This window comes from uncultured Treponema sp. (assembly GCF_934725225.1).
Taxonomy (GTDB): domain Bacteria; phylum Spirochaetota; class Spirochaetia; order Treponematales; family Treponemataceae; genus Treponema_D.
Genome location: NZ_CAKVAM010000003.1, coordinates 342,725 through 399,113, shown reverse-complemented (window position 1 = coordinate 399,113; position 56,389 = coordinate 342,725). Strand labels below are relative to the sequence as shown.

The 56,389-nt window shown below is 42.8% G+C and carries 55 protein-coding genes (1 of these 55 only partly in view); 46 read left to right on the top strand and 9 right to left on the bottom strand.

The window, feature by feature from the left end; translation table 11 throughout:
- Positions 1-375, top strand: a 375-nt coding sequence (locus Q0H92_RS06810) for a hypothetical protein (protein WP_296013214.1), incomplete at its 5' end; no start/stop codon positions are given.
- Between the two features lie 12 nt (positions 376-387).
- Here Q0H92_RS06810 and Q0H92_RS06805 read toward each other — a convergent pair.
- Together Q0H92_RS06805 and Q0H92_RS06800 are read right to left on the bottom strand one after the other, a co-directional pair.
- Positions 388-2,790, bottom strand: a complete 2,403-nt coding sequence (locus Q0H92_RS06805; RefSeq protein WP_296013212.1) for an ATP-binding protein — start codon at positions 2,788-2,790, stop codon at positions 388-390.
- The gene (locus Q0H92_RS06800; RefSeq protein WP_296013210.1) at positions 2,787-3,575 is read right to left on the bottom strand and encodes a response regulator; all 789 of its coding nucleotides are present in this window, start codon (positions 3,573-3,575) and stop codon (positions 2,787-2,789) included. The genes Q0H92_RS06805 and Q0H92_RS06800 overlap by 4 nt, the downstream gene beginning before the upstream one ends.
- A 496-nt stretch (positions 3,576-4,071) precedes the next feature.
- Here Q0H92_RS06800 and Q0H92_RS06795 point away from each other — a divergent pair, with 496 nt between their 5' ends.
- The 3 genes from Q0H92_RS06795 (at position 4,072) to Q0H92_RS06785 (ending at position 6,463) form a co-directional block, all read left to right on the top strand.
- Positions 4,072-4,236: an AraC family transcriptional regulator gene (locus Q0H92_RS06795; RefSeq protein ID WP_296013208.1), complete on the top strand. Its 165-nt coding sequence runs from the start codon at positions 4,072-4,074 to the stop codon at positions 4,234-4,236.
- A gap of 10 nt (positions 4,237-4,246) precedes the next feature.
- Positions 4,247-4,897 carry an AraC family transcriptional regulator gene (locus tag Q0H92_RS06790; RefSeq protein ID WP_296013206.1) on the top strand — a complete coding sequence of 217 codons (651 nt, stop codon included), beginning with the start codon at positions 4,247-4,249 and terminating at the stop codon, positions 4,895-4,897.
- Positions 4,898-5,110: 213 nt separating this feature from the next.
- On the top strand, positions 5,111-6,463 hold the full coding sequence (locus tag Q0H92_RS06785) for an MATE family efflux transporter (RefSeq protein WP_296013202.1): 1,353 nt from the start codon (positions 5,111-5,113) through the stop codon (positions 6,461-6,463).
- Between the two features lie 229 nt (positions 6,464-6,692).
- Here Q0H92_RS06785 and Q0H92_RS06780 read toward each other — a convergent pair whose 3' ends face one another.
- Complete coding sequence (locus Q0H92_RS06780; RefSeq protein ID WP_296013200.1) at positions 6,693-8,027, bottom strand: MATE family efflux transporter; 1,335 nt, start codon at positions 8,025-8,027, stop codon at positions 6,693-6,695.
- Positions 8,028-8,298: 271 nt separating this feature from the next.
- Here Q0H92_RS06780 and Q0H92_RS06775 point away from each other — a divergent pair, with 271 nt between their 5' ends.
- Both Q0H92_RS06775 and Q0H92_RS06770 read left to right on the top strand, forming a co-directional pair.
- Positions 8,299-10,161 (top strand): cache domain-containing protein, encoded by a 1,863-nt coding sequence (locus Q0H92_RS06775; RefSeq protein WP_296013198.1) that lies wholly within the window; start codon positions 8,299-8,301, stop codon positions 10,159-10,161.
- Positions 10,162-10,251: 90 nt separating this feature from the next.
- Complete coding sequence (locus Q0H92_RS06770) at positions 10,252-10,707, top strand: MarR family transcriptional regulator (RefSeq protein WP_296013196.1); 456 nt, start codon at positions 10,252-10,254, stop codon at positions 10,705-10,707.
- Between the two features lie 44 nt (positions 10,708-10,751).
- On the opposite strand, the gene pnuC is transcribed toward Q0H92_RS06770, so the two are convergent.
- Positions 10,752-11,465, bottom strand: a complete 714-nt coding sequence (gene pnuC, locus Q0H92_RS06765; RefSeq protein ID WP_296013194.1) for a nicotinamide riboside transporter PnuC — start codon at positions 11,463-11,465, stop codon at positions 10,752-10,754.
- 425 nt (positions 11,466-11,890) lie between these two features.
- Here pnuC and Q0H92_RS06760 point away from each other — a divergent pair, with 425 nt between their 5' ends.
- Complete coding sequence (locus Q0H92_RS06760) at positions 11,891-12,793, top strand: effector binding domain-containing protein (protein ID WP_296013191.1); 903 nt, start codon at positions 11,891-11,893, stop codon at positions 12,791-12,793.
- A 42-nt stretch (positions 12,794-12,835) separates the two neighbouring features.
- Here the strand turns inward: Q0H92_RS06760 and Q0H92_RS06755 are convergent, their stop codons facing one another.
- Positions 12,836-13,732 (bottom strand): LysR family transcriptional regulator, encoded by an 897-nt coding sequence (locus Q0H92_RS06755; protein WP_296013189.1) that lies wholly within the window; start codon positions 13,730-13,732, stop codon positions 12,836-12,838.
- Between the two features lie 324 nt (positions 13,733-14,056).
- Between Q0H92_RS06755 and Q0H92_RS06750 the strand changes: the two genes are divergently transcribed.
- The 14 genes from Q0H92_RS06750 to Q0H92_RS06685 all read left to right on the top strand — a co-directional run bounded on the left by Q0H92_RS06750 (position 14,057) and on the right by Q0H92_RS06685 (position 28,350).
- A complete protein-coding gene (locus tag Q0H92_RS06750; RefSeq protein WP_296013187.1) occupies positions 14,057-14,842 on the top strand; it encodes a restriction endonuclease in 786 nt (261 codons plus the stop codon).
- A 10-nt stretch (positions 14,843-14,852) separates the two neighbouring features.
- A complete protein-coding gene (locus tag Q0H92_RS06745) occupies positions 14,853-16,043 on the top strand; it encodes a site-specific DNA-methyltransferase (protein ID WP_296013185.1) in 1,191 nt (396 codons plus the stop codon).
- 541 nt (positions 16,044-16,584) lie between these two features.
- The gene (locus Q0H92_RS06740) at positions 16,585-17,478 is read left to right on the top strand and encodes an alpha/beta hydrolase (RefSeq protein WP_296013183.1); all 894 of its coding nucleotides are present in this window, start codon (positions 16,585-16,587) and stop codon (positions 17,476-17,478) included.
- 151 nt (positions 17,479-17,629) lie between these two features.
- A complete protein-coding gene (locus Q0H92_RS06735) occupies positions 17,630-18,586 on the top strand; it encodes an aldo/keto reductase (RefSeq protein WP_296013181.1) in 957 nt (318 codons plus the stop codon).
- Positions 18,587-18,730: 144 nt separating this feature from the next.
- Positions 18,731-19,294 (top strand): flavodoxin, encoded by a 564-nt coding sequence (locus tag Q0H92_RS06730; protein ID WP_296013179.1) that lies wholly within the window; start codon positions 18,731-18,733, stop codon positions 19,292-19,294.
- A 116-nt stretch (positions 19,295-19,410) separates the two neighbouring features.
- Positions 19,411-20,445, top strand: a complete 1,035-nt coding sequence (locus tag Q0H92_RS06725) for a DUF362 domain-containing protein (RefSeq protein ID WP_296013177.1) — start codon at positions 19,411-19,413, stop codon at positions 20,443-20,445.
- Positions 20,446-20,556: 111 nt separating this feature from the next.
- Entirely contained in the window at positions 20,557-21,471 is a 915-nt protein-coding gene (locus Q0H92_RS06720; protein ID WP_296013175.1) for a permease, read from the top strand.
- 30 nt (positions 21,472-21,501) lie between these two features.
- The gene (gene larE, locus Q0H92_RS06715; RefSeq protein ID WP_296013173.1) at positions 21,502-22,311 is read left to right on the top strand and encodes an ATP-dependent sacrificial sulfur transferase LarE; all 810 of its coding nucleotides are present in this window, start codon (positions 21,502-21,504) and stop codon (positions 22,309-22,311) included.
- Positions 22,308-23,009: a nickel pincer cofactor biosynthesis protein LarB gene (gene larB, locus Q0H92_RS06710; protein WP_296013171.1), complete on the top strand. Its 702-nt coding sequence runs from the start codon at positions 22,308-22,310 to the stop codon at positions 23,007-23,009. The genes larE and larB overlap by 4 nt, the downstream gene beginning before the upstream one ends.
- Entirely contained in the window at positions 23,006-24,379 is a 1,374-nt protein-coding gene (larC, locus tag Q0H92_RS06705) for a nickel pincer cofactor biosynthesis protein LarC (protein ID WP_296013169.1), read from the top strand. Before larB ends, larC begins: the two co-directional genes overlap by 4 nt.
- 337 nt (positions 24,380-24,716) lie before the next feature.
- The gene (locus tag Q0H92_RS06700; protein WP_296013167.1) at positions 24,717-25,139 is read left to right on the top strand and encodes a hypothetical protein; all 423 of its coding nucleotides are present in this window, start codon (positions 24,717-24,719) and stop codon (positions 25,137-25,139) included.
- The gene (locus tag Q0H92_RS06695) at positions 25,139-25,468 is read left to right on the top strand and encodes a hypothetical protein (protein ID WP_296013165.1); all 330 of its coding nucleotides are present in this window, start codon (positions 25,139-25,141) and stop codon (positions 25,466-25,468) included. The genes Q0H92_RS06700 and Q0H92_RS06695 overlap by 1 nt, the downstream gene beginning before the upstream one ends.
- A 439-nt stretch (positions 25,469-25,907) precedes the next feature.
- Positions 25,908-27,419, top strand: coding sequence for an N-6 DNA methylase (locus Q0H92_RS06690; protein ID WP_296013163.1), 1,512 nt, complete (start codon positions 25,908-25,910; stop codon positions 27,417-27,419).
- Positions 27,391-28,350 carry a BsuBI/PstI family type II restriction endonuclease gene (locus Q0H92_RS06685; RefSeq protein ID WP_296013162.1) on the top strand — a complete coding sequence of 320 codons (960 nt, stop codon included), beginning with the start codon at positions 27,391-27,393 and terminating at the stop codon, positions 28,348-28,350. Before Q0H92_RS06690 ends, Q0H92_RS06685 begins: the two co-directional genes overlap by 29 nt.
- Before the next feature lie 10 nt (positions 28,351-28,360).
- On the opposite strand, the gene Q0H92_RS06680 is transcribed toward Q0H92_RS06685, so the two are convergent.
- Positions 28,361-29,224, bottom strand: coding sequence for a LysR family transcriptional regulator (locus Q0H92_RS06680; RefSeq protein WP_296013160.1), 864 nt, complete (start codon positions 29,222-29,224; stop codon positions 28,361-28,363).
- Positions 29,225-29,516: 292 nt separating this feature from the next.
- Here Q0H92_RS06680 and Q0H92_RS06675 point away from each other — a divergent pair, with 292 nt between their 5' ends.
- Positions 29,517-30,575 (top strand): alpha/beta fold hydrolase, encoded by a 1,059-nt coding sequence (locus Q0H92_RS06675; protein ID WP_296013158.1) that lies wholly within the window; start codon positions 29,517-29,519, stop codon positions 30,573-30,575.
- Positions 30,576-30,766: 191 nt separating this feature from the next.
- Here Q0H92_RS06675 and Q0H92_RS06670 read toward each other — a convergent pair whose 3' ends face one another.
- Together Q0H92_RS06670 and Q0H92_RS06665 are read right to left on the bottom strand one after the other, a co-directional pair.
- A complete protein-coding gene (locus Q0H92_RS06670; RefSeq protein ID WP_296013157.1) occupies positions 30,767-31,180 on the bottom strand; it encodes a PIN domain-containing protein in 414 nt (137 codons plus the stop codon).
- Positions 31,177-31,392, bottom strand: coding sequence for a hypothetical protein (locus Q0H92_RS06665; RefSeq protein ID WP_296013155.1), 216 nt, complete (start codon positions 31,390-31,392; stop codon positions 31,177-31,179). The genes Q0H92_RS06670 and Q0H92_RS06665 overlap by 4 nt, the downstream gene beginning before the upstream one ends.
- Before the next feature lie 331 nt (positions 31,393-31,723).
- On the opposite strand from Q0H92_RS06665, the gene Q0H92_RS06660 reads away from it, so the two are divergent.
- From Q0H92_RS06660 to Q0H92_RS06560, 21 genes are all read left to right on the top strand, one after another.
- Positions 31,724-32,845, top strand: coding sequence for an alpha/beta hydrolase (locus Q0H92_RS06660; RefSeq protein ID WP_296013153.1), 1,122 nt, complete (start codon positions 31,724-31,726; stop codon positions 32,843-32,845).
- 162 nt (positions 32,846-33,007) lie between these two features.
- Complete coding sequence (locus Q0H92_RS06655) at positions 33,008-34,816, top strand: DUF262 domain-containing protein (protein WP_296013151.1); 1,809 nt, start codon at positions 33,008-33,010, stop codon at positions 34,814-34,816.
- A gap of 13 nt (positions 34,817-34,829) precedes the next feature.
- Positions 34,830-35,915 carry a Fic family protein gene (locus Q0H92_RS06650; RefSeq protein WP_296013150.1) on the top strand — a complete coding sequence of 362 codons (1,086 nt, stop codon included), beginning with the start codon at positions 34,830-34,832 and terminating at the stop codon, positions 35,913-35,915.
- 317 nt (positions 35,916-36,232) lie between these two features.
- Positions 36,233-38,713, top strand: a complete 2,481-nt coding sequence (locus tag Q0H92_RS06645; protein WP_296013148.1) for a carboxylesterase family protein — start codon at positions 36,233-36,235, stop codon at positions 38,711-38,713.
- 391 nt (positions 38,714-39,104) lie between these two features.
- The gene (locus Q0H92_RS06640) at positions 39,105-39,971 is read left to right on the top strand and encodes an NgoPII family restriction endonuclease (RefSeq protein ID WP_296013146.1); all 867 of its coding nucleotides are present in this window, start codon (positions 39,105-39,107) and stop codon (positions 39,969-39,971) included.
- On the top strand, positions 39,968-41,011 hold the full coding sequence (locus tag Q0H92_RS06635; protein WP_296013144.1) for a DNA cytosine methyltransferase: 1,044 nt from the start codon (positions 39,968-39,970) through the stop codon (positions 41,009-41,011). The genes Q0H92_RS06640 and Q0H92_RS06635 overlap by 4 nt, the downstream gene beginning before the upstream one ends.
- A 13-nt stretch (positions 41,012-41,024) precedes the next feature.
- Positions 41,025-41,792, top strand: coding sequence for an abortive infection family protein (locus tag Q0H92_RS06630; RefSeq protein ID WP_296013142.1), 768 nt, complete (start codon positions 41,025-41,027; stop codon positions 41,790-41,792).
- A gap of 506 nt (positions 41,793-42,298) precedes the next feature.
- Positions 42,299-42,994, top strand: a complete 696-nt coding sequence (locus tag Q0H92_RS06625; protein ID WP_296013141.1) for a DUF6261 family protein — start codon at positions 42,299-42,301, stop codon at positions 42,992-42,994.
- Between the two features lie 254 nt (positions 42,995-43,248).
- Positions 43,249-43,989, top strand: a complete 741-nt coding sequence (locus Q0H92_RS06620; RefSeq protein WP_296013139.1) for an SUMF1/EgtB/PvdO family nonheme iron enzyme — start codon at positions 43,249-43,251, stop codon at positions 43,987-43,989.
- Between the two features lie 116 nt (positions 43,990-44,105).
- A complete protein-coding gene (locus Q0H92_RS06615; protein ID WP_296013137.1) occupies positions 44,106-44,717 on the top strand; it encodes a flavodoxin in 612 nt (203 codons plus the stop codon).
- A gap of 32 nt (positions 44,718-44,749) precedes the next feature.
- Positions 44,750-45,385, top strand: coding sequence for a flavodoxin (locus Q0H92_RS06610; protein WP_296013135.1), 636 nt, complete (start codon positions 44,750-44,752; stop codon positions 45,383-45,385).
- 83 nt (positions 45,386-45,468) lie between these two features.
- Complete coding sequence (locus Q0H92_RS06605; RefSeq protein WP_296013134.1) at positions 45,469-45,861, top strand: cytidine deaminase; 393 nt, start codon at positions 45,469-45,471, stop codon at positions 45,859-45,861.
- Between the two features lie 198 nt (positions 45,862-46,059).
- Entirely contained in the window at positions 46,060-46,473 is a 414-nt protein-coding gene (locus Q0H92_RS06600) for a transcriptional repressor (RefSeq protein WP_296013132.1), read from the top strand.
- A complete protein-coding gene (locus Q0H92_RS06595) occupies positions 46,470-46,781 on the top strand; it encodes a hypothetical protein (RefSeq protein WP_296013130.1) in 312 nt (103 codons plus the stop codon). The genes Q0H92_RS06600 and Q0H92_RS06595 overlap by 4 nt, the downstream gene beginning before the upstream one ends.
- 157 nt (positions 46,782-46,938) lie before the next feature.
- Entirely contained in the window at positions 46,939-48,051 is a 1,113-nt protein-coding gene (locus Q0H92_RS06590; protein ID WP_296013127.1) for a GTP-binding protein, read from the top strand.
- Positions 48,052-48,088: 37 nt separating this feature from the next.
- Positions 48,089-49,648: a ZinT/AdcA family metal-binding protein gene (locus Q0H92_RS06585; protein WP_296013125.1), complete on the top strand. Its 1,560-nt coding sequence runs from the start codon at positions 48,089-48,091 to the stop codon at positions 49,646-49,648.
- Positions 49,649-49,846: 198 nt separating this feature from the next.
- Positions 49,847-50,674, top strand: a complete 828-nt coding sequence (locus tag Q0H92_RS06580; RefSeq protein WP_296013123.1) for a M15 family metallopeptidase — start codon at positions 49,847-49,849, stop codon at positions 50,672-50,674.
- Positions 50,675-50,684: 10 nt separating this feature from the next.
- Positions 50,685-51,383, top strand: a complete 699-nt coding sequence (locus tag Q0H92_RS06575; RefSeq protein WP_296013120.1) for an ATP-binding cassette domain-containing protein — start codon at positions 50,685-50,687, stop codon at positions 51,381-51,383.
- Positions 51,384-51,408: 25 nt separating this feature from the next.
- Positions 51,409-52,245, top strand: a complete 837-nt coding sequence (locus tag Q0H92_RS06570) for a metal ABC transporter permease (RefSeq protein WP_296013118.1) — start codon at positions 51,409-51,411, stop codon at positions 52,243-52,245.
- Entirely contained in the window at positions 52,242-52,946 is a 705-nt protein-coding gene (locus Q0H92_RS06565) for a hypothetical protein (RefSeq protein ID WP_296013116.1), read from the top strand. Before Q0H92_RS06570 ends, Q0H92_RS06565 begins: the two co-directional genes overlap by 4 nt.
- 292 nt (positions 52,947-53,238) lie before the next feature.
- A complete protein-coding gene (locus Q0H92_RS06560; RefSeq protein ID WP_296013114.1) occupies positions 53,239-54,102 on the top strand; it encodes an aldo/keto reductase in 864 nt (287 codons plus the stop codon).
- 141 nt (positions 54,103-54,243) lie between these two features.
- Here Q0H92_RS06560 and Q0H92_RS06555 read toward each other — a convergent pair whose 3' ends face one another.
- Positions 54,244-54,489, bottom strand: a complete 246-nt coding sequence (locus tag Q0H92_RS06555; RefSeq protein ID WP_296013112.1) for a hypothetical protein — start codon at positions 54,487-54,489, stop codon at positions 54,244-54,246.
- A 308-nt stretch (positions 54,490-54,797) separates the two neighbouring features.
- Between Q0H92_RS06555 and Q0H92_RS06550 the strand changes: the two genes are divergently transcribed.
- From Q0H92_RS06550 to Q0H92_RS06540, 3 genes are all read left to right on the top strand, one after another.
- Positions 54,798-55,364 carry a fasciclin domain-containing protein gene (locus Q0H92_RS06550; RefSeq protein WP_296013110.1) on the top strand — a complete coding sequence of 189 codons (567 nt, stop codon included), beginning with the start codon at positions 54,798-54,800 and terminating at the stop codon, positions 55,362-55,364.
- Between the two features lie 31 nt (positions 55,365-55,395).
- Complete coding sequence (locus Q0H92_RS06545; protein ID WP_296013109.1) at positions 55,396-55,653, top strand: hypothetical protein; 258 nt, start codon at positions 55,396-55,398, stop codon at positions 55,651-55,653.
- A 225-nt stretch (positions 55,654-55,878) separates the two neighbouring features.
- On the top strand, positions 55,879-56,389 hold the 5' portion of the coding sequence (locus tag Q0H92_RS06540) for a hypothetical protein (RefSeq protein WP_296013106.1). The gene runs 440 nt beyond the window's last position; 511 of the gene's 951 nt are visible here — the first part of the coding sequence; it begins with the start codon at positions 55,879-55,881; the stop codon falls past the right edge of the window.

The following is a 56,389-nucleotide window of genomic DNA, read 5'->3' as shown; positions in this document are numbered from 1 at the left end:
AGCTCCCCTGCGCCGATGATACTGCCAACCGGCGGGAAACTAGGACGCGGCCGGCTTTTTCCATACTCTCTTCATAGGGCCTCCCGCCAAGCGCGGGTGGCTCTTCTTTTTGCCCGCGCCGTCCTGCACGGAAATCCCTGCCGGACACAAGTGAAGTCTTGCTTTCCTCCGGCAAATATGTATAATTTCAATATGACAAAAGAATTTTCAAATTGGACTGATTATGACCACTGGCTTATTGCGGATTATGGAATGATGGTTATAAGTGGCAAAGAACGAATGGCTACAAATTACGATAAATATTTCATAAATAAAATTGAAGAGATTGATGGAAAGATTGTCGTTGAATATGAAGAGGCCAATACTCCAAGATAAATTTTTTGTTATTTAGCTTACAATATTTTTTATAGTTTCAAAATCAATTTCTTCAACGGCTTTTTTTAAGTTTTCAAATTTTGATTTTAAACTTTCTGGAAGCTTTATATTTGAAAGAATATTTATTTCATCTTCAATTGAAGCAAGATCACATTCTTCTGCGAATTCTTTTATTTTCATTGCAATGTGCGCAAGTTCGTCTTTTGAAGCTGCTGGAAGCTCTGCTTCATTTTTATTATGCTTGTTGAACCGTGTATTCAGCTCTATTTCGCACATAATATATTTTTCAATGAGTTCTGGCGTTTTGTCTTTTATGAAATCAATATTTTTTTCTGCTGCTGATTTTTCAAGTTTTTCTGCAAGAGAACTCAGTTCATGGAAACCGCAAATTTTTGCCGAGCTTTTCAACGCATGGACTTCTATTTTGAAAAGTTTTAATGACTGCTCATTTCCTTCTTCTGCTTTTTTTTGGTACTGACGAATCAGTTTTGCTTTTTGTGGAATTTGATGCAAAAAAGTTTTTAGAATAGCTTCATTTACTGGCTCGGAAAGTTCCTTTTTTTCTGATTCAGTTTTATTAGCATTTTCAAAAATGCATTTAGAACGAGGAAGCCTTGTCCGCATTATGTGGTCAAGCTTTTGCGCTTCAATTGGTTTTGAAAGAAAATCATCGAATCCGCAGGCAAGAAATTTTTCACGCGCGCCGTCTATTGCATTTGCTGTAAGCGCAACTATGCAGTTTTGTATTCCCTTTTTCTTTTCTTCGTCGCGAATTATTTTTGTGGCTTCTTCTCCATCCATAACCGGCATCATGTGATCCATAAAAATAATGTCGAATTTCTCTTGCTCAGCTTTTTTTACAGCTTCCTCTCCATTCATGCATGTTTCAACTGTGCATTTATATTTTGCAAGATAACCTTGCGCCACCAGAAGATTAACTTCATTATCATCGACAACGAGAATTTTTGCGTTTGGAGCTATGAAAGAATTTAATTCTATTTTTTCGTTTTCCTTTATTTTTCCAATAGTTTGTGGAATTGAAAAATAAAAATTGCTTCCTTTTCCATATTCACTTTCAACGCCGAATGTTCCGCCCATAAGAGAAACAAGCTGCTTTGAAATTACAAGTCCAAGTCCGCTGCCTTCTTTTTTTCTGTTGCGCTGCATATCAACTTGCTGAAATGAATTGAAAAGTTTTTCCAAGTCTTCTTTTTTTATTCCAATTCCTGTGTCTTCCACGGAAAAATCAAGGATAACTTTTTGATTTTCCAAGAAACTTGCTTTTGATTTTAATGGCTCATGCATCTTTACAGTTATTTTGATTTCGCCTTCTTCTGTAAATTTTGCCGCATTTCCTGCAAGATTCAAAAGCACTTGCTTTATTCTTATATCGTCTCCAAAAAGATTGCGCGGAACATCGTTGCTGACATCTATAGAAAGTGCGAATGATTTTGATGCAAGCCTGACTTTTATAATTGATTCAACATCGCTTATTAATGTATCAAGATTGTAGTCCGCCGGAACAATTTCGAGTTTTCCAGATTCTATTTTAGAAAAGTCAAGGATGTCATTTATAATAGTAAGAAGTGTATGCGCCGCGCGGTTGATTTTTTCGAGATAAGTTGCTGTAAGCGGAGATGATTCTTTCAGTGCAATTTCTGAAAAACCTAGAATCGCATTCATCGGCGTTCTTATTTCATGGCTCATCGTGGCAAGAAATGTTGACTTAGCCTGATTTGCGCTTTCTGCTTCTGCCCTTGCTTCCCTGAGTCTTATGCTTTGCTTTGCCCGCAGTATTAAATTCATTTGCCTTACTATTACGCAAAAATAGCCTAGCACTGCAAAAAGATAGAGGTTTGGTTTATAGAATATACTTGGATCTAGTTTCTGCACAAAAAGAATTTCTATTACAATTACTGCTGTTGCTGCTGTAACAAGAGGAATTATAATAACTGGAATCAGGTTGAATATGATTACTGAAACAAGGCAGCTTGTAAAATAAAGCGCAAAGTCAAGTTGGCTTGTCGTATGAAAATCTATAATAAGCATCACTACATTCCATGCGATTATAAATGCAACATACAAATGTGAAAGCAAAATAACTCTGCGTTGCTTTGTGTGAAGATTGTTTCTGCATGGGCGATTAAAAATATATGCTGCGACAGAAGCGCATACTAGCAAAACATAAAGTGTGTTGTACAGACTTTGCCACTTCATAAAGTCTGGATTTTTAACTATATTGCTGAATAATATTATTGCTGTTTCAAGAATTGCAACGATTGGCGCGACTTTGTCCAATATAGAACAGTTGTTTAAGGCGGCAAGAAAAGAAACTTCTTCTCGTTCTGCTTGATTTTGAATTTTATAATCAGATTTTACTGCTGTCTTGAAATTTATATTTTCAGCTTGCTTCATTTTTTTTCAAAAAAGTCATCTATTCTTTTTAAGATTTCTTTCGGCTGCATAGACTTTAAAATATAACCTTCCGGCTTCAGACTCATTGCGCTCTTTACGCTTTCTGTATCACTCACGCCTGTAAGAAAAAAAACAGGAATGCCTTTTGTTTTTTCTTCAGAGCGAATCATTTGAAGTGTCTGGACTCCATCGCAAACTGGCATCATGTAGTCAAGAAGAATCAAGTCTGGCTTTTGTGTTCCGAGCAAAGAAATTGCAGATGTCCCGGATTTTGCAACTGTTGTTTTGTAGGATTCTTTTAGTATGCTGATTAAAGCTCTGAGCATAACAGGGTCGTCATCAACGATAAGAATATGCTTTCTGCTGTCAGTTTTTTGCTCTGGCTTTTTTAATTCAATTTTGTCGCCTTTTTTTGTATGCATTGATTCAAGCGCAATTGAAATTTTTTCAACAACATTTGACATTGGAGTTGGCGTTATGATGATTCCTATAATGTTTCCTCCCCAAGGCATTATGTAGTCTTTATAGTCAAATTTGTTTCCGATGAAAATAATCGGGAAGTTCTTTGACTTTTCGTCTGTAACTATTTCTTGATAAGCTTGCACATCCTCATGTGAAAGTTCATTTGAATATACTGCGATTAAGTCTGGCTGCATTTCGGCGGCTCTGCTTGGAAGCACTATTTTATTAAAATCTTGCATTATGATTTCATAATTTTTTGAAAGTGAATTGAAAATATCACTAGCTGTTTTTGAAATATTTGCAACAAATAAAATTTTATCCATAGTTTTAAGATTATAACACAATTCTTTTTTTATGAATAGAATAGCCTAGGCTCAAATTTTCCGTAAAAATGATTTTCACAAAAGATTTGAAAATGCAGGAAATTGAAAAACAAATGGTTATATAATAGCAGAAAAATGTTACTGTTCAAAATTTGAATTATTTTTATATTTTTCCGCAATCGACTCCACAATCTTGGAAACCGCATCCAAATCAGACTCGGAAAAATGAAATTATTTCATATAAAAAAATCAGATTTTTTCAGACAATGCAAAAATTTCACGAGCGGAAAATGAGTTGGGCGATGAATGAAGTTATTCCGCAGACGGAAATTGCACATTTTCACCAAATGGAATCATTCCGAAGGCAGAAATCATGCGCGGTCGGCAAACGGAATAATTCCGCAGACAGAAATTGCGTATTTTCACTAAATGGAATAGTTCCGCAGCAGTTCCAGCCTGTTTTTCAATCGAAAATATTCTGCTATAATCTTTTCGTATGATTCCACGGGAGACAATCAACAAGGCGATTGACTACATTCTTCTTCACCTGACCGCTCAGATTTCTGTTGACGATGTGGCGGATTTCTGCGGCTGGTCGAAATTTTATTTCTGCCGGGAGTTCAAGCGGCACACTGGGCAGAGCGTGCATTCGTTCATATGAGCAGATTACGATGAAGCTCAAGACTAGCGGCAGGACAATCAGCGACATCTGCCTTGACTACGGAATCAGCCCTTCGAACTTTGTTCCAGCGTTCAAGAGGCAGCAGAAAATCTCACCGTTCTATTTTCGGAAGGAAAGCGCGCGCCGTTCGGTTGAGCACGATTTTTTTCATTCTGCGGAGGACAAAAAGGCACGGCTTGCAAGCTTTGAGGAAATTTCTGCGAAAGTCGCGGTGGAAAATCTTCCGGACTATTTTGTGATTTACGAGCGCAAAATCGGGAACTACCACGACATGAGGGGCGACTGGTGCGTGTTCCTGGAAAAGTATCGGCAGGTGGCAAAAAAAGGCGCGCTCTGCTTTGAACGGACTTTTGACGATCCGTCATGCTCGGACGAAAACCGCTGCCTCTACGACCTTTGCATCGAGGCGGAAAAGGACTGCCCGCTTGAAAACACGTGCGTAATTCCAGGCGGAAAATTCGCAGTCTACCGCTTCAAGGGAAGCCACAAGGAAATCTACGCGGCGTACCAGAATATGTACAACGTTTGGTTTCCAAAAAGCGGCGCAAAATTCGCAGACCGCATGGGATTCGACAAATACATCTACGTGAACGCCGACGCGACCTACATGGAAATCGACCTGTGTTTTCCAATTGAATAGAATTTCAAAACAAATCTGTCATTCCTGTGCCACGACACAGGAATCTATTGGGAGATACTTCGGTTAAGCCGGAGAATGACATAAAATCCATTCTAAAAAAGCAAGAATTCATAAGTATTAAATTATTCTTTTCTGTAACATAAGAAGCGTAAACGATTCCGGCGCGCCAAAATCAATTCAAACAATCTTCTCATTTTTTACTTAGGGGTATTTATGAATTCTATGAACGTTGACTCAATCCGCGCAGGAAGAACTCGTGCGATTCTGGCTTTTTCGGTTCCGGCGATAATCAGCATGGTGCTTACTTCGCTCATAAACGTGGCGGACGGATTTTTTATGGGAAACTTTATCCACAAGGACGCGATTGCGGCGGTGAACTTGGGGCTTCCAATCATCTATCTTTTTCTTGCGACCGGGCTTATGGTTTCGGTTGGCGGCTCGGTTCTTGCGGGAATGGCGCTGGGAAGGCAAGACGAAAAAAGCTGCCGCTCGATTTTCAGCCAGACGATGGCGACCTGCGCGGCAACTCCCGTACTTTTGAGCGTGGTCATGTTCTTTTTGCTTCGGACGATTCTTGCTGTTCTTGGCGCAGAGGGAGAAGTTGCAGAATATTTTCTTCAATATTACACGGTTCTTCTTTTTGAGCTTCCGGTCATGACCGTGAACGCATCGCTTGGAATGTTCGTGCGTGCCGAAGGCCGGCCTCAGTTCTATCTTGGAGTTACGGCTTTCACCTGCGTTCTGAACATTCTGCTCGACTGGCTTTTTACGGCAAGCTTCGGATTCGGGGTGCGCGGAATTGCTGCGGCCTCACTTGTTTCGGCGGTGATTGGATTAGCTATTCTTCTTTTTTATTTTCTGAAAAAGGCGCACGTGTTCAAATTCGTAAAATTCCGCTTTGACCGCGAAGTTTTCAAAAGCACTATGCTCAACGGACTTTCGGAATTCATCGGAGAGCTTTCAATGTGCATAAGCATGGCGGCCTACAACTTTGTGATTATGAGGAGATTTGGAGTTGACGGAGTTACGGCATTTACGGTCGTGGGCTACACTTCCTACGTTTTCAGCATGGTTGTCTGCGGATTCGGTCAGGGAATGGCGCCGCTTGCAAGCTTTGTCTATGGCGCGAAGGAAAAACTTCTTGCACGGAAACTCTTCTCGCGAACAAACCTTCTTGTGTTCATTGCAGGAGCAGTAACAGTCGCGCTTGTCGGATTCGGCTCAGGCTGGTACAGCAGAATTTTTGTAGAAGACGCGGCGGTTCAGCAGATGATTAAAAGCGGAATCCTGATTTTTATGTGGGACTTCGTTCTGTGCGGATTAAACGCAATCGCCTCGTTCTACTTCACGTCAATCGGAAAGGCAAAGGAATCCGCAGTGATCTCAACTGCGCGCGGACTTGTGATTCTTCTTGCGTCAATCTTCGTTCTTCCGGCAATCTTCGGCATGAACGGAATCTGGCTCACCTCGCCCCTAACGGAAATTCTGACGCTCGCAATAACGCTGTTCTACCTGAAAAAAGACAGAAGGGAAATCAGTCTTGCAGAACCGGCGGAACAAATGTAAAAGTCTTGATAAAAATAACTGCTAGACTGTCATTGCCGTGCCCGACACGGCAATCTAGTGTAATTTTTAAAAGATTATCGGGCTTGATTCTGCGATGTTTCTGAAAGAAACTCGATTGATAATCCTATGTAGATAGATTCCTGTGTCAACGTCTGCCTTGCGGCGCACTGCACAGGAATGACAAACTTGTTAACATTGAAATAACAAACTTGCTGCCACGGGAATTACACTATAATCTAAAGTTTTTCTTTTTTCTAAGAATGCAAAAAGCAGTTACGCAAACTATAACCGAAAGCAAAGAGCCGCACGCCGTTGCAATTCCCATCGGAAACAAATTTTCAGGAAAAAGTTTCGACATGAAATATGCGCCAGGCACGCGGACAAGAACAATCGAAAGCAAGTTATGCAAAAATGAAATTCCAGATTTTCCAAGCGCGCAAAAATATCCGCTAAAGCTAAAATGTATTCCGCCAAGAAAACAGTCCCAGATGTAGCCACGCAAATATTGAGCGCCCAAAAGAACAACAGCAGAATCCGCAGTAAAAAGTGCAACAAAAGATGAAGCTGAAAACTGAATCAAAACAGCCATCGTAAGTCCGAATCCAGTTGCAATAAAAGCCGCAAACCGCAATGTGGAATCCGCACGGTCATATTTTTTTGCTCCGATATTTTGAGCTGCAAGAGCAGAAACTGTTGAAAGCATTGACGACGGAACAAGGAACATGAAGCTCATTATTTTTTCAACAATTCCAACAGCGGCGGCATCCGCAAGTCCACGTCTGTTTGCAATTATGGTAATCAAAATAAAAGAAATCTGAATAAAGCCATCTTGCATTGCGACAGGAAAGCCAATCTTCAAGATGGGCAACACAATTTCGCGCCGCAAAATAAAATCACTTCGGCTTACTGAAATAAGTTTTCGCTTTATGATTACAGCCAAAGCAATCGCCACGCTCACGGCCTGAGAAAGAGTTGTTCCAAGAGCGGCTCCGGCAGGTCCAAGTTTCAGCGCGCCCATAAAAATGTAATCAAGAATTATGTTTGCCGCGCAAGCAATCGCAATAAAATACATCGGGCTTTTTGAATCTCCAAGTCCGCGGAAAATTGAGCTGATTATATTGTACGCTGTAATAAAAGGAATTCCTGCAAAGCAAATTGAAAGGTAAAGAAAAGTTCCGTTAACGGCCTGTTCAGGAGTAGACATTGCAAAAACAATCCGCCGCGCATAAAAAATCAGAATCAAAGCAAGCCCGACAGAAATCAGCATAAAAAGAGTCGCAGTGTTTCCAACCGTGCATGAAGCAGACTTTTTATTTTCCGCGCCGACCGCCCTTGCAATTATAACTGTAGAACCCATCGAAAGTCCCACAATCATAACCGTAATCATGTGCATGACTTGGCTTCCGATTGAAACAGCAGTAGTTTGCTCCACGCCTCCAAACTGCCCGATTATAAAAAGATCCGCCATTCCGTAAAGAGTTTGCAAAAAATATGAAAGAAGATAAGGCAAAGAAAAACAGACAACATTTTTTAAAACGCTGCCCGAAGTAAGATTTTTTTCCATAGTGAAAGATTATAAACATTGCGACGTTAGAAAATCAAGAGAATTTATTTTTGAAAATGCGCGGATTTTTGTCTTTCTGCGAGCTTCCCTGAATCAATGCGATTTTCAAAATAAACCTCCTTTTTAACATTGCATTAACGAAAATCTAACGCAATTATGAAAATAGTTATAAATAATTATACTGTTTTAAACTTTTTAATTCTATTCAGTAAATATATTTACAAAAATATTACCAAGAGATATTATCTACTTTGAAAGGTAGTATTTACAAATGAAATCTATAAAAACCATTGTTCTTGCATTTTGCATTTCACTCATGGCAGTTGCCAGCATCGGAATAATCAGCACTTTAAAAATCGGAATTGGAAAAATCCAAAAGTTCAGCACAGAAAGCGTAAGGTCTGAACGCATGAAAGGCTACGATGATTCCGTGAAATTTCAAATTCAAAACGCCATTTCAATTTTAAAGACTTTTTATGAGGAAGAGAAAAACGGAACTCTCTCGCATGAACAGGCGCAAAAAGAAGCAATAGAAGTTATAAAAAATATCCGCTACGGAGACGACAATTCCGGCTACTTTTGGATTGACGCGACAGACTGCACGCTCATTGCGCATCCAATTCTTCCGCAGAACGAAGGCCAGAATCGCAAAAATCTTAAAGACAAAAACGGCGTAACAATAATCCAAAAAATTCTCAGCGTCGTAAAGGCAAACGAAGAAGGCGGATTCAGCGAATTTTATTTTACAAAGTCAGACGGAATAACTGTTGCGCCAAAAAGAACATATTCAATGCTGTTCAAACCTTGGAACTGGATTGTAAGCAGCGGAAATTATTATGACGACATAAACGTTGAACTTCAGCAAATTGAAAGTGAAGTTAGAACGCACTTTTCAAAACTTCTGCTTTACATTTTTGAAACAATGGCAGTTGTGCTGGTCGCCGCAATTTTTGTAAGCCTCTTCTTCTCCAAAAAATTTTCCAAACCGATTGAAGAAACCGCGCGCATTCTCGAAAAAATGGCGGCAGGAAATCTTACGCTCAGACTTTCAACAGAAAAAGGAAAAAATGAAATCAGTAAAATGCGGTGCAGCATAAACGCTTTCACAGAATCCATAAACAAGATGGTCGCCGTTTCAAAGCAGAATATTGTTTCGCTAAGCAAAGTCGCAGAAAACCTGAATGAAAACAGCTCGGGAATTTCATCAGAGATAAAGCAGATTTCAGACAATTCATTGGAACTTGCAGACCAAGCGAAAATGCAGTTCGACACAGTTTCACTTACAGTCAGCACAATGGGAAAAATGAGTTCAATTACAAATCAGCTTTCCGCGCAGATTCATGATCAAAACGACGCTCTTTCTCAAAGCTCTGCGGCTGTAGAGGAAATGATTTCAAACATAAAATCAATCACAGAAAATATTGATAAATTCGGCAACAGTTTCAACAAGCTTTCTTCGGATTCAGAAGACGGAAAAAACAAAATCGAAAATGTAATCAATCTCATAGAATCAGTTTCTTCTGAATCTAAAAAACTTCTGGACACAAACAAAGTCATTGAGTCCGTTGCCCAGCAAACAAATCTTCTTGCCATGAACGCCGCAATTGAAGCCGCGCACGCTGGAGAAGCAGGAAAAGGTTTCGCAGTTGTCGCCGAAGAAATCCGCAAGCTTTCAGAAAGCACAACGGAACAGTCGCATTACATAAAGCAGACGCTTTCTTCCGTAATCGACAACATAAATGAAGTTACAGATGCGGCAAGCAGCGCAGGTCTTACTTTTGGTGAAATCGTAAATCAAATTTCAAGCGACGATTCTTTAATTACAGAAATTCGTTCTTCTATGGAAGAGCAGTCAATCGGAAGCAAGCAAATTGTAGATGCGCTTGGAAACATAAAGGACACAACGCATACAATAATTGAAAATTCAAAGCAAATGAATTCTGGAATTGAAAATGTTGTTGCCCAAGTAAAGGAACTTGAAAATGCCGCCCAGAATTTGTCTTTAAAAACTGACGAAATAAAAAAGTCCACGCAAATAATAAATTCCAATGCGGACAAACTCATCGGCATGGCTTCTGAAAACAAAAAATTTGCAAAGGAACTTTCAATTCAAACGGAAAAATATATTGTGTAAATAAGTTTTCAAAAGCCGCATAAGTTTTAACTTTTTCCTGATTTGCTGTATAATTTGCTCAGAAAATCTTTTGGCAAAATGGCGGAAAAAATGGCAGAAAATCAAAATTTTTCACACGAGGCAACGCGGCGGTTTGCGTATCTTATGAATCAGATTGACGAGCTTTACCACAAAGTGAACGCAAAATCCTCGCTTTCGGACAGCGTTTCCTGGATTTTTTACTGTCTTTACGACATGGGCGGACCTTGCAACCAAAGCGAATTCACTCACCGCTACGGAATCAGCCGAAAGACAATAAATTCCGCGCTTTCAAAACTTGAATCTCTTGGTCTTGTAAAGCGAACTGCCGGCGACGGTCGCAACGTGATTGTCTCGCTCACAGAAAATGGCCTTTCCCTTGCCGAAAAATCCGTTGTCCCGATGATTTCCGCCGAAAATTCAGTTTTTGACAGCTGGACACCAGAAGAGAAATCCCAGTTTCTTTCGCTGACAGAAAAATATAAAAACGAACTGGAAAATAAGTTCAAGGAGCAAGAACTGATTTGATTTTTAGAAGTTTTCAGTTTGATGTTTTTTCTTTGTGAATAATTTCATTCATTGCCCAGCGTGTTTTCTCCTTCCTCCTGAATTCTGCGGAGTTTCTTCCAGCTGAAAAAGCCGTACATGTCGTTTACCAGAAAAACTGCAAAATTAAAAATCATCGGAACATAAACCGGATTTTTAACGCTCGCCATAATCCACATTATAATCAGAACGATGTCGTTTGCGGCGTAGGCAAGCGCGTAGTAAGGAACACGCATAATTGTAAGGACGCTGGCCATCATGCTTGTTGCAACAGAGACCGTGCTGATTTCAAGATTCGCAGTGTTCAGTTTTTTCAGTACAAAATAAAAAATGACAGTCGCTGCCGTGCTTACAAGAATTGCCACTGCGGATTTTTTCGGAGTAAGGTGAGCCATTCGGACTTCAGTCTTTCCTTTTTTGGACGGATTTTTTAGCCACACAATCGCTGCAAAAAGGTCGCTTGGAAATGTCATTCCCATGTAAGTTATCGCCTCGCCGTAATATTTGAATCCGAGTGCGACAATTGCGTAAAGCACGCAGAAAACCAGCTGAAGAAACTGCCCGGAAACGTGTCCTTTCGCGGTAAAAAGAAGCGACGTTACGCCCACAATCGTTGCAATCAGCGTGAGCGGATTTTTTTGCGGAACAAGACAGAACAGAAACGTAACGCAAACCGCAGAAGCCGCCCAGAGAATCTTTTCAGGAACGGAAAGCTCCGGGACAATAAGATTTTTTTTCATAAATACTCCTATAAAAAGACAATGAGAAAATATCAATTTTCAAATTGACCAAATTTATTAATGCAAAAAAAAAGCATTCGCAAAAGAATATCTGCATGGATTTCTCCAGACCTACCGATATTCCTTTGTGAATGCTCTTTATAGCATTCTTCTGCCCGGTGGCAGAAAATTAAAATTTTATAGAACTATACTTTGAGAGATTTTTTTTGTCAAGCGAGGAGTTATTTTGTAATTCCCTCTTGACGCAGGACAAAACTGCGCAGAAAATGACAGGAGCTGATTTTGTTTCCGGTGTATTCTGTGATTGTGCCGCGGGACTGCGGCGCAAAAGATTGTCCGGTCGGGCCGGATAATGACAGCGGATTGCAAAAAAGTCAAATCGGAAAATGAAACTTTCACACTGGCTTTTTTAAGGAAGAAAGACAATGGAATGGCTTACGGTGATGAAAAAGTCAATCGCTTTTATGGAGGCTCATCTTTGCGACGGAATTTCGGCCGATGATGTCGCTTCGGAAAGCTTTATGTCTCCGTTCTATTTTCAGCGCGGATTCAAGATTCTCACCGGGATGACGCCTGCCGAGTACATCAGGAACAGGCGGCTTTATCTTGCGGCTCTTGACGTTCTGGGCGGAAAGGAAAAAGTGATAGACATCGCGCTCAAGTACCGCTACGAGACTCCGGAAAGCTTCACGCGCGCGTTCACGAGATTTCACGGAGTCTCGCCGGTTCAGCTCAAAAATTCGCCTGAGTCGCTTCATGTTTTTCTTCCGCTGAAAATCACAATTTCCATCACAGGAGGAAACAGAATGGAAAAACTTGACTTTGCGGTTAGCCCTATGTCCGGATTCAAGGTGATTGGCTTTGAGAGGATTTTTGACCCGGAAACTTCATACTCCGAGATTCCGAAATTCTGGGACGAGCTCCGCGAAAAATATCTTGGCGCAGTCTGGAGCGGAAAAAAGGACTTGTCGGAAATTGAGCTTACGGTCAAGGAAAACTGCATCGGCGAGTACGGAGTGTGCATTGACGACATCGGCGGCGGAAAATTCCGCTATATGGTTGCAGGAAAATACTGCGGCGGCAAAGTTCAGGCCGGAATGACGCTCTTTGAGTTCCCGGATTTGGAATGGGCAAAGTTCAAATGTGTCGGTCCGATGCCGAAAGCCCTACAGAGCGTGAACACAAAAATCTTCAAGGAATGGCTTCCCGGTAATCCCGACTATGAAATGTCAGCAGGCTACAACATCGAATGGTACGACATTCCGCGCGGCTCAATGACGGACGAAGACTATAAAAGCGCAATCTGGATTCCTGTAAAACGGAAGTAGGGGAGATGCGTATCCAGTACGAAATGTTTTCTGCCTGTTTTTCTACAGCTGCTCATCTTCTTCGTTGTGCTGCTCGTAAATTTCTTTTGTTATTTCTATGAATCGTTTGGTTGTTTCCCGGCGGTCGTCGCTTCTTATGGCTAAAACGCAGTCGATTGGCGTGCCGAATGTTATTGGAATCCACTTGAATTCTTCTGTGCGGTCGTTGCAGAATCCGGGCGAAAGGCATACTCCATTTCCTGCGGCAACATTTACGAGCGTGGTAAAATGGTCTTCGCTGTTCATCGTCTGCACGTGGACTGAATCAATTACAATGTCCTGCGCTTTTTTCAGTTCCGGCGGCGAGCCTCCTCCAATCATCAGCGTTCTGTCTTTTAAATCCTGTGGAGTGATGATTTCTTTTTTTGCAAGCGAATCCTCTTTTTGAGCAATCAGATAAATGCGGCTTTGAAAAATCGTGTGAAGCTCAATCTGCGGAATGTGCGAAAGCGCGTTTTTCCGCCCGAACATTATGTCCGTGTTTCCGCCAAGAAAATTTTCCGTGCGGCTTTTTCCATATTGAAAAAGAATGTTCAGGAGAACGTGCGGAAATTCATTTTTGAATTCCTTCATAATCTGCGGCAAATAGCAAAGCGCGCTCCTAAGCGGAAGCGAAACAGAAAGCGAGTCCGAAAATCCATGGCTTATGTTTTTTGAAGTTTCAACCGCGCGGCGCAAGTTTTCCTTGATTTTTACAAGCTCTGAAATAAACGCGGCTCCTGCAGGCGTAAGATTCGCACCTTTCCCGGAGCGAAGAAAAATCGTAAACCCGGCTTCCTCTTCGAGCGTCTGAATCTGGTAAGAAAGCCCCGGCTGGCTTATGTTGCAATTTTCCGAAGCCTTTCTGAAATTAAGCGTATGCGCAAGCTCAATGGCGCATTCAATCTGTCTTGTCGTCATCTGTTCTCAGCCTTCTATGATAAAACTTTTTTATTGCTAATTCAATAATTCGATTGGACTTTTTTTATTGTGGACGGAACATTACGCAATGAGTGGACGCAAGCAAGATGTTTTTATTTGGGCGTTCCCCTCGCTCTGTTTCGACAAGCTCAACAACCGCTCGGGTCGGGCTTTTCAGGGTTACGCTGTCGCTCCATTGCTGCACTACACTTCGGAACACGCCTACAGCGTGCCCCTACAATCCCTAACGTAAATCACTATGGAAGTTTTGCCAAAAATTGTGTATAGTGTTTTAAACAATAATTAATTTTGGAGAACAAAATCATGAATGTTTGGATGCAGCGCAGTATCGAACTTGCAAATAATAAAAACTATCTCGACAAACTTTTTGATGTTTATCCGATGACTCCAAACAAAATACGAAAGATAAATGAAGAATATTGGGACAGTATTGTTCAGGCATTTAATAACAAAGACGACAACTGCTTAATAAAATATCTTCTTTATCTTGATTTGTTTCCAATAAAAGATTCTTATATTCCTTTTCTAAGGCGAGACACAGCAAACGCACTTAAAAATAATCCAGAAACTGTAAAACGACTTTGCAACAGACTTTATGAAATGGGCTTAGGCAAAATCCGTGAAAAATGCACAGAACCAAAAGAGACAAACAGGCAGATTGGTCCTCTCTTCAAAAAATGGTGTAAAAACAGTTTCAAAGAAACAAAAATTCTTTCATTAACAGATTTTGAGAAAACAAATGAAAATGCAATTCTCGATGCTTCTGACAAAGAAATGATGGACTGGGCTTTTAGAACCGTAAATTACAAGCGAAATAAAGGCTTGGATTTTGTAGGCCGTTTTAATGGCAAATATTTAATTGGAGAGGCAAAATTTTTGTCTGATTTTGGCGGACATCAAGATGCTCAATTGGAAGATGCTATTCTTACTCTGACAGCTCCAAATGTAAAAGCTACAAAGATAGCAATTCTTGATGGTGTTTGCTGGCTAAAAACTAACAACAAAATGTATAAGGCAATAACTGAAGACCACTGCGAAGAAAATGTAATGTCAGCCTTGCTTTTGAAAGATTTTATAAAAAGTCTGTAAGGAGCAAAAAATGGAACTCACTTACAACGGCAAAAAATCGAAAAAAGAAATCCTCGAAGCTCTTCCGCAGTCAGACTTTTCAAAGCCGATTTCAGAAAAAGAAAATATTTTGATTAACGGCGACAATTTGGAAGCCTTGCGGATTCTCGTTCACAATTCAAATTTAAAAGGCAAGGTTGACTTAATTTATATCGACCCGCCTTTTGCGACTAACGGAACTTTCACAATCAGCGAGGAGCGCACAAGCACGATAAGTTCAAGCAAAAAAGACGAAATCGCTTATACGGACAATCTTCTTGGCGAGGATTTTCTTGAATTTTTGCGGGAACGTCTTATTTTGGCACGTGAGCTTTTAAGCGAACACGGTTCTATTTATCTTCATATCGACTACAAAATCGGGCATTACGTAAAAATCATAATGGATGAAATTTTCGGTGCTGAAAATTTCAGGAATGATATAACAAGAATAAAGTGCAATCCAAAAAATTTTTCACGCAAGGCTTTCGGAAACATTAAAGACTTGATTCTTTTTTATTCAAAGACAAATAATCCAATTTGGAATGAGCCTTTCGTTCCTTTTTCAGAAGAAGACAAAGCACGGCTTTACAAAAAAATTGACGGGCAGGGCAGATTTTACACAACAGTTCCGCTTCACGCTCCGGGCGAGACAAAAGACGGAGTTACAGGCGGAACTTTCAAAGGAATGTTGCCACCAAAAGGCAGGCACTGGCGAACTTCTCCGGCAGAACTTGAAAAACTTGACGAGCAGGGCTTGATTGAATGGTCAAAAAACGGAGTTCCCCGCCGAAAAATCTTTGCGGACGAGCAGAAAGGAAAAAAGTTGCAGGACATTTGGGATTTTAAGGATTACCAGTACCCAGTTTATCCGACAGAAAAAAATCTTGACCTTTTAAAGCTCATTGTTCAGACTTCCTCAAATCCTGAAAGCTTGGTTATGGATTTTTTCTGTGGCTCAGGAACAACTTTAGTTGCCGCACAAGAACTAGGCAGACACTGGATTGGAATAGACAAGTCCGAAAAGGCGATGGAAGTTGCAAGGAAAAAGCTGAATGAAGAAAATGAAACTCTTTTCAAAAGTGATTTTGAATTTGTTACTATTTCAGAAAAGCAAGAGCAAAATCTGCATAATGAAAATATTCTTGTTATACAGAAAACTCCAAAAGTGCTGGTAACTGCGTGAGTTTGATTTTCTCCTTTTGTCTCCCCATAACGTTCCCCGACCTGACGCAATTTCCTAAAACGTTATTTTAATTTTCCTTGTCTGTAAACAATTTCGCTTAGCGTTATTTTAACGTTTGCCGACCGCACGTACTTTTATAAAATGTTATAATAACGTTCCTTGTTCGCAGGCAACTTCTGCTTGCGTTACTGTAACGTTCTTCGTCCGCGAGTGATTTTGCAAAACGTTATCAGAACTTGTTGTTGTCATATGTTCTCCGCTTTTTGTGATAAAATTTCTTTATTGCTAATTCAATAATTCGATTGGACTTTTTTATTGTGAAAGGATTATTATTTGACTGTAAACAGAAAATCATGGAGATAAGATAAAAACAGCCGAAAATGGCATCTGTTTTTATCTTTAAAAGTTTGCGTTGCAAACTTTCTTATCATCTGTTGTTTCCGCTGGAAACTTGCGTTGCGGGTTCACTTCGTTGCGAAACAACTTAAAAAGTCAATCCTAAAACTGAAGTTTTTATCTTGACTTTTTAATAGGAGGTTTTATGAAAAAGATTTTGTTGACTTTTGCGGCGGCGGTTGTGTTTTCGGCTGTGGCGAATGCTCAGGAAGTGAAGTACATCAAGGCTCCTGAGTTTAAGAACCAGATTTATCTTTACGGTAAGCCTGATTCGTCGGAAACGGAGCAGTGGTACGAGATTGAAGGGCGGGGGCAGTTTGTGCGTAATGTGAAAAATCCTGCGCTGATTCCGTATCTTCCGGCAAAAAGGAAAGCGAACGGGGCAGCGGTGATTATTGCTCCGGGCGGCGCGTTTTTGCATCACACTTTTGGAAGCGGCGGTTTTGAGGCTGCGGAATGGTTCAGGAATCAGGGATTTGCGGCTTTTATTTTGAAATACCGGACGGAAGAGACTCCGCGTGATGAGGCTGAGCATCAGGCTTTTGTGGCTGAAAAAATGGCTGGCTACCGTGCTGGAGGCTTGAGCGGAAACTATGCGCCGCAGACGCCTGATTTTGCTTTTGAAGACATTTGCGCCGCTGTGAAACTTGTGCGTGAGCGCGCCGCGGAATTCAATGTTCAGCCGGACAAGATTGGAATCGTTGGATTTTCCGCCGGGGCTTTGCTTGCTGTTTACAATGCGGAATGTGCGCCTGATGAAAGCCGTGTGGACTTTATCGGCTCGATTTACGGCCAGCTTGTGATGAGGGAAATGCCGGAAGAGCTTCCGCCGCTTTTTGCCGCAATGTCCAGCGATGACGAGCTTTCGGGGCAGAGCGGATTTGAAGTTTTTCAGGCTTGGCAGAAACGCGGAATTGCGGAGCTTCATCTTTTTGGTCAGGGCGGACACAATTTTGGAATGGGTCACGAGCCGTACACTAACGCTTTGTGGCCAGAGGAATTTCTTGCCTGGCTCAAAATGATAAAGGTCATAAAGTAAAAGACTTTTGTGCTTTTGTGTCATTATTGTGCTTGCTCCTATGTCATTGCCGGGCTTGACCCGGTAATCCTTGAAAATAGAGATTCCCTGAACAAGTCAGGGAATGACAGCAGAGATGAGACTTTTTTTAGATAATATGGAGAAAATCAGGATGAAAAAATCAGTTTTTATTGCATCGTTTTTTGCGGCGGCGGTTGTGTTTGGCGCATTTGCTTTTGCGGAGGATTCTGAAATGAAATCGGAAAATAATTATGCCACGATTCAGCTTGGCAACGGACTTAAAATTCCGCAGTTCGGAATCGGAACTTACGGTTCGAGCGAGCAGCAGGCGCATGACGCGGTTCTTGAGGCTTTGAAGGACGGCTACCGGCACATTGACACTGCCCATGCGTACAGAAACGAGCGCGGAATTGCAAAGGCAATCAAGGAAAGCGGAATTTCTCGCTCGGAAATCTGGATTACCTCAAAACTTTGGCCTACGGATTACAGCAATGGAAACGGCGCTCAGTCAATCGATAAGATGCTTGAACGGCTCGGAACGGATTACGTGGATCTGGTTTATCTTCATCAGCCGGTTGGCGACTACATGGCAGGTTACCGTGCGCTTGAAGAGGCTGTGCGTCAGGGAAAAGTCCGGGCAATCGGTCTTTCTAATTTTGACCTGAACGAGAAAGTTTTTGAGGATGTCTATGCAAAGGCGGAGATAAAGCCTGTGATTGTTCAGATTGAGCTTAATCCTTATGCGCAGCGCGTTGAATTCAGAAAAAAGTGTGCGGAAAAAAATCTTGCCGTTGAGGGCTGGTTTCCTCTTGGCGGAAGCGGAAAGGGAAACGAAACGCTTTTTGCCGATTCCACAATAAAATCTCTTGCGGAAAAATACGGAAAATCTCCGGCGCAGATAATTTTGCGCTGGCACGTTCAGGAAGGATTCAGCACAATTCCGGGCGCAAGAAATCCTGCCCACATTGCGGAAAACATCGCGGTCTACGGCTTTTCTCTTTCCGATGCGGACATGGAAAAAATCCGCTCTCTGAACCGCGAGCAAAGATTCTACACAGGAACTTGGGAAAGCGCGCAACATTTTAAGGATGTGGAAATCAATTATTAGGAGTCGGGTTGATGAATAAAATTCACGCCATAAATAAAAGTTATTCTGAATATAAAAAATTTGCATTTTAAATTTTATTTGTGGCAGATTATTCTTATAGAAAAGTGAGACAAATTATTGAGACAAATTATCTTGGAGTAAAACATGAAAAAACTGATTTTTGTTTTAGGAGTTTTGATGATGGCAGGTTTTGCAAACGCTAAGTCGATTGTGGTTTATTATTCAAAGACCGGCGAGCAGTACGGCGTTGGCACGATTACGGAAGGCAACACTGCGAAAGCTGCAAAGGAGATTGCGTCTCAGACCGGGGCGGACATTCTGGAGCTTAAAACGGTAAAAAAATATCCTGAAGGCTACAAGGCGACAACCGAGGAGGCGATGAAAGAAATGCGCGCGAACGAGAGGCCGGCTCTTGCGGTGGAAATCCCGGACATGGCTCAGTACGACACGGTTTTTATCGGCTATCCAATCTGGTGGGGCGACGCTCCGATGTGCGTTTACACTTTTTTGGACGCTGTTGATTTGAGCGGAAAGACAATCCGTCCGTTCTGCACTCACGAGGGAAGCGGCGCGGCAGGAACTCAGGGCAAACTGAAAAAAGCCGAGCCGAACGCGACAGTTGAAAGCGTCCTTGCAATCCGCGGAACAACCGCCCAGAATAATGCAGCAACTGTGAAAAAAGAAGTGAGCGAGTGGCTAGCGAAGTAGATTGACAACTTACGCTAATTGTATTAAATATATTTTTAGTTACAGTTTGTAACTAATTCAACTTTAATTTATTCTATAAATTATATACAGATTTTTTAATCCTTTTTGGAGGAATTATGAAAAAAATGAAAAAACGAATTCTTTCTTTGCTTGCGGTTTTCATTTCTGCATTTGCGATTTTTGCGCAGACTGAAAACTACAAGACTTACGAAACAACGGATAAAAACGCGCCAGTTGTTTACTTTACGCGCGAGATTACGCCTGAAAGTCTTGTGAAAGTGTACAAGGCGATGGGCTGGCAGCCGCACGGAAAAGTCGGCGTAAAAATCAGCACTGGCGAGCCGCCTGCCTCAAACTATCTTCGTCCTTCTTTGATTGGAAAACTTGTAAAAGACGAGCTAGGCGGAACAATCGTCGAGTGCAACACAGCCTATGGCGGAAGCCGCGCCTCCAACGCGATGCACAAGCAGGTTGTGAAAGACCACGGATTTTTGGACATCGCGCCTTTCGATTTGCTTGACGAGGACGGCGAAATGGAAATTCCTGTGAACGGCGGAAAAAACTTGAAAGTCGATTACGTCGGCTCACATTTCAAGAATTATGATTCATACCTTGTTCTGTCGCACTTTAAAGGACACGCGATGGCGGGATTCGGCGGCGCAATCAAGAATCTTTCAATCGGATTTGGAAGCGGAACTTCAACCAAACGTTCTGGAAAATCCTTGATTCATTCGGGCGGAAGAAGCACGGACAACAGTTTTTGGGGAACATATACAGATGGACGAAAAAATCAGGATTTGTTCACCGAAAGCATGGCGGAAGCGGCGAAAGGCGTTTGTGACTACATGGGCAACGAAAAGGGAATAGCATTTGTGAACGTTATGAACCGCATTTCAATTGACTGCGACTGCGACGGACATCCGCACGAGCCGGAAATGAAGGACATCGGAATTCTTGCCTCAACAGACCCGCTTGCAATTGACCAGGCTGCAATCGATATGATTTACACTTACAAGAATAAAGATGGGGATTCTGCAAAGTCTTTGATAAACAGAATTGAGCAGCGCAACGGACGGCACGCACTGGAGCACGCCGCAGAAATCGGACTTGGAAAAGGTACAAGAAACTACCGCCTTGTTGAGATAAAATAGCGGTTTGTCATTGTCGGACTTGTTCCGGCAATCTCTTGTAAATCAGAGATTCCCTTGTCAAGCAAGGGAATGACACAATACATTGAGATTTAGTAATAAATATAGAAGAAAATGTTAGAAATCATTCAGCGTGAAGCGGTTTACCTTTGGTATTATTTTGACTTGCAGCTGCGGCAGATTTTCTGGTACTGGGTGCTTGGAATGTTGATTGGCTCTGCGGTGTCGGTTTTCGCAAAAAACTACATTCACCGGGCGGCGGAGATTTTGGGCGAAAAAGTTCCGGGAATCGCGGGAATTGTATTCGCTTCTCTTTTAGGAGTTGCAAGCCCGCTTTGCATGTACGGAACAATTCCAATCTGCGCGGCTTTTTCACGCAAGGGAATAAAGGACGATTTTCTTGCCGCGTTTATGATGAGCTCGATTCTTCTGAATCCTCAGCTGATTATCTATTCGACGGCGCTTGGACGGACAATGCTTTTTGTGCGGATTGCAGGCTGCTTTTTGATGGGAATTGTTGCAGGGCTTCTTGTGCGTGTTTTCTACTGCAAAAAGGACGGCAAATCTTACTTTGATTTTTCATCATTTGACGGGCCGCGCAACCGCGACACAGACCCGAACATTTTCTTTAGGCTTGTAAAAAATCTTGGGCGGAATGTAAAGGCGACTTGCCCGATGTTTTTGCTTGGAATTGTGCTTTCAGCGGTTTTTCAGCGTTATGTTCCGGCGGATGCGATGGCGAAAGTTTTCGGCAAGGGAAACGAGGCGTTCGGCGTTCTTATGACGGCGACCGTTGGAATTCCGCTTTACGTTTGCGGCGGCGGCACGATTCCGCTTTTGCAGCAGTGGCTCAGCGAAGGAATGAGCGCGGGAAGCGCGGCGGCTTTTATGCTCACAGGTCCTTCAACAAAAATCACGAATCTTGGCGCGCTTAAAATTGCTCTCGGAGCAAAACATTTTTTCTTCTATATAATATACGTGATTCTGTTTTCATTTTTGACAGGATTTGTTGTGAATCTGATTTTGTAAATGCCGATAAAGGACAAGGAAAGATAAAATATGGCTGAAGAAATTCACGAAAAACTTGAAAATCTTAAAAGTTATCTTCGTTCGCTTGGAAGCGTGATGGTCGCGTTTTCCAGCGGAGTTGACTCGACATTTTTGCTGAAAGTTGCGCACGATGTTCTTGGCGAAAATGCGGTTGCTGTTACGGCGAAATCCTGCAGCTTTCCAAAGCGCGAGGCAGATGAGGCGGAAGAATTTTGCACCCGTGAAGGAATCCGTCATTTTATTGTGGATTCTGAAGAGCTTGATATTCCGGAATTCCGCCACAATCCGAAGAACCGCTGCTATCTCTGCAAGAAGGAGCTTTTTACAAAAATCATCTCGCTTGCAAAAGAAAATAAAATCGCTTTTGTCTGCGAGGGAAGCAACCTGGACGACAACGGAGACTACAGGCCGGGATTGCAGGCAGTCGCGGAACTTGGCGTAAAAAGTCCGCTGCGTCATTGCAGTTTGTACAAGGCAGAAATCCGCGCGCTTTCAAAGGAAATGAATCTTCCGACTTGGAAAAAGCAGTCGTTCGCGTGCCTTTCCTCGCGTTTTCCTTATGGCGAAGAAATCAGCGAGAAAAAACTTTCAATGGTTGACAAGGCGGAACAGTTTCTGCTCGACAAGGGATTTGGTCAGCTTAGGGTAAGAATCCACGGTGAAAATCTTGCAAGAATCGAAGTTACACCTGCGGAAATGGAAAAGGCTTTTTCGCTCCGGGAAGAAATTGTGGACGCGTTGAAAAGCTTCGGATTTTTGTACGTTTCGCTTGACTTGCAGGGCTACAGAACCGGCTCGATGAACGAGGTTTTAAAATGAAAGATTCTTTTTGCGACTTGGGATTTGCAAAGCTCGACACAGGACGCAAGGAGCGCACTGGATTCAGCGAGGTTGTTTTTTGCCAAGGAAAGGATGACGGATTTTTAAGAGATATTTTTGCAAGACTTTTTGAGGCGAACGGCGAAGTCCTTGGAACTCGTGCCACGCAAAAGCAGTTTGAGATTGTAAAGGAAATTCTTCCGCAGGCAACTTACGACAGCGTTTCAAGAATCATAAAAGTTCAGGGCGAAAAGAAAAATCCTGCTGGAAACATTGCGGTTTGTACGGCAGGAACTGCGGACATTCCTGTTGCAGAGGAGGCTGCCCAGACTGCGGAATTTTTTTGCTCGCGGGTGGAGCGTATTTTTGACGTTGGCGTTGCCGGAATCCACAGGCTTCTTTCCCAGACTGAAAAACTTGAAAAGGCGAATGTTGTTGTCGCGGTTGCAGGAATGGAAGGCGCGCTTGCAAGCGTTGTTGGCGGATTGGTGAGCGTTCCTGTTATTGCAGTTCCGACTTCGGTTGGCTACGGTGCGAACTTGGGCGGACTTTCGGCTCTTTTGTCGATGATAAATTCCTGCGCGAACGGAATCAGTGTTGTGAACATAGATAACGGCTACGGCGCGGGCTACATTGCAACGCAGATAAACCGTCTTGCAGTCGGCGGAAGTGTAAAAAATCAGGCAGGTGAAAAATGAGCGATTTGTATCTTGAATGTAACTATGGAATTTCGGGCGATATGGCGGTTGCGGCTTTGCTTGATGTGGGCGCGGACAGAACGGCACTTGAAAAAGCGTTGGCGAGCATTCCAGCAAAAGGATTTAAAACTGAAATAAAGCGCGTGGAAAAAAACGGCGTTTCCTGCCTTGACTTCAATGTGATTTTGGATTCGGAACACGAAAACCATGACCACGACATGAACTATCTTTTTGGGCATGAGTACGCGGAAGATGAAGAACTCGGGCATTGCCACGAGCATTGCGAAAATACGCACGGACATTTCCATCATCATTCTGAATCAGAAGAACATTCTCACGCGGCTCAGCATGAAAGTCATCATCACGGAGAACAAGTTCACGGACACGAGCATCGGAATCTGCATGACGTTCTTGAAATAATCGATAGGACGGAAATGACAGAAAACGCGCGGAAACTTGTGCATAAAATTTTTGAGATAATCGCAAAGGCGGAAAGCAAGGCTCATTCAAAGCCGGTTGAGGACGTTCATTTTCACGAGGTTGGCGCGATTGATTCAATTGTTGACGTGATTGCGCTTTCGGTCTGTTTTGAAAGCCTTCACGTTGAAAAAGTTTTTGTTCCGTTTTTGTGCGAGGGAACGGGAACTGTCCGCTGTCAGCACGGAATTCTTCCTATTCCGGTTCCGGCGGTCGCGAATATTGTTCAGGATTTTTCTATTCCGCTAAAAATAACCGGGGAGCGCGGAGAATTTGTTACTCCGACTGGAGCGGCTTTTGTGGCTGCGGTTGCAACGGATTTCACCTTGCCGAAAAATTTTGTGCTTAAAAAAATCGGGATGGGAGCCGGAAAACGAAATTACGGCGTTCCGAATATTGTGCGTGCAATGCTTGTTGAAACGGAAAAAAGCAATTCTGAAAATCAGACTTCATCCGCTTTGCACGATAAGATTATAAAACTTGAAACGAACATTGACGATTCAACCAGCGAGACTTTGGGCTTTGTGATGGAAGAACTTTTTGCGTCAGGCGCGCTCGACGTTCAGTATCTTCCGTGCTTTATGAAAAAGAACCGCCCGGCGTGGCTCTTGGTTGTGCTTTGCAAAGCTGAAGATGCGGCGAAAATGGAAAAAATAATTTTTACGCACACAACAACAATCGGAATCAGAAGGGCAGAAATGGAACGCACTTGCCTTGCACGTTCGGTGTGTTCTGTGGAAGTTTTTGGCGAAAGCGCGGATGTGAAAGTTGTGGACGTGTACGGCGAAAAACGTTTTTACCCGGAATACGAAAGCGTTTCGCGGATTGCACGAAAGACAAAAAAGCCGTTTGGCGAAGTCTACAATAAAATCGTGAGTGAGTGCGAGAAATAAACTGTCTGTTTTCATTCTTGTTGTGCTGTCATTCCCTTGCTTGACAAGGGAATCTGTAAAAAATCAGATTGTTCTGAAAACTCGGTCAGGAATCTGTTATGACTTTGTAGTAGATTATCGGGTCAAGCCCGATAATGACATAAATTTTTTTGGAGGAATAACAAAAACTTTGCCTAAGATAGCGTCAAAGTTTTTGTTTACAAGTTTGCGTTGCAAACTTTCTATATCAACTGTTGTTTCCGCTGGAAACTTGCGTTGCGAGTTCACTGCGTTGCGAAACAACTAAAAACTCAAATCGAAAATTGAAATTTTCTCATTGAGTTTTTTGGAGGAAATTATGGCATGTTTTACTGTTCCATTGGCGGAGGCTGTTGTTCTTACAGTCGCAAAGAAAATTGTTTTCAGGCACAATGTGGATTCTGTCATCAAAGAGGCGGATGAGGTTGTGGCGGCGAAAAATCACAAAATCGCTGTGCTTAAAGAAAAACTCGGAATCCTTGAAAAAATGCTTTACGGCGGAAGTTTCCTGCTTGCAGTCGAGCATTTGTATCACGGAGAAATCAGCCTTGTTCCGCCTTTCCTTACGGCGATGAAAAATTCGGCTGAAATTCCTGAAATGCTGCGCGAAATGACGACGGTCGGAGTCGGAATGGCTCTGCTTACAACTGCGGTCTGGGCGGCTGGAATCGGAATTGCGGCATTGGTAAAAAGTCTGAAGAAAAAATCTTCTGCGCTTAAACTTTCAGGAGCGATCGCCTGATGTGCCTGATAATTACAGTTGCCGTGGCGATTGTGTTTTCCGTGCTGTTTTTCGTTTCAAAAAAAACTGGCGGCGCGGAAAAATCACACGGTTATGGCATAAGAAAATTCAGCCAGCCTCTTTTTACAACAATGCTCGCTTTTTGGGCGGCGGCGATAATGTGGAGCGTTGACGGAATTGCGAATGTCGCCGGCGGAGAGCCGTTTCTTGACCTAAGCAAAGAGGACGCTCTTCTCGGTGTGATTGTCGCCTTGTGCGGAATCGTGCTTTTTGCCGTACTTGCACTGCGGAATAAAAAAATCTCAAGGAAGCAAAGTAAAAACTGCTGAAAATGACAGTCGAGTTTACCGAAAATCCATTTCGAAATAAACCAAGGCTAGACAGAAAAATCGTACTGAGTACGAAACTTGCTTTCTTCAAAATCAGCAATCGTGCTCAGTACGAAAATCGGTTTTTCAAATTTCTTGATTCGTATTCGCTACGATTGCTGGCTTTATGTTAAAACGCAAATCGAACTGAATACGAATGTCGTTTTTCGCAATTTTCTTGAATCGTACTCAATACGATTGCTGGTTTTTCAAATTCCGCAAATCGTATTCAGTACGAACTGCGGACTCATCTTTTTTTGAGTGACTAAAACTTGTGTTTTCAGCCCTCTTGCATCGGACTGTTTTGTTTTGCAGGCACTGCAATTCCTAATGGAAAAAAACTGTTTGCAAACTGTATTTCCCAATAGAAAAAACAGCAGTTTTATGCTATACAATAATCATGCTCGCAGTTGCAGAAAAAATTGAGACAGAACGAAAAATTCACGCTGTTGAAACTTCTGAAATCCACAAAAAAGATTTCGGGCAGTATTTTACGCCTTATGCAATCGCGGAATTTATGGCTTCTCTTTTTCCTGCAACAAATGACGATTTGAATATTTTAGACCCCGGCGCGGGAATCGGAATTCTTTCATGCGCGTTTCTAAATAGAATTCAAAAAGAAAACTGGAAAAATCCTTCTATAAAACTTTCCGCTTACGACATCGATATAGAAGTTCTTGGAAAGCTAACACAAAATCTGATTGAGCAAAAAAAGAATTTTACTGATTTTGATTTTAAGGTTTACAATGCGGATTTCTTGGAAAAAACTTCGTTTGAATATTCCTTTGGAAAAAACGAAGAATTTACACACATCATAATGAATCCGCCATACAAGAAAATTCTTTCAAAATCTTCCGCGAGGGAATTTTGCCGCTGTTTTGGACTTGAGACAGTCAATTTGTATTCCGCTTTTGTGGGAGCTGCAATCGCGCAGCTAAAAGATAAAGGTAATCTTGTTGCGATAATTCCGCGGAGTTTCTGCAACGGACTTTACTATAAACCTTTCCGCGAATTCATATTGAAAAACTGTTCAATAAGACAGATTCATCTTTTTGAATCAAGAAAAGACGCTTTCAAGGATGAATCGGTTCTGCAGGAAAACATAATTATTCTGCTTCAAAAAGGAACTCCTCAGCGTGATGTGAAAATCTCGTATTCAAATGGCGCAGATTTTGAGAATCTGACCGAAAAATATTACGATTTTAAGGAAATCGTGAATCCGTTTGATAAAGAAAAATACATAAACATTCCGCTTCCGTCATTTTTGTCATCTTCGGCAGCTGAGAACTTTTTTGACTGCGCATTTGTTTCCTTAAAAGAAACTGGAGTTTCAGTTTCCACAGGGGCGGTTGTTGATTTCCGTGCAAAGAATTTTATCAGAAAAGCTCCTGATGAAAATTCCGTTCCGCTGCTTTATCCGGTGCATTTCAGAAATTACAGAACGGACTGGCCGAAAGAATCTAAAAAGCCGAACGCGATTATTTTTGCAGAAGAAACGGAATCGATGTTTGTTCCGACTGGAAACTATGTTGTTGTAAAAAGATTTTCAACAAAAGAAGAGAAAAAAAGAATTGTCGCCTCGCTGGTAACAGCCGATGATATTCACACTTCAAGTTTCGCATTTGAAAATCACTTGAATGTCTTTCACTTTGATAAAAAAGGTCTGCAGAAAGAAGTTGCATTAGGTCTTGTTGCCTGGCTTAACACGACATTTTTTGATGAGCAGTTCCGGAAATTCAGCGGGCATACGCAGGTGAACGCAACGGATTTAAGGAATTTGCCTTTTCCCTCAAAAGAAAAACTGATTGAGCTTGGAAAAAAGCTTGAAAAATATGACGGCTGGAATCAGGAGCTTTTTGATTCGATAGCAACGGAGTGTCTTAATGAAAAATCTGCAGCAGCAAATTTCTGAAAAAATAGAGCAGGCGACTGATATTCTGGAAAAATTCGGGATGCCGTCGGCTCAGCTTAACGACAGAACCGCATATTGCCTGCTTGCGCTTTTAAATGTTACGCCTGAAAAAAGCTGGGAGAATATTGAAAATCCTCTGATTGGAATAACTCCTATGATGGACTTTACAAAGATAAATTACCAGAAAGAATATGCTCCGAATTCAAGGGAGACTTTCAGAAGATTCAGTGTTCATCAGCTGGTTCAGGCTGGAATCGTTTTGTATAATCCTGATGACTCTTCGCGCCCTGTCAACAGTCCGAAAGCCGTCTATCAGATTTCACCCGTCGCATTTGATGTGATAAAAACTTATGGAACAAAGGATTTTGAGACGAAGATTCAGGACTTCTTGAAAAATCAGGAATCGCTTTCAAAACAATATGCCCATGAACGGGAAATGAATATGGTTTCCGTAAAAATTAAGGATGAGCACTCAATTCAGATTTCTCCAGGAAAACACAGCGAGCTTATAAAAGATATTATTGAGCAGCTTGCGCCTAGATTCCTTCCGAACAGCACGTTGGTTTATATCGGCGACACTGGCGAGAAATGGGGATATTACGACCAAGAGATTGCAGGAAATTTACTGTTCAATGTTCTTGAGCATGGAAAAATGCCGGATGTGATTCTTTATGTTGAGGATAAAAAGTGGCTTGTTCTTGTTGAATCCGTAACCTCTCACGGACCTGTTGACAGCAAGAGATATATCGAGCTGAAAGACTTGTTTTCAAACGTGAATGCGGACTTGGTCTTTATTTCAGCTTTTCCTGACAGAAGCACATTCGTAAGATTCGCGCACGACATAGCTTGGGAAACAGAAGCATGGATTGCCGATAATCCTGACCACATGATTCATTTTAACGGCGATAAATTCATCGGTCCGCATAAGTGATTTTTTCTCTTTATTCCCCGTAAATCGCGCGGATCTGCGAGAATGCCGCGGCGAGCTGGTTCTCGTTCTTTTTCAGGCAGACGCACCAGTAGGTTACGTTCACTTCCGGGTCGGTTATTGGAACTCGGACTTTATTTTGCGGCAGTGTCCATCTTTCATCGGAAAATTTTGTTGCGAAAGACGGCAAGTCTGCTACTTCCACGAGTTTTTTGAACGCGGAATATTTCTGCTGGTCAAAGAATTCAACGTTTGGAATCAGGCGCTTTGTTGTTCTGTACCAGAATCCGATTTTGCTATAGATGAAGATTTTTTCCCCGGCAAGGTCTTTCAGGCTGATTTCTTTTCTGCCCGCAAGCCTGTGGTTTTTCGGCATGACGAATGAAAGGTTTTCCTCGAACAGTTTTACCGCCGCGTATTTTTCCGTGTTCTTTGGAGGAGCGAGCGTTACAATCAGCTTTGATTTTCCGCTGTCGAGCATTTTGTAAAGTTCCTTTTCGCTGTCCTTTAGCTCGTGCTTTATTGTCATTCCCAGAAACTGCTGCGAAAGAATTGGCGTGAGCTCTGAAATCGGCATTGGCGCAATCGAGGCGAAACTGAAAATTCTGTGCGTCTGCTCGTATTCTTTCACCTTCTTCTCAAAAACAGCTTCCGCCTCAATGACTTTCTGCGCGTACTCGGCGGCAATTTTTCCGTTCTCGTTCAGGACGATTCTGTTTTTTCCGCGCTCAAAAAGCTGGACTCCCAAATCATCCTCAAGTTTTTTCATGGAGCGGCTCAACGCCGGCTGCGACACATTCATCTTTTCCGCCACCGCCGTAAGAGTTCCGTACTTTGGAAAAGCGGCAAGCTCATTCAAAACGTAGAGTTCTATCATAGTTTGAAAATATCACAGATTTTTGATTTTTGCCATAAGAAAAAGTTATGCTGACCAAAAAAACATTATATTTTAAATATTTTTCCGCCTGATTTATATTCTTTTTTAGAAAGCGTTAGGGATTGTAGTGGCGGCGAAGCCGTTGCGGAACGGAGCAGGGCGAAGTGAAGCAATGGAGTGCGGTTAGCACGCAACCACGAAAAGCCCGACCCGAGCGGTTGTTGAGCTTGTCGAAACAAAGCAAGGGGAACGCCCTGAAAATTTGAAATCAAAACAAACAACGGAGGAAACTATGAAAAAGATTCTTTTTACGGCGGCTGCGGTGGCTTTGATGGCGGGCTTTGCGTTTGCTTCTCCTAATGCAAAACCGCTTAGCATCAAAAAGCAGGGAATTTTCAACTCGGGCGGAACGGTTACAGAGCCGGTTCCGGGAAAATACGACGAGACGACAAACTGGCTTTCCAAGACACGCGAGGGAAACACGGCTCACGTTGACCATGCGAACGTTCTTTATCAGGTTCCGGCTAAGGAAAAGGCAAGCCCGGTTGTGTTTCTGCACGGCTACGGACAAAGCAGAATGGGCTGGATGACAACTCCCGACGGGCGCGAGGGCTGGAGCGACATTGCTTTGCGGAACGGACGGGCTGTTTTTCTTGTTGACCAGCCGCGGCGTGGGGAAGCCGGAAGCACTTCCGTTATGTCAAGCGGATTCATCGACACTTTTGCGGACAGGACGAACGAATATCTTCCGGGTGATCAGGCCTGGTATACTCACTTTAGAATCGGGCGTGTTGCTCCGGGACGCTACGACGGGAGCCAGTTTCCGGAAGGAGACGAGGCGCAGAACCAGTTTTTCCGCCAGATGACGCCGAACACAGGCGCGTATGATGAAAAGCTCTTCGGCGAGGCGTTGAGCGAAGTCCTTTCCGACAGCGCGAAAATCACCGGAAGAAAGGCGGTCTACGTTACACATTCACAGGGCGGAAGAGTCGGATGGCAGACGGACGTTCAGAACATGGCGGCTCTGATTGCAGTTGAGCCGGGCGGAACTCCGGCGATAGGCTCTGCGGAATACAAGAAATTCCTTGAGGCGAAGATTCCGATGGTAGTGATTTTCGGCGACTACATCGACAACGGGCCTAGCGACATTCATTCAACCGTGTTCTGGAAAAACGTTCGCGATCAGGCGCTTGACTTTGCCGAGCATTACCGTGCTGACGGCGGCGACGCGGAAGTCTGGAACTTGCCAAAAATGGGAATCACAGGAAACAGCCACTTTATGTTTCAGGAAAAAAACAACAAGCAGATTGCCGGCCTGATTGAAAACTGGCTCAAAGCGCGGAAGCTGTAGAGACTTGGAAAAATTGAACTGCCCTGTGAAATCTTATGGGGCAGTTTTTTATTTGGGCGTTCCCCTCGCTCCGTGCAAGCACTCCGTTCGGGTCGGGCTTTTCGCACTTCGCCGTCTAACCGCGGCTCATTCCTTCACTTCGTTTCGGAACTGCTCCGCAGATGCTACAATCCCTAACGCAAAAAGTCTGATCAATATTTAAATTTTTGTAAAAATTCTTTTGGAGTAATGGCTTTGACAGGAGAAATTTTATAGTCCTGAATATTTCTTGTGATGATGATTTTCGCCCCTGCGTTTTTCGCGCAGAAAGCCTGAACCGCATCTTCAAAATCTGCCATCGGCGAGCTGAACGCCTGTTTTATCTGCTTTTTTGTTACAGAAAGAATTTTAAAGCTTGCGAAAAAATTTTCTACGATACTTTTTTGTTGCGCTGAATCCTGAAAAATTTTTCTTGTTATGTATACGGTGTCGGCGACTGTCTGGGCAGATACACAAGGCTGATGTTTTTCAAATACTGTCTGCAATGCGTTGAAAGAATCCTCAAAAAAATCTTTTCTTTTGTTCAGTACATCGATTATTACATTTGTGTCAATCAGGATTTTCATTTTTCTAATTTCCGAGTAGCAAGGATTTTTTCAGTATCGGTTTCGCTTGGAATCAGACCTACTGCGGCATTTAGAGAATCAAGCTTTTTTTGAATTCTTCGGGAAACTTTTTTCTGCTTTTTCTGAGGCAAGACCTTTAGTCCGTATCGTGAAGCCGTGTCTTTGAATTTTGCCGGATTTTCAAAAAAGTCAGAATATGAAACGACAATCATTTTTTCCTCCTATGATAACTTTTAAAATAAATATAGCACAGAAAAGCGGAATTTTCCATAAAGAAAGATGTGCACGGATTTTCTTCACTATAACAAAAACTTATGCTCAGCAAAAAAACATTATATTTTAAATATTTTTCTGTGTGATTTATATTCTTTTTTAGAAAACGTTAGGCTATGGAGCACCTGCGAAGCAGTCCACTGGAGCGAACGAAGTGAGTGAAGCGGATGAGCGGTTAGCGAAGTGCGGAACAGCCGACGGTCGCGGCGGTTGAGCTTGTCGAAACCGTAACGACTGGAACGTCCTTAATAAAATTTTTCGGAGGTACACATGAAAAAATCACTTTTGAATGTTGCGGTTTTTACTGCGGCAGTTATCGGCACAGCGGGTTTTTCTGCCTGCATCACAACAAAATCAGCGGAAACAAGAAATAAGGAGGTTGCTATGAAAAGTTTTAATGGAAATCCGTGGGAATTGGTTTATGACGGAGCGATTACGGAAAATGTCAAGGGCAAGGTGAATATCCGCCCGGTTACTTACGATTTGAACGGAATTGCGATTTCGGCGAATCTTTATCTTCCGGCGGACTATGACGAATCTGACTCAAAGAAATATCCTGCACTTACGGTTGCCCATCCGAACGGCGGAAGCAAGGAGCAGGTCGCGGGATTGTACGCTCAGAAGCTTGCCGAGGCTGGCTATATCACGATTGCGGCTGACGCGAGCTATCAGGGGGCAAGCGGCGGTGAGCCACGGCTTCGCGACTGGCCTGCGAACAGAATCAACGATGTTAGCGGAATGGTTGACTATCTTGTTCAGCTTCCGAAGGTTGACAGCGCAAGAATCGGCTCTCTTGGAATCTGCGGTGGCGGCGGCTACACGCTTGCTGCAAGCCAGACAGACAAGAGAATCCGCGCGGTTGCGACTCTTTCAATGTTCAATTCAGGCCGCGTAAGAAGAAACGGTTTTGGCGACAAGCAGATTGCCACGGTTCAGGAGCGTCTTTTGAGGGCAAGCAACGCGCGCAACGAGGAGCTTAAGGGCAACGTTCTTTATGAAGGTTTTTTGCCGCCTCACAAGGACGACGACGAGCTTCGCAAGATTATGGAAAGCCAGCCGGAGGGTCTCTACAAGGACGGAATCGACTACTACGGACTTTCTTACCGCCATCCGCGCGCAACCGGAAGCTACACGACTGAATCTTTCATCAAGCTGATGGCGTTCGACGTTGAGGACAGAATGGACTTGATAAACCAGCCGCTTTTGATGATTGCAGGCTCTGCCGCCGACACGCTTTATATGTCAGAGGACGCTTTCAAAAAGGCGAGCGGAACAGCTGACAAGGAGCTTTACCTGATTGACGGCGCATCCCACATCAAGACTTACTGGAAGAGTGAATACGTTGCCGAAGCGACAAACAAGCTTTCAGAATTCTTCGGAAAAAGATTGTAGAAAGAGAAATAGGCGGGCTTTGGCATTCCGCCTGCAGGATTAAATAAAAGCATTGACTATTCTACAGTAATAATCTGATTTATTAAAAAATAAAGTTCTTTCTGCCGAAAAATTAAAAGTAAGTATATATTAAAGACTTTTGCTTTTTGGTGGGAGGGATTTATGTCCGAAAAATACAGCGTACACGATTACACCGTTGAACAGATTTTAAATTTTATTAAATCAAATGAAATTGCAATTCCTGAAATTCAGCGTCCATTTGTATGGAAGGGGAAGCAGGTTCGTGATTTAGTTGATTCTCTTTATAAAGGATATCCAACCGGTTATCTGATTATTTCAAAAAGTCCGGATCTTAAACTTAAAGATGGGTCGCTTTCGATTGGAAAGAAAATTATGATTGATGGTCAGCAGCGTGTAACTGCTATGATGACAGCTTTAAGCGGACTTGAAGTTTTTAATGCTGATTTTGAAAAGAAGCATATTGCGATTGCATATAATCCTTTTGCAAAAAATGATGAAGATTGTTTTGCTGTTCAGGATAATGCCATATTGAAAAATAAAAAATGGATTCCAGATGTTTCTGTAATTTTTCAAAGTGGATTTAGTTCTTTCAAATTCGTAAAAAATTACTGCGAAGCAAATCCTGAAGTTGATGTAGAAGATTTTGATAGACAGGTAAGCCAGCTGCTAGATATTAAAAACCGCAAACTTGGTGTAATTGAGCTTTTTGATAAAGAACTTAGTATTGATGAAGTTACTGAAATTTTTATTCGCATCAATAGCCAAGGAACAAAACTTAATCAAGCAGACTTTGCCATGAGTCGTATTGCTGCAAATGAAACCTATGGTGGCAATATGCTCCGTAAAGCTATAGATTACTTTAGTCATCTTGCAGTTGATCCAAAATGGTATCCTGAAATGACTAAAGATGAGGCTTTTGCAAAAACAGATTACGCTGCAAAACTAAAGTGGCTTAAAGACGATAACGAAGATATTTATGATCCTGACTACAGCGATATGCTTCGAGTTGCTTTTATGTCTCAATATCCTCGTGGAAAAATGAAAGATCTTGTAAGTCTTTTGCAGGGACGTGATTTTGAAACAAAAGACTTTAAGGAAGCAATTGCCGAAGAAACTTTCAAAAAACTTTCTATAGGTGTTCTTGATTACATGAACGCATACAACTTTAAGCAATTCATTCTTGCAATCAAAGATGCAGGCTTTATAGTAAAAAAACTGATTACTTCAGGTATTACTTTAGATTTTGCTTATACCTTGTATCTTCGTCTTTTGAATGATTCTTCAATCGATAAAACAAAAGTAAAGAATTATGTTCAGCGTTGGTACGCAATGAGCACACTTACAGGTCGTTACATTGCCTCTCCTGAATCTGCTATGGATCAGGATTTACGCCGGATCAAAGAAAAAGGATTTTTACCATGGTTTTATGAAGTTGAAAAGACGCTTGGAGATACATTCTGGAATGTAGAACTTGTTCAGAATCTTGAAACCTCATCTGTAAATAGTCCGGCTCTCTGTGTATTCTGGGCTGCCTGTTGCCGTGAAGGAAGCGATTCCCTTTTTAACGAAGGTTCAAAATTTGCAAATCTCATTACTACTATGGGCGATGTTCATCATATCTTCCCAAAACAGTATTTGATTGATAATGGTATAAAAGATAAATCAAAATACAACCAGGTAGCAAACTTTACTTATCTTGATACTACAACAAATATTGCAGTTGGAAAAGACGAACCGTGTCAGTATTTTACAAAAGTTTGGGAACAATGCAAAACAGGTGAGTATCGCATTGGTAATTTAAAAACGGAAGATGCTATTAGGAAAAATCTTGCAGATAACTGTATTCCTGAAGAAATCCAAAACTTGACTTATGAGAACTATGAAGATTTCTTAAGACAGAGACGAAAACTGATGGCTAAGAAAATCAGAGAATATTATGAGAAACTGTAAATAGGTGAGTGTAATGCAGAAAGAACAAAACCCATTTGAAATAGACTTTGATTCATACATTCTCCAGTCAGAACCTTCCAAACAGGAAAGGGGTAAACTCTGGCAGACAGCAATCGGTTTGCAGCAGGTAGACGGACTTACTCCATCAAAATACTTGTACGAAACTGCTAAACGCAATATTGATGGCGACATCACAATTGAAGAAGCAAAGAAGCTTATACTCTCATATTACGAGTCAAAAGTTTGTAGAGAAGAAATTAACGAAGATGAAAAAGAAGCGGATCAGGTTTCTGTCCGCATTTGTGAGATTTTATCTGAAAAAACTTTTAGCTTTACTCCGAATTTGCTTCTTTCTATTCATAGTCGTCTGTTCAGTGATGTTTTTTATAAAGTAAAAGCCGGAAGTTTTAGGGACTACAATATCTCCAAAAAAGAATGGGTTTTGGATGGAGATTCTGTTCTGTATGCCAATGCTGACATGATTCGACAGACTCTTGATTACGATTTTAATCAGGAAAAATCTTTTGATTATTCAAAAGTTTCAAAGATAGACGCTGTAAAACATCTTACAAGATTTGTTGCAAATATCTGGCAGATTCATCCTTTTGGAGAAGGCAATACAAGGACAACTGCTGTTTTTACTATCAAATATTTGAACTCGCTTGGTTTTAAAGTAAATAATGAGCCTTTCGAAAAAAACAGCTGGTATTTCCGTAATGCCTTGGTTCGTGCAAATTACACAAACATAACCAAAGGCATTTATATGAATGCTGAATATCTTGAAAAATTCTTCCGTAATTTATTACTTGGCGAAAGCAACGAGCTTAAAAACAGATATATTCATATTAGATACGCAGAAGAATCAGCGAAAAACATCACTGTAAATATCACACAAAACGTCACTGTAAAACTCACTAAGAATCAGAAAAAAATTCTGGAACTAGTAAAGGAAAATCCTGTAATACTACAGGAAGAGATTGCCGCAAAACTTGGTATTGCAAGAGAAACTGTCAGTCGTAATATGACAAAGCTTCAGACTTTGAATATATTAGAGCATGTTGGAGCTGATAAAAACGGGCGTTGGAAAGTAAAGAATTAGTTCTATTCGATTTCGCCGATTTTAATATTCAAAAGTTCGCGGAAAAAACAATTTTGATTCACTAAAAAGATTAAAATCTCATAATTTTACGCATAAGTAAATGAGTAAAATTATTTAGTTATGCGCGGTTTTGTAATGAAAAATCAAGAAAATAAAAAGATAAAAAACGTCAAATTATAGAAAATCGAATTTTTTCCTTCCCCTCCATAACTAAAACTTATACTGACTAAAAAAACATTGTATTTTAAATATCTTCACGCTTCTGTTATTTTCTTTTTAGAAAACAAACTGGATTTCAGTTTTTATTGGAGGTATCAATGAAGAAAAATATTCTTGCGGCGGCTTTTGCCGGGATTCTTGGACTTTCGCTTGCCGCTTGCTCAAGCACAAAAAATGTTGCGAAAACTGACGTTTCTTCCGGCGGAAAAATCACATCGAAAAACGACTTGACTTTTCCGCTTGGAGACGATGTCAGCGCGCGTTTTTTCGGAACTGTTTATTTCAAGAATCTGATTCAAAAGGATTCGGTTTACAATTTTCCGGTTACGAACAACATAACTTTTGCGCCAGGCTCTCACAGCGGCTGGCACGTTCACGGCGGAATGGAGGTTCTTGTTACCGGCGGACGCGGCTACTATCAGGCGGAAGGCGAGAAAGCGCAGATTATCCAGAAGGGCGACGTTCTCCATATTCCGGCTGGCGTTAAGCACTGGCACGGCGCGACTCCCGACAGCTGGTTTCAGCAGATTGTGATTTACGACGCGGACTGGAAGGCTGAAAGCGGAAAAGATGTTCACGAGGATGTGAGCGCAGAATGGTACGCGAATGTTGACGCAGAAGAATATAATGGAAGAAAGCTTACTTCTGCCGACAGATTCATGTTCGGAAATGGAACTCTTTTAAGCTCGCAGAATTTTTCAGGGCCGGCTTATCTTTCCGATGTGCTTGAAACACCGAACGAGGCAGGCGCGCCCGGAATCCATAACGTTGTGTTCGACGCAGGAACTTACAACGCCTGGCACACCCACGCAGGCGGACAGATTCTGATTGCAACGGACGGAATCGGCTTTCATCAGATTGAAGGCGAGAGCGTTCAAGTAATGCATCCGGGCGATGTTGCGTTCTGCCCTCCTAACGTAAGGCACTGGCACGGTGCGACCGCTAATTCAAGTTTTGCACATCTTGCGGTGAACACAAATCCAGAAAAAACTGGCGTTCAGTGGTTTGAGCGGATTCCAGAGAAGGAATATAAAAAACTTTCAGCTTCCCTTTCTTCCGGCGCAGTCGTAAAAACTGAAAACGGCTTGGTTCGCGGAAGCGTTTCAAACGGAATCTATTCCTTCAAGGGAATTCCTTATACGCAGGTTGAAAAAAGGTTCACTGTCGGAAAGCCGGTTCAAAAGTGGAGCGGAATATTTGACGCGACAAAATACGGTCCGATTGCCATTCAGACAGGCTTCCGCCCGGGAACTGCCGGAACAGACAACATGAGCGAAAATCCGCTGAATCTCAACATTTGGACTCCTTCGGCAGACAGCAAAAAACGCGCGGTAATCGTATGGCTTCACGGCGGCGGATTTATGGCAGGCTCTGCAATCGAGCAGCCTTTCTATGATGGCGAGAATCTTTCAAAAAGAGGCGACGTGGTTGTAGTCAGCGTGAATCACAGGCTCAACGTGCTTGCTCACTTGAATCTTGCTTCTTATTCAGACGAGTACAAATATTCGGGCAATGTCGGAATCTATGACTTGGTTCAGGCTTTGCAGTGGATAAAGGCAAACATTGCAAATTTTGGCGGCGACAAGAATAACGTAACAATTTTTGGAGAAAGCGGCGGCGGAGCAAAAGTCCTTGCGCTTATGGAAAGCCCTTACGCAAACGGACTTTTCAGGCGCGGAATTGTTGAAAGCGGCGCGACCGAGACAATGGGCGTTCTTTGGACTCCAAAGGCGGCGGCTGAGCGCATTACCGAGCTTACACTTGAAAACCTAGGGCTTAAAAAAGACGAATTTGAAAAGCTCCAGAGCGTTCCTTATTCCGACCTTGTTCAGGCTTCTGACAAAGCTCTTGACCAGACAGGAAAAGAATTCAAGATTCCTGCGGCTCTTGGAGAAGGCTATTCTCTTTCATGGGAGCCTTACGTTGACGGCGACTTTATCCCGGACGACATCGCAGGCAAAAACGGATTCCCGAAGAACGGCGAAAAATACTCTCTTCTGATTGGCTCGAACCTGAACGAATGGGAGACAATGCAGAAAATGGGCGACGCTTCATGGAACAGCGGAAGCAAAATCACTATGGGCGCGGACGAGACAAAATCTCATCTTGCCCAAAAATACGGTGAAAAGGCGGATGAAGTTCTTGCGGCTTTTAAGACGGCATATCCTGAAAAGCAGGACTTTGAGGCGGCCTATGTTGACTCGCGCGTAATCAGAATTCCAATGCTAAAGATTATGAGGGCAAAGGCGCGGCAGAAATCCCCGGTGTACTCGTACATCTTCGCTCTGGACAGTCCGCTTTCAGTCCACACTGCGGAAATCCCGTTCGTGTTTGCAAACGCTGACATGGCTCTTGTAAAGACCACGGATTCCTCGGCGGCAAAAAAAGTTCAGGACGAAATGTCTGACGCATGGATTGCCTTCGCAAAAAACGGCGACCCTAGCACTGTTAATCTGAAGTGGGAAGCGTACACAAACGCCGGCGGCGCAACAATGATTTTCGACGAGAACACCCGCCTTGCTCGCAACCACGACAAAAAACTGATTCAGCTCCTAGCCCCTGAATACAGCTGGGAATAGAAGCGGGCGTGAATGCAAAAACATTCGCGTTGAACCATAAAACTGGAGAAATTCAACGACTTTCTCCAGTTTTTTTATTTGGGCGTTCCCCTCGCTCTGTTTCGACAAGCTCAACAACCGCTCGGGTCGGGCTTTTCGGGGTTACGCTATCGCTTCATAAAATAGTAAATGCTAAAAAATTGCTTCAAGTATTCGCAATTTTTCTTGACGCATTTCCTATTTTACAAGCCCCTACAATCCCTAACGTGCGTTCGCGTCGTCTGTTTCACAGACTTTGCTCACTACCGAGTTTTTGCAAGGCAAAAACTCGCGGCAGGTTCATTTCAAAAATACTATGGAAGTTTTGCCAGAAATTGTGTATAGTGGTTTTGAATTAATTTTGGAGGATATTTTGAATAACATTATAACAGCAATCTGCAATTTGGTTGAAAATCCAAAGATAAAACTGATTCGTCAAGGCGACAGAACAAATAGAGCAAACAGTATGGGCGATGCACTTGAAGAATATATAAAAGATGTTTTTGCAGGAACTGTGGATTTTGAGGAAGGACAATCTCGAGCAGTTGCTATTTCTTCAACTTTTTCTTACTTAGGAAATAAAACAAATCCTCCTGACAGTATGCTGAAAGGCGGAAATGCTGGGGATGCAATCGAAGTAAAGAAAATTGAAAATCAAAATGCCGCTTTGGCTCTTAATTCAAGTTATCCAAAATGTAAACTCTATGCAGATAGCCAAATGATAAGCAAAGCCTGCCGTGAATGTGAGCAGTGGACTGTCCGGGATATGATTTATGCGGTTGGCATTGTAAAAGGCGATTATCTGAAATCATTAGCTTTCGTTTATGGCGAAGATTATTGCGCCGAAAAAGAAACTTATGAAAGAATAAAAACAAAAATAAAAGAAGGCGTAGAAACTATTGACGGAATAGAATTTACTAAGACTAAGGAACTAGGACATATAAATAAAGTTGACCCTCTTGGAATAACATATCTCCGGGTTCGCGGTATGTGGGGAATTGAAAATCCGTTCAAAGTTTTCAACTATGTTTATGAGCAGAATTTTTCAAATACTTTTAATTTTATGTGTATTATCAATGATGATAAGTTTAATTCATTTGAAAATATTTCGGAATTATATGAACTAGCAAGAAACAATACAAATCTTGAAATAAGAGATGTAAGAATCAAAAATCCAAACAATCCAGCTGAGTTGAAAGAGGCAAAACTCATAACTTTTTTTGTTGAGGAATCCAGATGAAAGTAATAAGTCTTTTCAGCGGCTGCGGCGGTCTTGATTTGGGATTTGAAAAAGCAGGATTTGAAATTCCGATTGCAAATGAATTTGACTCGTCAATTTGGGCAACTTTTGAAAAAAATCATCCGAAAACAAAACTTATCCGTGGCGACATCAGAAATATAAAAGAAGAGGATTTTCCAGATGAGATTGACGGAATTATCGGAGGTCCGCCTTGTCAGTCTTGGTCAGAAGCCGGTTCTTTACGTGGAATTGACGACCCACGCGGAAAACTTTTTTATGAATATATTAGAATCTTAAAAAACAAAAGACCGAAATTTTTCCTTGCAGAAAATGTGAGCGGAATGTTGGCAAAACGACATTCGGAAGCCGTTCAGAATATTCTTACGCTTTTTAAAGATGCCGGCTATGATGTTTCTTTGACAATGGTGAATGCAAAAGATTACGGCGTTGCTCAGGAGCGAAAACGTGTTTTCTACATCGGATTCAGAAGCGACTTGAATATAAATTTTCAGTTTCCAAGAGGCTCTACAGAAGAAGATGACAAAAAAATCAGTCTCAAGGATATTATCTGGGATTTGAAAGATACCGCTGTTCCTGCTTTGCCTAAAAATCACAGAAATCCGGACGCTATAAACAATAACGAATATTTTACAGGCGCATATTCTCCGATTTTTATGAGCCGAAACCGTGTAAAATCCTGGGATGAGCAGGCTTTTACAGTTCAGGCGAGCGGTCGTCAATGCCAGTTGCATCCGCAGGCTCCTAAAATGCAGAAAGTCGGCTTGAATAAATGCGAGTTTGTAAAAGAAAAAGAAAACCTTTATCGCAGAATGACAGTCCGCGAAGTTGCAAGAGTTCAAGGATTTCCAGACACGTTTCAGTTCATCTATGAAAATGTGGACGACGCATACAAGATGATTGGAAACGCAGTGCCGGTAAACCTTGCCTTTGAAATCGCAACTGCAATAAAAAAGACACTGGAAAATCAAGTTGAATTTGCAACAAATACTAATACTGAAAAAATATTGGTAACTGCATAATGTAGAAAAATAAATGGATACAATTGATAAAGATATATTCTTGGACTTTTTTAATAATGGAGACGGTTATGTCTTTGATTTTTCAACGGATAGATTCAATAATTTTACAAGAGAAAGTATAGGCGAAGAATTATGCCGTAAATATAATTTATCAAAAGGAAAATCTTTGACTAAATATTTTTCAGAATGTTCTGATGAAAAAATCATAAAGTTAAGTACCAATTTGTTAAGGTACTATGAAGCTAAACTTTATGACAATTCAATTTATGGAACAGACAAAAAACATAAGCAATATGAAAAATGTAAATGTCTTTTGGAAAAATATAAAATTAATTCTATTGTGGATATTTCTACAATACAAAATATAAACCGTGGGTATATTATCAGCATAACAAAAAGAGCTAATGAAGATATTCAGAATGGCAATTTTGATAGCGCGATAACAAAAGCTAGAACTCTTATAGAAGAAGTTTTCTGTTTTGCCATTGAAAAACAAAATCAAAAACCAACGGACAGTGGAAATATTATAAAACTCTATACCCAAGTAAAACTTTTATATAATATGCACCAAAATAGAGAAACTGATAAACGGATTAATGATTTACTTTCTGGACTTGATAAAATCATTATGTCTATTTCAGAGATGAGGAATAAAAGCAGTGACTCTCATGGCGTTGGAAATAAACGTATTGCTATAAAAGAACATCATGCGCAATTATTTGTAAATTCGGCGATGACAGTTGCAGACTTTTTGATTTCGGTTGTTAATAATAAAATTTAATTTCACACCCCAAACTGACTTAATTTTTATAAACGGAATGATTCCACAAGCAGAATTTATCTGCTTTCCTGTTGCGGAAAAATTCCGCAGGCTGTCCGCACATAATTTCGATGAACGGAATAATTCCGCGAGGTGAATTTGTCTGCTTTCATGCTGCGGAAAAATTCCGCACGTTGAACTGACGCAATTTCTTCAAACAGAATAATTCCGCAGCGTGAACTGGCGTAATTTTTTCAAACGGAATGATTCCGCGGTCTGTCCGCACGTCATTTCTGACTGCGGAATTTTAAAATCTGCAAAAAAATACAAATCCGACTTGTTCTGTTTATTTTTTCATCTTGCCGTTTTTAGCCTTGCGTTAATATTAGTATTCCCTTATTCTTCTTTGTGAAGAGTTTAATTTTTCCATTCATGGAGGAAACAGACTATCGGGATTGTACATTTTGACTTCCAAGACAGAATGACCAATCAAATTCCAGCCATTCATTTTTTCTAAGGAGGTCAAAATGAATAAGATTATTTCAAAAATCCGTGTCGCAGAACTAGACACGCTTTCTGACGTTCTTGTGCGTCTGTACAAGGACTCTTGTGCCGCGGAAAATGCCGTTTCTAAGGACGCAAACCTTTCGCTTATTATGGCGGAAGCTGAAAAGCTTTCTGCGGACATCACAACGGCTATCAAGAGCGACCGCGTCTCAAGCACGCTTGACGAGGCGGACATTGCGCGCGACGAGATTATCCGGAACTTGGGCGACGCTCTTACAGGCTACGCTGCGATTCCTGTCGCGGCTAAAAAGTCGGCGGCACAGAATCTTCTTGCGGTCTTCGGCAAATACGGAAGGCAGATTACGCAGAAAAACTTTGCCGAGGAGTCTTCTTTGATTGAAAGCATGCTTGAGGACTTCGGAGCGGAATCTCTAAAGGCTGACGTTGCGGCTTTGGACGGAGTTGGCGAGCTTGTTTCAGAGTTGCGGACGGCCCAGGACAGCTTCAACAAGGCGAACGACGACTTTACGAACGCGAGCATGAACAGAGGCGAGAGCGCGACTTCGGTAAAGAAGAGCCTGATTTCCGTGCTGAACGACAAGCTCGTGCCGTATCTTAGCGCGGTTGCCCCTCTTGCGGACTATAAGGACTTTGCCACAAAGTGCGAGGCAGAAATTGCAAAGGCGAACGCGACTGTCTCAAAACGCGGAAAGTGAGTTCAATTTGTAATGCTTAATGAATAATTCGCAATGAGCAATGTGTGGCAGGTAATGTCATCTTAGGGCTTGACCCGGAGAACTGTTGCATAAATGCCATGCGTCATGTTTTTTCAGGCAGCTTCTGCTTTTCGGCAGTGGCTGTTTTTTTTTATTTTCTTTCTCTACTTGTCATAACCAAAATTCATACTGGCTAAAAGAAAGTTGTATTTTAAATATTTTCAAATCCCGGTTATTTTTCTGTTATGGGAATTATGAAAAAATCTTTTCTTTTTGCGTTTTCCTTTCTTGTGGGGATTCCGGCTTTTGCTTCGGACATTGACAGTGGCTTTGTCTTTGTGGAGGGCGGCGAGTTCATCTCTTCTTCCGGCACGAAAAATCCTGATGATTACACTTTTCATGCTGAGACGGTCGCGGATTTTTACATTTCAAGATACGAGATTACGGCGGAGTTTTACAAGCGTGTGACCGGGAAAAATCCTGCCGGAGTTTCGGATATGAGGCGGCCTGTCGAGAATGTTTCGGGGCTTGACTGCATTGAATTCTGCAACGCTTTGAGCCGCATGGAAAATCTTGACGAGTGCTATTATCAGTCGGGCGGAAAATGGGTATGCGATTTTTCAAAGAACGGCTACAGGCTTCCGACTTTGCCTGAATGGGAATATGCGGCGCGCGGCGGAAAAAAGTCGAAAGGCTTCAAGTATTCAGGCTCAAACAACATCGGGGAAGTCGGCTGGTATGACGGAAATTCCGGCGGTCTTTCGCATCCTGTGGGGCAGAAAAAGGCGAATGAGCTTGGACTTTACGACATGAGCGGAAATGTTGGAGAGCGGTGCTGGAATCCGTCTTACAAGGGAAAAAATCCTGCCCATGTGGGGCGCGGCGGCTGCTGGATTTACTGCGAGGGCTACTGCACGCCGGATTACCGTTTTGTTACGACTGCGGATTTTTGCGGCGAAGGGCTTGGGCTTAGGCTTGTTAGAAGCGCGGTGTGAGAGCATAACCAAAACTCATACTGGCTAAAAGAAAGTTGTATTTTAAATATTTTTCTGCCTGGTTTATATTCTAGGCATAAAGAGATTCGGCGGAAATCTTTCAAGAGAGGTCAAGAATGATGAAAAAACTGATTTTTGCTTTTATTGCGGCGGCAGCGCTGTGTTTTTCGGCTTTTGCAAAGTCGCTTGTGGTTTATTTTTCTGTTCCTGAAAGCACAAAAACTTCGGGGCTTACGCGGAACGAGGAGAATAGTCTTGTCGTGGTGGACGAAAAGGCGTTGGGGAATGTTCAGTATGTTGCGGGCCTTATTGCGGAGGAGACCGGCGCGGACATTTTCCGTCTTGAAGCGAAAGACGCATATCCGACTGACCACACTGCGCTTTTGAACCGCGCGGCGCGTGAGCAGCGGGCTAATTCGCGCCCTGAAATCCGCGGAAAGATTTCGGATTTTGAAAGCTACGACACGGTTTTTGTGGGCTATCCGATTTGGAACGCGGATTTGCCGCCTGTCCTGTATTCTTTTTTTGACGGCTACGACTTGAGCGGAAAAAAAGTTGTTCCGTTCACTGTTCACGGCGGAAGCGGACTTGCAGGCACGCCCCGCACAATCGCAAGGCTGGAGCCGAAAGCCGCTGTTGAGCAGAACGCTTTTTCGGAGTCGCGAAACACTGTTGACTCTTGTAAGGAGCGGGTTTCAAATTGGCTAAAAAAAATCGGCGAGAAATGAAATTGATAGATAAATATTCATTGGAGGAAAATATGAAAAAAATTGTTATGGCTGCTGCTGCGGCTTTGAGTGTGTTTTCTGCTTGCGCGGCTGGTTCTGGAAGCGGTTCTAATTTTCAGGCAGGCGGAAAGAACAGCGGAAAAATCCTTGTGGCTTACTATTCCGCGTCTGGAACGACAAAGGCGGTTGCCGAAAAAATCGCGTCTTATCTTGGAGCGGACTTGTTCGAGGTTGTGCCGAAGGACGATTACACTTCCGCAGACCTTGACTGGACAAACAAGAAAAGCCGCGTATGCCGCGAGCATGACACGATTTTTGGCTCAAAGGCGAACGGAACTGCGACCGTAAGCGACCTGAAAAGACTTCCTATCGCGATGAAAGGTAAAATGCCGGATTTAAGCGGATACGAGACTGTTTTTATCGGCGCACCAATATGGTGGGGAATCGACGCCTGGCCTGTAAACGCATTTGTCGAGGGCGCGGATTTTAAAGGAAAAACAGTTGTTCCGTTCTGCACTTCGATGAACTCGGGACTTGGAAGAAGCGATGTTCTTCTTCATGAGCTTGCCGGAGCTGACAACGGAACTTGGCTCGCTGGAAAAAGGTTCGGAACTAGAGCAAGCGAAAGCGAAGTTAGAAGCTGGATTGATTCAATCGGCGTGAAGTGATATTCATATTTCGTTGTTCGGGGCGGGCGGAATTTTGAAAAACAAAATTCGTGAACAAAATCGACTTTTGAATGGAGCTTTTTATGGAAGAAAAATGGGATGAATTGTATTTGGCAGCGAAAAAGGTTTTGAATCCGCGCACGGTTTCTAGGATTATAGAGGCTGGCGGAGTTGCTGCGGCAATAGAGTCCTCTTCGGGAAAAATCTATGTAGGCGTGTGCATTGACTGTGCTTGCACGCTTGGAATCTGCGCTGAAAGAAACGCCATTTTCAACATGATAACAAACGGCGAGAATTCCATTAAAAAAGTTATTGCGATTGATGAAGATGGAAAAGCCATTCCGCCTTGCGGTGCCTGCCGTGAGCTTATGACGCAGCTGATGCCTGACGATTACCAGAATATCGGGGTCATGCTGGATTATGAAAACAAGAAGATTGTAAATCTTGGAGCGCTTACTCCGAACTGGTGGATTTAGCGAAGCGTGCGTTAGGGATTTGCATACCTACGGTTTGCTGCGGGATTTTGCAAGGAGATTGTCGGCTAAAACCCGACAATGACAAGAAAGTCAAGTATAACAGAAACAGCTTTGTTTTATGTCGCAGCCGATGCAGAATACTTTTGCGCTCAGAAGATTTTTCTTGACAATTCTTTTTCACTTCGCTAATATGCAACTGTGTTGCAAAAATCTTATCACACTAAAACTTCGGAATTGATTTCTCAGTTTGTTCAGGAAAGGACGGAAAGCGGTTTTTCTGCGATGGAGCTTCTTGCTTTTCTTTCTGAGCGCGGGGAAAGTGTGAACAAGACGACTGTTTACCGCAACCTTGAAAAGCTTGTTGAAAGCGGGCGGCTCATAAAACGCAAGTCGGCTGTTTCTGACGGCTTTATTTACCAGAGGGCGGAAGAAGACGGACAGTGCGGCGAGCATATTCACTTTCAGTGTGAAAAATGCGGCGCGATGATTCATCTTTCGGACAAGCTTACGGCGGATTACCTGAAATCGGTTTCTGAAAACTTCGGCTTCAAGGTTGATTTTTCTTTGTCGTCACTGAACGGACTTTGCGAAAAATGCAGGACTTTGGAATGAACTCAAGGCTGGATTCAAAATTGAACAGGCTGCGCGCGGTTTTTGCGGCGGTCTTTATCTTGCTTACAGTTTTCTCAGTATTTTTTGCGGCTGCCGAGGCCGGGCACGACTGCTCAGGCGACGCCTGTCCAATCTGCTTTGTGATTCAAGTTGCCGAGCAGAACGCAAAGCTTTTGAGCCTTGCCCTTTGCGCAGCCGGAAGTTTCTTTGCCCGGCGATATTTTGCCTTAAAACTTTCCTTTAAAAATTCATATCAGACTTTTTTCAATAACTCTTTAATTTCTCTAAAGACACGTCTTAACAACTGAAAATTCTCTTTTCATCTTTATGCGCTAGGGATTGTAGGGGCGCGGAGCGTTCCGAAGCGAAGCGAGGAATGAAGCCGAAAGGCGGAACCCCGAAAAGCCCGGTCTGCCTTTAGGCAGAAGCGCCCGTATTATCAAATTTTATTCAAAGAGAAAAAAAATGAAAAAGAAACCAGTTACGCTTATCACGGGCTATCTTGGCTCTGGTAAGACAACTCTGCTGAACGAGATTCTTCGGCAGGAAAAAAGGCGTGTCGCGCTGATTGTAAACGACATGGGAAGCATAAACATTGACGCTGAAATTCTGAAAAAGAACGGAGCGGCGGTTGCCCAAAGCGAAATGTACGAGATGCAGAACGGCTGTATCTGCTGCACTTTGCGCGATGAGTTTCTTGCGCAGGTCGAGAAGATTTCCGAGAAAGATTCCATTGAGACTGTTTTTGTGGAGGCTTCGGGAATAAGCGATCCCGGCGCGATTGCAGCTTCCTTTCTTGCCTATGAGGACGACACTCCGGACACAAATGTTTTTCTTTCGAACATTGTTACGGTTGTTGACGCCGACAGAATTTACCGCGAGTTTTTGACCGACCTTGAGAACTACGAGGAGAACGACCCGAACAATCTTAAGTCGAACGATATTACAACGCTGATTGTTGACCAAATTGAATTCTGCAACGTGATTGTCCTGAACAAGCTTGACTTGCTTGACGATCAGAAGACTGAGCAGGTCATAAAGGTTATCCGGGATTTCCAGCCAAAGGCGAAGATTGTAAAGACGGTGCGCGGAAAAGTTGACATCGAGCAGATTGTGTCCGAGACAAAATTCGACTTTGACATGGTAGATTCCTCTTCGGCAATTCAAAAGGCAATCAACAGTCTTTCCGACACGAACCGCGGATTTGAGGACGAATACGGAATTTCTTCGTTCGCATACGAATGCAGAAAGCCGTTCAGCCAGGAAAAATTCATGGATTTTGTGAACGAAGGCTTTCCAAAAGAAATTATCAGGGCAAAAGGCTATGTCTGGTTCAAGGAGAAGGCGCAGGACGTTCTTCTTTTTGAGCAGGCCGGAAGAAATTCTTCTGTGATGGCGGTTGCATACTGGGTTGCGGCTCTGGACGAGGCCACGCAGAAAGAGTGCCTTGAAAATGACAAGGAGCTGCGTTCATCTTGGGACAAGGATTTTGGCGACAGGATGAATCAGCTTGTGTTTATCGGCAAGGGCTACGACAAGGAAAAAATCATCAGGAAACTGGATTCCTGCCTTGCGTAGTCTTGCAAAATATTTTGGATTTTATTGGAGAAAAAAAATGAAAAAGATAACGAAATTTTTGGCTTTAGGAGCGATGTTTGCCTTTGGAACGGCAGGCGCGTTTTCTGCAGAAAAAAAATCAATTGTCTGCACGACTTTTCCGCAGTACGACTGGTGCCGCGAGATTCTTGGAGACAAGGCGAAAGACTTTGACCTTACGCTTCTTCTTGACAAGGGGACTGACCTTCATTCGTTCCAGCCGAGTTTTTCCGACATCGCGAAAATTTCCGCAAGCGATATGTTCATCTACGTTGGCGGCGAGAGCGACGGCTGGGTTAGCGGAGTTCTAAAGGAAGCGAAGAACAAGAATCTTGTTCCAATCAACATGATGGAAGTTCTTGGCGAGCGCGTAAAGGAAGAGGAAGTTGTGGAAGGAATGCAGGAAACTGAACATAACCACGGCGAAGAAGGCCATCCCCACGACCACGGCAAGGAGGTCTCAACTTTTGAGGACATCGAGGTTAAAAGCAGAAATCTTTCTGACTGGGCAGGCGAATGGCAGTCGGCTTATCCTCTTGCGCTTGACGGAACACTGGACGAGGCTTTTGAGGAAAAGGCTGAATCCGGAAAAATGACAGCCGAAGAATACAAGGCTTACTATCAGAAAGGATACAAAACTGACATCTCAAAAATCAGCATAAAGAAAGACAAAATCGAATTCACCTATGCTGACGGAAGAAAAGTAAGCTCAAAGTACAAAAATGTCGGATTTTACATTCAGAACTGGTCAACAGGAACAAAGGCCGCAATGTACCGTTTTGTCGCAAAAAACAAGAAGTCAGACGCGCCGCTTTTCATTGAATTCAACGACCACATGATTGAGCCAGCAGCTGCGGAGCATTTCCACATCAGAATGAGCAACGAGAGCTTTGACGCGATTGTTGACCCGGAAAATTCTTTCCCGACATTCTTCCCTGCAAGCATGAGCGGCGAGGAAATCTGCGAGCATTTGGCAGGACACGGACACAGCCACGATGAGGACGGAGACGAGCACGGCCATCATCACGAGCATGACGAGGTTGAATACGACGAGCACGTCTGGCTTTCTGTCAAGAATGCAGAAGTTTTGACAAACGCGATTGCTTCCCAGATTGAAAAGCTCGACCCGGAAAACGCTTCTGTTTACGCGGCTAACGCAAAGAACTATGTTGAAAAACTCAACGCTTTGGACAAAAAATATTCTGAAACTGTAGCTTCCTCAAAGTTCAAGACAATTCTTTTTGGCGACAGATTCCCGTTCCGCTATCTTGCTGACGACTACGGCCTTAAATATTATGCGGCTTTTGTCGGATGCAGTGCGGAAAGCGAGGCCAGCTTTGAGACTGTGATTTTCCTTGCAAAGAAGGTTGACGAGCTTGGGCTTGGAAGCGTTCTTACAATCGAAAATTCAAACGGAAAAATCGCGCGCACTGTAATTCAGAACACATCAAAAAAGAACCAGAAAGTTCTGAAGATGGACTCATTGCAGTCTGTGAACCAGAAGGACATAAAGGGCGGAAAAAACTATCTTGGCACAATGACAGAAAACCTTTCCGTTCTGAAAGAAGCCTTGAACTAACAGCTTAGGGATAGAAGCACGGCAAACCTGACGGTTTGCTGACGAGTTTTCTTGTAAAAATTTGGTTGCGGTGGTCATTGAGTTCGTCCGGCCATTGAGCCTGTCGAAATGACCGCTGCAACTTTTTGCGTCGGTTTCGTAAAATAAAACCTGCGCCTCCTTTTTCTTGAAATTTTTTGTCTAAAAATGAGGTTTCTTATGACTAAAAAAACACTTTTTGAGATTTTTGCGGTTGCAGGAATTTTTTGTCTTGCAGGCTGCGCGAAAAAATCTTATGCACAGCCTTTTAAACCGGCTGCAAAAATTTCATCTGCGGAAGAAGAAAAGTTCGACAGAGTTTTTCAGAAAATGTCAGGCAGAGCAAAAGAAGCCATTTGTGTTACAGAAGAAAACAAGGCGGAATTTTTAAAAGACCTTCACGAGATTCTTGAGGAGGAAAAGACATTCCGTGCGGACGGCAAAAGCCTTTTCTTTTTAATTGACAAAAACCACGCCGTGCCTTCCTCCTACGTGCCGAAAGACTTGGTTTCTTTGGAAAAGAACAGCCTCTTTGACCTGAACAAAGCCGGAATGAAAATCCGCCCGGAAGCTTATACCGCTTTGAATGAAATGGCGCAGGCGGCGTTAAATGACGGAATCAGGCTTTTGGTAAGCTCCGCCTACCGCTCTTATTCTTACCAGGAAAATCTTTTTAACCACTACGTAAGCGCGGACGGACTTGAACAAGCTGAACGCGAAAGCGCGCGCCCTGGAACAAGCCAGCATCAGCTTGGAACGGCGGTTGATTTCGGCTCGATTTCTGATGACTTTGACAAGACTCAAATGGGGCAATGGGTCTATAAAAACGCCGCAGATTATGGCTGGTCTCTTTCGTTTCCAAAAGGCTATGAAGATGTTACCGGCTACCGCTGGGAATGCTGGCACTTCCGCTACATAGGAAAAAACGCCTGCCGTTTTCAGCAGAAATGGTTCGGCGGAATCCAGCAGTTCATGCTTGAATTTATAGACTTATGGAAAAACTGCTGAGGAGAAAAAAATGGCGTACATTTCTTGCGAGAATCTTGTGGTCGGATATGACGGAAAGGCAGTTTCGCCGCCGGTGAGTTTTACAGTGGAAAAAGGAAGCTACGTTTGCATTCTTGGCGAAAACGGAAGCGGAAAAACAACCCTTATGAGAACGCTTGTTGGGCTTCAGAAAAAAATCAGCGGAGAATTTTTGTTCGGAGACGGACTTTGCAAAAACGAGACCGGCTATCTTCCGCAGAAACTTTCTGTTAGCGCAGATTTTCCGGCTTCCGTACGCGAGATTGTGCTTTCTGGAACGCTCGGGCAGTTTAAAAACCGGCCTTTTTACGGAAAAGCGCAGAAACTGATTGCGGACGAGCAGATGGAAAAAGTCGGAATCGCTTCCCTTTCGCATAGGCGTTTTACGGAACTTTCAGGCGGACAGCAGCAGAGAACTCTTCTTGCGCGAGCATTGTGCGCCGCAAAAAAACTGATTTTTCTTGACGAGCCTGTTTCTGCGCTTGACCCTGCCGCCGCAAAGGAATTCTACGCCATCTTGGAAAAGCTCAACAATGAAGGGCTTTCCGTTGTAATGGTGAGCCACGATTTGGACTGCCTTGATTACGCATCGCACATTCTTTCGTTCAGAGGCGGAAAAGTTCAGTTTGAAAGCCGCGTGGATTTTTGCAAAAACTCATCGTCTAAAAAAGCAGACATAAAACGCGGCTGAAAAACTGGAAATACTGGAGACTTCGATGGAAATTCTTGAAAAACTTTCTTATTACCTTTCATTTTCGTTTGTTCGCTATGCGCTGATTGTCGGCGTTCTGGTTTCTTTGTGCGCGTCGCTTCTGGGAACTGTTCTTGTCCTTCGCCGCTACTCGCTTATTGGAGACGGACTTTCGCACGCCGCGTTCGGAGCGTATGCGGTTGCCGTTACTATGAAGCTTGTGAGCGACAGCCTTTTTACAATTCCGGTTACGGTTCTTTGCGCGATTTTTCTTCTTTGTATGGACAAAAAAAGGAAAGTGCAGTCTGACTCGCTGATTGCGATGATTTCCGTGGGCGCGCTTGCGTTCGGCTATCTTGTGATGAACGTATTTTCAACTTCGGCGAATGTCTCAGGCGATGTCTGCACAACGCTTTTCGGCTCAACCTCGATTCTCACGCTCACAAAAGGCAAGGTCGCAGTCTCAGTCCTCATTTCCTGCGTTACGATTGCCGCGTTCGTCTTTTTCTACAACAGAATTTTTTCAGCGACTTTTGACCCGGACTTTTTGCGCACGGAAGACAAATTTGCGCCAGCCTACGACATTTTAATTGCCGTGATTACAGCCGTTGTGATTGTGCTTGCGATGAATCTTGTAGGCTCGCTTCTGATAACGGCGATTCTTGTTTTTCCGCCTTTAAGCTCAATGCGCGTTATGAAAAGCTTCAAGTCCACAGTGATTTATTCCGCCGCGCTTGGAGCTTTCTCGTCGTTCCTGGGAATTATGATTTCGATTGTTCTTTCAACGCCGGTTGGAGCCACAATCGTGATAATCGACATAATGATTTTTGTTCTGCATTGCGTTGCCGGGAGGTTTTTATGAAAAAGATTCAGACTGCCGCTTTGATTTTGATTTTGCTTGCCGTTTTGTCATGCTCGGCGAAAAAATCCTACAGCGCAGGCGGAGTTCCAAAACAGAACAAAGTTGCTAATATAATAGAAGAAAAAATTAAGGAAGAATCATCCTCTGACAACCGGCAGCAGAATGCCAGTTCCGGCAATTATGACAATTACTACAGCTACGGCAGCGGCACGGAAAATGATTCATCGCAAAGCACTGATTCATCTTATTCAAACGGAGAAGAGCAAAATTCCAGCGGCTCAGCTCAAACTTCCTCTTCATCAACCTACGACTATTACGGAAGCAGCTTTGAGGAAATCTCCGCGCCCAAAACTGACGTTGAGCTTGACCTTTCAAAAATGAACGCCGACCTTGCTTATGCGTTTATTTTCCAGCTTGTTGTGGAGCCTGAAAAATACGAGGGAAAAACAATCCGAATGACTGGAACTTTTGAAACTTTTTACGACAATGAGCCTTACGGACGGCACGACTACTGCATAATAACAGACGTTCTTGCGTGCTGCGCGCAGGGGCTCGAATTTGAAAGCGCAAAAGTTCCCGGCATTGAACCAGGCCAGAAAATCACAATAAGCGGCACACTCAAGCTGCGCGATGCGGTCTCGCCCGACGGAATGGAATACAAGACAATGCGGATCGCGGAAGCGAATGTTGCAGCATTATAGACGAATAAAAAAAATACCAGCTATAAACAAAACTGATACCGAGCAAAAGAAAGTTGTATTGTACATTTTTTCTGTGGAGAATTATATTTGCTACATAATCTAAGAGTTATGCGAGTTTGCTTTTTGCAAACTCGGTAAGCAACCGCAGGTTGCGACAAGAAATTTTTAATTTTGGAGGAAATATGGATTTTGTTACATTGAACAATGGCGTAAAAATGCGTCGTTCGCTTTGCTCACTTAACGAGTTTCAGAAAACTGAAACTCGCGCAAATATATAAATATGGAGGCTTGTATGGACTACGTAAAGTTGAACAACGGCGTAAAAATGCCAATGCTTGGTTTCGGCGTGTTTCAGGTGCCGGACGAAAATGTTACGGAGCAGGCGGTTTATGACGCGATTTGCGCGGGCTACCGGCTGATTGACACGGCGGCGGCTTATCAGAACGAGGAGTCGGTTGGACGTGCGATTGCCCGTGCGGTTTCTGACGGAATTGTGAAGCGCGAGGAACTTTTTGTTACGACGAAGCTGTGGGTTCAGGATTTTGGCTACGAGAACGCGAAAAAGGCGTTTGCAGTTTCGCTCAAAAAACTTGGGCTTGAATATCTTGACCTTTATCTTTTTCATCAGCCGTTCGGCGACTATTACGGCTCTTACCGCGCGATGATTGAATTGTATAAGGAAGGAAAAATCCGCGCAGTCGGCGTGAGCAATATGTATCCCGACCGGCTCGCTGACCTTTGCGAGAACTTTGACGTGATTCCGGCGGTGAATCAGGTGGAGCTTCATCCGTTCTTCCAGCAGCCTGGCGCGCTTGAAAACATGAAGAATTACGGCGTTGTGCCAGAGGCGTGGGGACCTTTTGCGGAAGGAAAGCACGAGATTTTCAAGAATCCAGTTTTGGCGGAAATTGCCACTAGCCACGGAAAAACTGCAGCGCAGGTGATTTTGCGGTGGAACATTCAGCGCGGAGTTGTCGTGATTCCAAAGTCCGTTCACAAGGAGCGAATTGTGGAGAATTTCAACGTGTGGGATTTTGAGCTTTCTTCGGACGACATGAAAAAAATCGCCGCGCTCGACATCGGACACAGCGAAATCGTGAACCACCACGACCCTGCGTTTGTAAAAATGATAAACGGCTGGAAAATCCACGGGTAGGGAAGGCGTGGGCAAGTTTAAACGTTGCATGAGATGCGGCGACTAAATGTATAACGGGCGTTCCATTGCCTGTGGAACGTCCGTTCCATGGTGTATGGAAAGCTCGTTCCGCTGTGTGTGGAACGCTCGCGCAAGGCTGCTTTAAAATTCAAGTTTTTTGAGTGTCCAGTCGTAGTGGTTGCGTGTTATGAATTGTGCTGCATGGAGCACAAAGAATCTGTGCGATGTTCCGATTGTTGTGCGAGTTTTCGTAAGAAAACTCGGTAGCAAACCGTTAGGTTTGCAGAGCTTCCGGCGGCGGTTGCATTTCACTTCGTTACATTCCACCCGCCGCCGTCTGGCGTTCCAGCCTTCGCTCACGCTCATTCCAAAATGTGGTTTCGACACGCTCAACCCGCATTTTGGAACTTCGGGCTTCCATGCCCTAAGTTATTTTTGTGGTGGGATTGGTTGCGTGTTGAGGAGTTTGCTCACACGGATTCGATTTTTCAGGCAGCTTCTGTCTTGTGACGGAGGCTGCTTTTTTTATTTTTCCATTTCTTCAAAATCTTCACACAATCTTGACAATTCCGAGAGAAAATCTTGAAACACGAATTCTACTATGGCAGTGTCAAAAGCAGAGAGGGGAACGGAATAGATGCTTGTGCGTCAAAGTCCGTCAGAAAATCCGTCTGATTTTTGGCAAGGGTAATTTTATGAAAAAGACAGTTTTAACTTTGGGTGTATCGGCATTGGTTGCGGCTGCGGTTTTTGCGCAGGAATTCAATCCTTCTTCATCGGCACTCGGCGAGCTTAGCACAAATGCGAACGTTGAGGCAAGCGCAAATCAGGAGTCTGTTTCAGAAAACGCGGATGACAAGACTCTTTCCGCTCAGGAAATCTCAAAGTCGATTGAGGAAGTTGATGGAATAAAAGTATTCGCCAATATTCTTAAAAATTCTTCAGACAAAGTAAAGGATGTTGATTCTGATTCTGGCGTTACAGTTCTTGCTCCAATTGACGCAATTGCCGATACAGAAAAAATTGTCCAGAATATTTCTGACTATATAGTTCCTGAAAAGCTTACAAAGGAAAACCTTGAGACAAAGAGTTCTGTTCAGACTCTTTCGGGAAAAACACTTCCTGTTGAAGTAAAGGATTCTGCTATTCTTATAAACAATGTTGAAGTTGCAAGTCTTGCAGACAGCTCGGACGACAAGGTTTCAGTTCTTCGCCTTGCAAACAACTTTAGCGAAGAAGCTTCTTTAGTTCTTGCAAAATAAAAAATCGATTTGGAATAATCTGGAGGAAAATATGAAAACAACAACAAAAACTTTTATCGCTGTATCAATGGTTGGATTTGCCGCAATGATGTTCTCTTGTGTGGGAACTAAAAAAGAAGCCTCTTCTGTACAAGAAACTACACCTGCTGTTCAAGAACAGTTAGACAGTGCGACAACATCAGAAGCTCATTTGCAAGAAGATTCTAGCTCTGTGGAAAATGAAAACACAAGTTCTGTTCAAAGCGAAGCTCCAGAAGCTAGCGATGCTTCTGCTCCAGTTGCAGAGTAAAAATTTGCTAAAATTGGCAGAAAGTCGATTTTTTGAATTATTAAAAAATCAACTTTCGCCAGCAGAAATCAAACTGAAAAACGAATTGTGTGTTTAGTTTGTGCAAATGTTTTTCAGTTTGGTTTTTGTTTTTAACTTTTAATAGATTTATAACCGCTTTTGTATCTTGAAATCGTATTTTGCATTTATATATAATAGAAGAAAATCACGTACTTGAGGATTAAAATGAAATCATCCCGTCTTTTTTGTTTAATATTTGTTTCCGTTCTTTTTTTTGTAGGCGCGGAAGTTTTTCCGCAGAACACGGTTTCAGTTTCAAAAAACACATTGGCTACCTCTCCTAAATTCAGCGGCTCGCCTTTTTCCGTCACAGAATATCGAGGAACTTCTCCAGACACGCTAAAAAAATACAGTGTTCTTGAATTTGCGGACGGGCGGATTTCAAAGGAAACACAGTTCAACGATGACGGCTCTGAAAAAACTGTTGTCGGGCGGAAATTTCTTGATGACGGAAAGATTTCAGAAATCACCGGGCTTGACTCGTCAAAAAACGTGAAGTGGCGTTATTCCTACGGCTACGGCGAAAAGGGGCTTCTTGCAAGCGAGACTTCTTATTCAGGAAGCGGCGAGATAGAGTGGCGCGCGGAATATTTCTACAACGAAAAATCCCGGCTTTCTGAATGCAAGACTTATTCCGCGGCAGGCACATTGAACTTTACTGAAAAATACATCTACA

Bases quoted from the DNA above. Each gene is read 5' to 3' on its own strand.
- Q0H92_RS06590 (WP_296013127.1), top strand. From the start codon at position 46,939: ATGAAAAAGAAACCAGTTACGCTTATCACGGGCTATCTTGGCTCTGGT.
- Q0H92_RS06800 (WP_296013210.1), bottom strand. From the start codon at position 3,575: ATGGATAAAATTTTATTTGTTGCAAATATTTCAAAAACAGCTAGTGAT.
- Q0H92_RS06755 (WP_296013189.1), bottom strand. From the start codon at position 13,732: ATGACGACAAGACAGATTGAATGCGCCATTGAGCTTGCGCATACGCTT.
- Q0H92_RS06610 (WP_296013135.1), top strand. From the start codon at position 44,750: ATGAAAAAAATTGTTATGGCTGCTGCTGCGGCTTTGAGTGTGTTTTCT.
- Q0H92_RS06775 (WP_296013198.1), top strand. From the start codon at position 8,299: ATGAAATCTATAAAAACCATTGTTCTTGCATTTTGCATTTCACTCATG.
- Q0H92_RS06635 (WP_296013144.1), top strand. From the start codon at position 39,968: ATGAAAGTAATAAGTCTTTTCAGCGGCTGCGGCGGTCTTGATTTGGGA.
- Q0H92_RS06595 (WP_296013130.1), top strand. From the start codon at position 46,470: ATGAACTCAAGGCTGGATTCAAAATTGAACAGGCTGCGCGCGGTTTTT.
- Q0H92_RS06770 (WP_296013196.1), top strand. From the start codon at position 10,252: ATGGCAGAAAATCAAAATTTTTCACACGAGGCAACGCGGCGGTTTGCG.
- larE (WP_296013173.1), top strand. From the start codon at position 21,502: ATGGCTGAAGAAATTCACGAAAAACTTGAAAATCTTAAAAGTTATCTT.
- larC (WP_296013169.1), top strand. From the start codon at position 23,006: ATGAGCGATTTGTATCTTGAATGTAACTATGGAATTTCGGGCGATATG.
- Q0H92_RS06655 (WP_296013151.1), top strand. From the start codon at position 33,008: ATGTCCGAAAAATACAGCGTACACGATTACACCGTTGAACAGATTTTA.
- Q0H92_RS06730 (WP_296013179.1), top strand. From the start codon at position 18,731: ATGAAAAAACTGATTTTTGTTTTAGGAGTTTTGATGATGGCAGGTTTT.
- Q0H92_RS06685 (WP_296013162.1), top strand. From the start codon at position 27,391: ATGAAAAATCTGCAGCAGCAAATTTCTGAAAAAATAGAGCAGGCGACT.
- Q0H92_RS06670 (WP_296013157.1), bottom strand. From the start codon at position 31,180: ATGAAAATCCTGATTGACACAAATGTAATAATCGATGTACTGAACAAA.
- Q0H92_RS06690 (WP_296013163.1), top strand. From the start codon at position 25,908: ATGCTCGCAGTTGCAGAAAAAATTGAGACAGAACGAAAAATTCACGCT.
- Q0H92_RS06550 (WP_296013110.1), top strand. From the start codon at position 54,798: ATGAAAAAGACAGTTTTAACTTTGGGTGTATCGGCATTGGTTGCGGCT.
- pnuC (WP_296013194.1), bottom strand. From the start codon at position 11,465: ATGAAAAAAAATCTTATTGTCCCGGAGCTTTCCGTTCCTGAAAAGATT.
- Q0H92_RS06745 (WP_296013185.1), top strand. From the start codon at position 14,853: ATGGAACTCACTTACAACGGCAAAAAATCGAAAAAAGAAATCCTCGAA.
- Q0H92_RS06780 (WP_296013200.1), bottom strand. From the start codon at position 8,027: ATGGAAAAAAATCTTACTTCGGGCAGCGTTTTAAAAAATGTTGTCTGT.
- Q0H92_RS06645 (WP_296013148.1), top strand. From the start codon at position 36,233: ATGAAGAAAAATATTCTTGCGGCGGCTTTTGCCGGGATTCTTGGACTT.
- Q0H92_RS06785 (WP_296013202.1), top strand. From the start codon at position 5,111: ATGAATTCTATGAACGTTGACTCAATCCGCGCAGGAAGAACTCGTGCG.
- Q0H92_RS06660 (WP_296013153.1), top strand. From the start codon at position 31,724: ATGAAAAAATCACTTTTGAATGTTGCGGTTTTTACTGCGGCAGTTATC.
- Q0H92_RS06630 (WP_296013142.1), top strand. From the start codon at position 41,025: ATGGATACAATTGATAAAGATATATTCTTGGACTTTTTTAATAATGGA.
- Q0H92_RS06795 (WP_296013208.1), top strand. From the start codon at position 4,072: ATGATTCCACGGGAGACAATCAACAAGGCGATTGACTACATTCTTCTT.
- Q0H92_RS06720 (WP_296013175.1), top strand. From the start codon at position 20,557: ATGTTAGAAATCATTCAGCGTGAAGCGGTTTACCTTTGGTATTATTTT.
- Q0H92_RS06650 (WP_296013150.1), top strand. From the start codon at position 34,830: ATGCAGAAAGAACAAAACCCATTTGAAATAGACTTTGATTCATACATT.
- Q0H92_RS06680 (WP_296013160.1), bottom strand. From the start codon at position 29,224: ATGATAGAACTCTACGTTTTGAATGAGCTTGCCGCTTTTCCAAAGTAC.
- Q0H92_RS06760 (WP_296013191.1), top strand. From the start codon at position 11,891: ATGGAATGGCTTACGGTGATGAAAAAGTCAATCGCTTTTATGGAGGCT.
- Q0H92_RS06665 (WP_296013155.1), bottom strand. From the start codon at position 31,392: ATGATTGTCGTTTCATATTCTGACTTTTTTGAAAATCCGGCAAAATTC.
- Q0H92_RS06625 (WP_296013141.1), top strand. From the start codon at position 42,299: ATGAATAAGATTATTTCAAAAATCCGTGTCGCAGAACTAGACACGCTT.
- Q0H92_RS06570 (WP_296013118.1), top strand. From the start codon at position 51,409: ATGGAAATTCTTGAAAAACTTTCTTATTACCTTTCATTTTCGTTTGTT.
- Q0H92_RS06560 (WP_296013114.1), top strand. From the start codon at position 53,239: ATGGACTACGTAAAGTTGAACAACGGCGTAAAAATGCCAATGCTTGGT.
- Q0H92_RS06790 (WP_296013206.1), top strand. From the start codon at position 4,247: ATGAAGCTCAAGACTAGCGGCAGGACAATCAGCGACATCTGCCTTGAC.
- Q0H92_RS06620 (WP_296013139.1), top strand. From the start codon at position 43,249: ATGAAAAAATCTTTTCTTTTTGCGTTTTCCTTTCTTGTGGGGATTCCG.
- Q0H92_RS06740 (WP_296013183.1), top strand. From the start codon at position 16,585: ATGAAAAAGATTTTGTTGACTTTTGCGGCGGCGGTTGTGTTTTCGGCT.
- Q0H92_RS06725 (WP_296013177.1), top strand. From the start codon at position 19,411: ATGAAAAAAATGAAAAAACGAATTCTTTCTTTGCTTGCGGTTTTCATT.
- Q0H92_RS06585 (WP_296013125.1), top strand. From the start codon at position 48,089: ATGAAAAAGATAACGAAATTTTTGGCTTTAGGAGCGATGTTTGCCTTT.
- Q0H92_RS06735 (WP_296013181.1), top strand. From the start codon at position 17,630: ATGAAAAAATCAGTTTTTATTGCATCGTTTTTTGCGGCGGCGGTTGTG.
- Q0H92_RS06695 (WP_296013165.1), top strand. From the start codon at position 25,139: ATGTGCCTGATAATTACAGTTGCCGTGGCGATTGTGTTTTCCGTGCTG.
- Q0H92_RS06615 (WP_296013137.1), top strand. From the start codon at position 44,106: ATGATGAAAAAACTGATTTTTGCTTTTATTGCGGCGGCAGCGCTGTGT.
- Q0H92_RS06700 (WP_296013167.1), top strand. From the start codon at position 24,717: ATGGCATGTTTTACTGTTCCATTGGCGGAGGCTGTTGTTCTTACAGTC.
- larB (WP_296013171.1), top strand. From the start codon at position 22,308: ATGAAAGATTCTTTTTGCGACTTGGGATTTGCAAAGCTCGACACAGGA.
- Q0H92_RS06750 (WP_296013187.1), top strand. From the start codon at position 14,057: ATGAATGTTTGGATGCAGCGCAGTATCGAACTTGCAAATAATAAAAAC.
- Q0H92_RS06580 (WP_296013123.1), top strand. From the start codon at position 49,847: ATGACTAAAAAAACACTTTTTGAGATTTTTGCGGTTGCAGGAATTTTT.
- Q0H92_RS06575 (WP_296013120.1), top strand. From the start codon at position 50,685: ATGGCGTACATTTCTTGCGAGAATCTTGTGGTCGGATATGACGGAAAG.
- Q0H92_RS06605 (WP_296013134.1), top strand. From the start codon at position 45,469: ATGGAAGAAAAATGGGATGAATTGTATTTGGCAGCGAAAAAGGTTTTG.
- Q0H92_RS06565 (WP_296013116.1), top strand. From the start codon at position 52,242: ATGAAAAAGATTCAGACTGCCGCTTTGATTTTGATTTTGCTTGCCGTT.
- Q0H92_RS06805 (WP_296013212.1), bottom strand. From the start codon at position 2,790: ATGAAGCAAGCTGAAAATATAAATTTCAAGACAGCAGTAAAATCTGAT.
- Q0H92_RS06675 (WP_296013158.1), top strand. From the start codon at position 29,517: ATGAAAAAGATTCTTTTTACGGCGGCTGCGGTGGCTTTGATGGCGGGC.
- Q0H92_RS06545 (WP_296013109.1), top strand. From the start codon at position 55,396: ATGAAAACAACAACAAAAACTTTTATCGCTGTATCAATGGTTGGATTT.